At 65.8% G+C, this 55602-nt stretch carries 54 protein-coding genes (2 of these 54 only partly in view); 29 read left to right on the forward strand and 25 right to left on the reverse strand.

What is annotated here, in order from left to right; genetic code table 11:
* The 3 genes from METLW3_RS0100805 to METLW3_RS0100815 all read left to right on the forward strand — a co-directional run.
* On the forward strand, nt 1-1371 hold the 3' portion of the coding sequence (locus tag METLW3_RS0100805) for a hypothetical protein (protein ID WP_024878129.1). 432 nt of this gene lie to the left of the window's left edge; 1371 of the gene's 1803 nt are visible here — the last part of the coding sequence; its start codon lies beyond the left edge, outside the window; the stop codon is at nt 1369-1371.
* 150 nt (nt 1372-1521) lie between these two features.
* Complete coding sequence (locus tag METLW3_RS0100810; RefSeq protein WP_024878130.1) at nt 1522-2508, forward strand: hypothetical protein; 987 nt, start codon at nt 1522-1524, stop codon at nt 2506-2508.
* Complete coding sequence (locus METLW3_RS0100815; RefSeq protein WP_024878131.1) at nt 2505-3410, forward strand: heparan-alpha-glucosaminide N-acetyltransferase; 906 nt, start codon at nt 2505-2507, stop codon at nt 3408-3410. Before METLW3_RS0100810 ends, METLW3_RS0100815 begins: the two co-directional genes overlap by 4 nt.
* A 1-nt stretch (nt 3411) precedes the next feature.
* Here the strand turns inward: METLW3_RS0100815 and METLW3_RS29335 are convergent, their stop codons facing one another.
* From METLW3_RS29335 to METLW3_RS24970, 4 genes are all read right to left on the reverse strand, one after another.
* Nucleotides 3412-4011, reverse strand: coding sequence for a putative immunity protein (locus METLW3_RS29335; protein WP_024878132.1), 600 nt, complete (start codon nt 4009-4011; stop codon nt 3412-3414).
* Nucleotides 4004-5410, reverse strand: coding sequence for a class II fumarate hydratase (gene fumC, locus METLW3_RS0100825; protein ID WP_024878133.1), 1407 nt, complete (start codon nt 5408-5410; stop codon nt 4004-4006). The genes METLW3_RS29335 and fumC overlap by 8 nt, the downstream gene beginning before the upstream one ends.
* A gap of 62 nt (nt 5411-5472) precedes the next feature.
* Nucleotides 5473-6051, reverse strand: a complete 579-nt coding sequence (locus METLW3_RS24965) for a sigma-70 family RNA polymerase sigma factor (protein ID WP_024878134.1) — start codon at nt 6049-6051, stop codon at nt 5473-5475.
* Nucleotides 6051-6308 carry a NepR family anti-sigma factor gene (locus METLW3_RS24970; protein ID WP_024878135.1) on the reverse strand — a complete coding sequence of 86 codons (258 nt, stop codon included), beginning with the start codon at nt 6306-6308 and terminating at the stop codon, nt 6051-6053. Before METLW3_RS24970 ends, METLW3_RS24965 begins: the two co-directional genes overlap by 1 nt.
* Before the next feature lie 244 nt (nt 6309-6552).
* On the opposite strand from METLW3_RS24970, the gene METLW3_RS0100840 reads away from it, so the two are divergent.
* Together METLW3_RS0100840 and METLW3_RS0100845 are read left to right on the forward strand one after the other, a co-directional pair.
* Nucleotides 6553-7368 (forward strand): response regulator, encoded by an 816-nt coding sequence (locus tag METLW3_RS0100840; protein WP_024878136.1) that lies wholly within the window; start codon nt 6553-6555, stop codon nt 7366-7368.
* Nucleotides 7369-7521: 153 nt separating this feature from the next.
* Nucleotides 7522-7800, forward strand: coding sequence for a general stress protein (locus METLW3_RS0100845; protein ID WP_024878137.1), 279 nt, complete (start codon nt 7522-7524; stop codon nt 7798-7800).
* A 56-nt stretch (nt 7801-7856) separates the two neighbouring features.
* Here the strand turns inward: METLW3_RS0100845 and ptsN are convergent, their stop codons facing one another.
* From ptsN to leuD, 5 genes are all read right to left on the reverse strand, one after another.
* Entirely contained in the window at nt 7857-8321 is a 465-nt protein-coding gene (gene ptsN, locus METLW3_RS0100850; RefSeq protein WP_024878138.1) for a PTS IIA-like nitrogen regulatory protein PtsN, read from the reverse strand.
* 226 nt (nt 8322-8547) lie between these two features.
* A complete protein-coding gene (gene raiA, locus METLW3_RS0100855; RefSeq protein ID WP_024878139.1) occupies nt 8548-9108 on the reverse strand; it encodes a ribosome-associated translation inhibitor RaiA in 561 nt (186 codons plus the stop codon).
* Nucleotides 9109-9490: 382 nt separating this feature from the next.
* Entirely contained in the window at nt 9491-11068 is a 1578-nt protein-coding gene (gene rpoN / locus METLW3_RS0100860; RefSeq protein ID WP_024878140.1) for an RNA polymerase factor sigma-54, read from the reverse strand.
* A gap of 203 nt (nt 11069-11271) precedes the next feature.
* On the reverse strand, nt 11272-12177 hold the full coding sequence (gene lptB / locus METLW3_RS0100865; protein WP_026599784.1) for an LPS export ABC transporter ATP-binding protein: 906 nt from the start codon (nt 12175-12177) through the stop codon (nt 11272-11274).
* Between the two features lie 164 nt (nt 12178-12341).
* Nucleotides 12342-12947 (reverse strand): 3-isopropylmalate dehydratase small subunit, encoded by a 606-nt coding sequence (leuD, locus tag METLW3_RS0100870; protein WP_024878142.1) that lies wholly within the window; start codon nt 12945-12947, stop codon nt 12342-12344.
* Nucleotides 12948-13100: 153 nt separating this feature from the next.
* On the opposite strand from leuD, the gene METLW3_RS0100875 reads away from it, so the two are divergent.
* From METLW3_RS0100875 to METLW3_RS0100890, 4 genes are all read left to right on the forward strand, one after another.
* Complete coding sequence (locus METLW3_RS0100875; protein ID WP_024878143.1) at nt 13101-13694, forward strand: TetR/AcrR family transcriptional regulator; 594 nt, start codon at nt 13101-13103, stop codon at nt 13692-13694.
* A 144-nt stretch (nt 13695-13838) separates the two neighbouring features.
* Nucleotides 13839-15029: an FAD/NAD(P)-binding oxidoreductase gene (locus METLW3_RS0100880; protein WP_024878144.1), complete on the forward strand. Its 1191-nt coding sequence runs from the start codon at nt 13839-13841 to the stop codon at nt 15027-15029.
* 18 nt (nt 15030-15047) lie between these two features.
* On the forward strand, nt 15048-15452 hold the full coding sequence (locus METLW3_RS0100885) for a DUF1641 domain-containing protein (protein WP_024878145.1): 405 nt from the start codon (nt 15048-15050) through the stop codon (nt 15450-15452).
* Nucleotides 15449-15886 carry an iron-sulfur cluster assembly scaffold protein gene (locus tag METLW3_RS0100890; protein WP_024878146.1) on the forward strand — a complete coding sequence of 146 codons (438 nt, stop codon included), beginning with the start codon at nt 15449-15451 and terminating at the stop codon, nt 15884-15886. The genes METLW3_RS0100885 and METLW3_RS0100890 overlap by 4 nt, the downstream gene beginning before the upstream one ends.
* Here the strand turns inward: METLW3_RS0100890 and METLW3_RS0100895 are convergent.
* Together METLW3_RS0100895 and METLW3_RS0100900 are read right to left on the reverse strand one after the other, a co-directional pair.
* On the reverse strand, nt 15876-16604 hold the full coding sequence (locus METLW3_RS0100895) for a serine protease (RefSeq protein WP_036309119.1): 729 nt from the start codon (nt 16602-16604) through the stop codon (nt 15876-15878). The two genes, METLW3_RS0100890 and METLW3_RS0100895, sit on opposite strands and share 11 nt — an antisense overlap.
* A gap of 85 nt (nt 16605-16689) precedes the next feature.
* Nucleotides 16690-17826: a methyltransferase gene (locus tag METLW3_RS0100900; RefSeq protein WP_024878148.1), complete on the reverse strand. Its 1137-nt coding sequence runs from the start codon at nt 17824-17826 to the stop codon at nt 16690-16692.
* 130 nt (nt 17827-17956) lie between these two features.
* On the opposite strand from METLW3_RS0100900, the gene METLW3_RS0100905 reads away from it, so the two are divergent.
* On the forward strand, nt 17957-19144 hold the full coding sequence (locus METLW3_RS0100905) for an MFS transporter (RefSeq protein ID WP_024878149.1): 1188 nt from the start codon (nt 17957-17959) through the stop codon (nt 19142-19144).
* Nucleotides 19145-19168: 24 nt separating this feature from the next.
* Here the strand turns inward: METLW3_RS0100905 and METLW3_RS0100910 are convergent, their stop codons facing one another.
* The gene (locus METLW3_RS0100910) at nt 19169-19666 is read right to left on the reverse strand and encodes a hypothetical protein (protein WP_245267196.1); all 498 of its coding nucleotides are present in this window, start codon (nt 19664-19666) and stop codon (nt 19169-19171) included.
* Between the two features lie 319 nt (nt 19667-19985).
* Here METLW3_RS0100910 and acs point away from each other — a divergent pair, with 319 nt between their 5' ends.
* The 3 genes from acs (at nt 19986) to fabD (ending at nt 23639) form a co-directional block, all read left to right on the forward strand.
* On the forward strand, nt 19986-21920 hold the full coding sequence (acs, locus tag METLW3_RS0100915) for an acetate--CoA ligase (protein ID WP_024878151.1): 1935 nt from the start codon (nt 19986-19988) through the stop codon (nt 21918-21920).
* 135 nt (nt 21921-22055) lie between these two features.
* Nucleotides 22056-22499: a hypothetical protein gene (locus tag METLW3_RS0100920; protein ID WP_024878152.1), complete on the forward strand. Its 444-nt coding sequence runs from the start codon at nt 22056-22058 to the stop codon at nt 22497-22499.
* Nucleotides 22500-22691: 192 nt separating this feature from the next.
* The gene (gene fabD, locus METLW3_RS0100925) at nt 22692-23639 is read left to right on the forward strand and encodes an ACP S-malonyltransferase (protein WP_024878153.1); all 948 of its coding nucleotides are present in this window, start codon (nt 22692-22694) and stop codon (nt 23637-23639) included.
* 62 nt (nt 23640-23701) lie between these two features.
* On the opposite strand, the gene METLW3_RS0100930 is transcribed toward fabD, so the two are convergent.
* Nucleotides 23702-24499 carry an outer membrane beta-barrel protein gene (locus METLW3_RS0100930; RefSeq protein WP_024878154.1) on the reverse strand — a complete coding sequence of 266 codons (798 nt, stop codon included), beginning with the start codon at nt 24497-24499 and terminating at the stop codon, nt 23702-23704.
* A gap of 371 nt (nt 24500-24870) precedes the next feature.
* Between METLW3_RS0100930 and fabG the strand changes: the two genes are divergently transcribed.
* The 9 genes from fabG (at nt 24871) to METLW3_RS0100975 (ending at nt 33121) form a co-directional block, all read left to right on the forward strand.
* Nucleotides 24871-25608: a 3-oxoacyl-[acyl-carrier-protein] reductase gene (gene fabG, locus METLW3_RS0100935; protein ID WP_018267301.1), complete on the forward strand. Its 738-nt coding sequence runs from the start codon at nt 24871-24873 to the stop codon at nt 25606-25608.
* 266 nt (nt 25609-25874) lie between these two features.
* Entirely contained in the window at nt 25875-26114 is a 240-nt protein-coding gene (locus METLW3_RS0100940; protein ID WP_024878155.1) for an acyl carrier protein, read from the forward strand.
* Nucleotides 26115-26211: 97 nt separating this feature from the next.
* Nucleotides 26212-27474 carry a beta-ketoacyl-ACP synthase II gene (gene fabF, locus METLW3_RS0100945; protein ID WP_024878156.1) on the forward strand — a complete coding sequence of 421 codons (1263 nt, stop codon included), beginning with the start codon at nt 26212-26214 and terminating at the stop codon, nt 27472-27474.
* 220 nt (nt 27475-27694) lie between these two features.
* A complete protein-coding gene (mltG, locus tag METLW3_RS0100950; RefSeq protein ID WP_024878157.1) occupies nt 27695-29530 on the forward strand; it encodes an endolytic transglycosylase MltG in 1836 nt (611 codons plus the stop codon).
* Between the two features lie 60 nt (nt 29531-29590).
* Nucleotides 29591-30478 carry a YicC/YloC family endoribonuclease gene (locus METLW3_RS0100955; protein ID WP_024878158.1) on the forward strand — a complete coding sequence of 296 codons (888 nt, stop codon included), beginning with the start codon at nt 29591-29593 and terminating at the stop codon, nt 30476-30478.
* A 79-nt stretch (nt 30479-30557) separates the two neighbouring features.
* Nucleotides 30558-31196 (forward strand): guanylate kinase, encoded by a 639-nt coding sequence (gene gmk / locus METLW3_RS0100960; RefSeq protein WP_024878159.1) that lies wholly within the window; start codon nt 30558-30560, stop codon nt 31194-31196.
* 171 nt (nt 31197-31367) lie between these two features.
* Entirely contained in the window at nt 31368-31724 is a 357-nt protein-coding gene (locus METLW3_RS0100965; protein WP_024878160.1) for a hypothetical protein, read from the forward strand.
* 217 nt (nt 31725-31941) lie between these two features.
* Nucleotides 31942-32277 carry a cupredoxin domain-containing protein gene (locus METLW3_RS0100970; protein WP_024878161.1) on the forward strand — a complete coding sequence of 112 codons (336 nt, stop codon included), beginning with the start codon at nt 31942-31944 and terminating at the stop codon, nt 32275-32277.
* A 10-nt stretch (nt 32278-32287) separates the two neighbouring features.
* The gene (locus METLW3_RS0100975; RefSeq protein ID WP_024878162.1) at nt 32288-33121 is read left to right on the forward strand and encodes an FTR1 family protein; all 834 of its coding nucleotides are present in this window, start codon (nt 32288-32290) and stop codon (nt 33119-33121) included.
* 79 nt (nt 33122-33200) lie between these two features.
* On the opposite strand, the gene METLW3_RS0100980 is transcribed toward METLW3_RS0100975, so the two are convergent.
* On the reverse strand, nt 33201-34583 hold the full coding sequence (locus tag METLW3_RS0100980; RefSeq protein WP_024878163.1) for a 3-deoxy-7-phosphoheptulonate synthase class II: 1383 nt from the start codon (nt 34581-34583) through the stop codon (nt 33201-33203).
* 193 nt (nt 34584-34776) lie between these two features.
* Here METLW3_RS0100980 and METLW3_RS0100985 point away from each other — a divergent pair, with 193 nt between their 5' ends.
* The 4 genes from METLW3_RS0100985 (at nt 34777) to METLW3_RS0101000 (ending at nt 39180) form a co-directional block, all read left to right on the forward strand.
* Complete coding sequence (locus METLW3_RS0100985) at nt 34777-35970, forward strand: acyltransferase family protein (protein ID WP_024878164.1); 1194 nt, start codon at nt 34777-34779, stop codon at nt 35968-35970.
* A 64-nt stretch (nt 35971-36034) separates the two neighbouring features.
* On the forward strand, nt 36035-37252 hold the full coding sequence (locus METLW3_RS0100990; protein WP_024878165.1) for an acyltransferase: 1218 nt from the start codon (nt 36035-36037) through the stop codon (nt 37250-37252).
* A gap of 111 nt (nt 37253-37363) precedes the next feature.
* Complete coding sequence (locus METLW3_RS0100995; RefSeq protein ID WP_245267198.1) at nt 37364-38368, forward strand: CorA family divalent cation transporter; 1005 nt, start codon at nt 37364-37366, stop codon at nt 38366-38368.
* 8 nt (nt 38369-38376) lie between these two features.
* On the forward strand, nt 38377-39180 hold the full coding sequence (locus METLW3_RS0101000; protein ID WP_024878167.1) for a DUF3658 domain-containing protein: 804 nt from the start codon (nt 38377-38379) through the stop codon (nt 39178-39180).
* Between the two features lie 68 nt (nt 39181-39248).
* Here METLW3_RS0101000 and purQ read toward each other — a convergent pair whose 3' ends face one another.
* The 3 genes from purQ to METLW3_RS0101015 all read right to left on the reverse strand — a co-directional run bounded on the left by purQ (nt 39249) and on the right by METLW3_RS0101015 (nt 41173).
* Nucleotides 39249-39935 carry a phosphoribosylformylglycinamidine synthase subunit PurQ gene (gene purQ / locus METLW3_RS0101005; protein ID WP_024878168.1) on the reverse strand — a complete coding sequence of 229 codons (687 nt, stop codon included), beginning with the start codon at nt 39933-39935 and terminating at the stop codon, nt 39249-39251.
* A gap of 4 nt (nt 39936-39939) precedes the next feature.
* Nucleotides 39940-40176 (reverse strand): phosphoribosylformylglycinamidine synthase subunit PurS, encoded by a 237-nt coding sequence (gene purS / locus METLW3_RS0101010; RefSeq protein WP_024878169.1) that lies wholly within the window; start codon nt 40174-40176, stop codon nt 39940-39942.
* Nucleotides 40177-40297: 121 nt separating this feature from the next.
* Nucleotides 40298-41173: a hypothetical protein gene (locus METLW3_RS0101015; RefSeq protein ID WP_157516502.1), complete on the reverse strand. Its 876-nt coding sequence runs from the start codon at nt 41171-41173 to the stop codon at nt 40298-40300.
* Nucleotides 41174-41355: 182 nt separating this feature from the next.
* Here METLW3_RS0101015 and METLW3_RS0101020 point away from each other — a divergent pair, with 182 nt between their 5' ends.
* Complete coding sequence (locus METLW3_RS0101020; protein ID WP_024878171.1) at nt 41356-44205, forward strand: AMP-binding protein; 2850 nt, start codon at nt 41356-41358, stop codon at nt 44203-44205.
* A 178-nt stretch (nt 44206-44383) separates the two neighbouring features.
* Here METLW3_RS0101020 and METLW3_RS0101025 read toward each other — a convergent pair whose 3' ends face one another.
* From METLW3_RS0101025 to METLW3_RS0101045, 5 genes are all read right to left on the reverse strand, one after another.
* Nucleotides 44384-44692, reverse strand: coding sequence for an HPr family phosphocarrier protein (locus METLW3_RS0101025; protein ID WP_024878172.1), 309 nt, complete (start codon nt 44690-44692; stop codon nt 44384-44386).
* Nucleotides 44689-45090, reverse strand: a complete 402-nt coding sequence (locus METLW3_RS0101030; protein ID WP_024878173.1) for a PTS sugar transporter subunit IIA — start codon at nt 45088-45090, stop codon at nt 44689-44691. The genes METLW3_RS0101025 and METLW3_RS0101030 overlap by 4 nt, the downstream gene beginning before the upstream one ends.
* Nucleotides 45091-45275: 185 nt before the next feature.
* Nucleotides 45276-45779 (reverse strand): aldolase, encoded by a 504-nt coding sequence (locus tag METLW3_RS0101035; RefSeq protein ID WP_024878174.1) that lies wholly within the window; start codon nt 45777-45779, stop codon nt 45276-45278.
* A complete protein-coding gene (locus tag METLW3_RS0101040; protein WP_024878175.1) occupies nt 45776-47605 on the reverse strand; it encodes a stimulus-sensing domain-containing protein in 1830 nt (609 codons plus the stop codon). The genes METLW3_RS0101035 and METLW3_RS0101040 overlap by 4 nt, the downstream gene beginning before the upstream one ends.
* Before the next feature lie 6 nt (nt 47606-47611).
* Nucleotides 47612-48313 (reverse strand): response regulator transcription factor, encoded by a 702-nt coding sequence (locus METLW3_RS0101045; RefSeq protein WP_018267279.1) that lies wholly within the window; start codon nt 48311-48313, stop codon nt 47612-47614.
* A gap of 796 nt (nt 48314-49109) precedes the next feature.
* Here METLW3_RS0101045 and METLW3_RS0101065 point away from each other — a divergent pair.
* Complete coding sequence (locus METLW3_RS0101065; protein ID WP_024878176.1) at nt 49110-50813, forward strand: hypothetical protein; 1704 nt, start codon at nt 49110-49112, stop codon at nt 50811-50813.
* A 14-nt stretch (nt 50814-50827) separates the two neighbouring features.
* Here the strand turns inward: METLW3_RS0101065 and glpK are convergent, their stop codons facing one another.
* Nucleotides 50828-52309, reverse strand: a complete 1482-nt coding sequence (gene glpK, locus METLW3_RS0101070; RefSeq protein WP_024878177.1) for a glycerol kinase GlpK — start codon at nt 52307-52309, stop codon at nt 50828-50830.
* An 88-nt stretch (nt 52310-52397) separates the two neighbouring features.
* Between glpK and METLW3_RS0101075 the strand changes: the two genes are divergently transcribed.
* Nucleotides 52398-53099, forward strand: a complete 702-nt coding sequence (locus METLW3_RS0101075) for a class I SAM-dependent methyltransferase (RefSeq protein ID WP_024878178.1) — start codon at nt 52398-52400, stop codon at nt 53097-53099.
* On the opposite strand, the gene METLW3_RS0101080 is transcribed toward METLW3_RS0101075, so the two are convergent.
* Nucleotides 53080-54570, reverse strand: a complete 1491-nt coding sequence (locus METLW3_RS0101080) for a glycerol-3-phosphate dehydrogenase (protein WP_024878179.1) — start codon at nt 54568-54570, stop codon at nt 53080-53082. The genes METLW3_RS0101075 and METLW3_RS0101080 overlap by 20 nt on opposite strands.
* A gap of 139 nt (nt 54571-54709) precedes the next feature.
* On the reverse strand, nt 54710-55602 hold the 3' portion of the coding sequence (locus METLW3_RS0101085; protein WP_024878180.1) for a DEAD/DEAH box helicase. It continues 442 nt past the right edge of the window; only the last 893 of its 1335 coding nucleotides appear in the window; its start codon lies beyond the right edge, outside the window; the stop codon is at nt 54710-54712.

Below are 55602 nucleotides of genomic sequence, written 5' to 3' on the forward strand. Positions count from 1 at the left end.
CGCATGCTCGCCGTCTGGCTGGTATTTCTCTCGGCGCCGATGTTCATGCAATTCACGCCGGGCCGCATCGATCATCACGCGCCGCAGATCGCGCTGCTGATGGCGACATTCGGCCTCGTTGCGCTCGGCCTCGACGCCAAGCGTCCTCTGGCGCTCGCGGCAGCCGCGGCGCCGCTCGCTCTCTCGCTCGCCATCAGCCTCGAGAATCTTCCCTTCTTCGTCGTGCTGCTGGCGGCGCCGGCGATCCTCTTTCTCGTCGAAGGCGCAGCGGCGTCGCGCCGCCTTCTCTCATTCGCTCTCGGCCTGCTCGTCTTCGCGCCGCTCACTTACGCGGCGACTGTCGCGCCTTCGCGCTATGGCGTCTCGGCCTGCGACGCCTATTCGGCCGTCCATATTCGCGCCATCCTCGTCGGCGCGCTCGGCTTCGCGGCGCTGGCCGCTTTTGCCGCGCGCCTCGAAACGTTCGCACGTCGCGCCATCGCGCTCGGTCTCGTCGGCGCGGCCGCGCTCGGGGCATTCGTCGCCAGCGCGCCGCAATGTCTCGGCGATCCGCTGGTCGGGCTCGATCCGCTACTGCGCGATCTCTGGCTCTCCCATGTCACCGAGGCCAAGCCGCTGAAGGCTTTTGGCTCCGATCCGGCCCTGCTGGTCTCCACCGCTGCGCCAGTGCTGCTCGGCCTACTCGCCGCCGCCGTCCTCGCCTGGCGGGAACGGGGCCTCGCGCGCGGCCGCTGGGCGATGCTCGCCGCGGCGATCCTCATCGGCTTTGCCGCGGCGCTCTGGCAGATTCGCGTCTTCTCCTCGGTCACGCCGCTGGCCATGGTCGCGCTCGCCGGCGCAGCCGCCGCTCTATCGGCGCGCCTCGCTCACGTCATGCCGCTGCTGCGCTGGCTCACGATCGGCTTGCTCTGCCTTTTCGTCTCGCCCATGGGCCTCGCTCTGGCGCTGCAATCGGAGGGCGAGGCCGCGCCGCGGGAGACGCGCCGCGCCTGCCTCGAGGCCGGCGCCTACTCATCCCTCGCGGCGCTGCCGCCGGCGCGCATCGTCGCGCCGGTCGATATGGGCGCGCATATTCTCGCCTTCACGCCGCATCATGTCTTCGCCGCGCCCTATCATCGCGACAATCGCGGCAATCGCCTCGCGGTCGAGACATTTTTGGCCGCGCCCGCGGAGGCCGAGCGCCTTATGCGCGCCGCCGGCGCCGAGCTGCTGCTCTGGTGCGACGGCGGCGAGACCGGAAACGCCCTCATCGAACGCGCGCCCCATGGGCTGGCGGCGGCCCTCGCGCGCGGCGAGAGCGCCCCCTTCCTCGAGAAAATCCCACTCGAGCGCTCGCCTTTCCATGTTTTCGCCCTGCGTCCTGCGCGATAATATCCGGCGCATCGTCGCGCTCGCCGCTAGACTCATTCGGGTTCAAATTGAACCCGAATGAGTCTAGATCTCCTTGTTTGCTCGTGTTTTCTTCACGCGAACCGGTTCCCACTTCGCTCGAAAACACTCTACAGGAAACCCATACAGCCCATGTCCGCATCGCTGATCGATCGCCGCCGGCTTCTCCTCGCCGCTTCCAGCCTGCCCTTCGCCCGGCCGTCCTTCGCGCAGCAGCCGCAGGAGGCGGAGGAGGATCTGCAAGTGCGGATCGAGAACAGATCCGCGCCCGAGCTCTGCGCCGAGAAGGACAATATCGAGCTGGATTTCGTCTCGCCTCTGGTGCGGCGCATGCGCGTGCAGGCGGTTCATCCCTCCTATATCGGCATGATCGGCTCGGATCGCTGGGCGCCGGATTGGACGAGCTGCGATCTCTCGCATGATTCCAAATTCGCCGCCGACGCGCGTCGCCTCACCTTTTGGGAAACGCCGGAATTCTGGCTGGTCGGCTACACTTTCCCCTCCTTCTGGCGGCCGAACGACGTGCCCGTGCGCGTCGGCGATCGGATGGAGAAGGGCTTTCATCTCGTGCAGCTGTGGATGACCTATCGCGAGCGCGCGGAAGAAATTCTGGTCTTCTACCCGCCGGACGGATATTGGCGCGCCCGCCCGCTGCCTTTCGAGGATATGCGCTGGACGGCCTATGGCTCCTCCTTCCTCATCGGCCCGGTGGAGGTGCAGGAGCGCCCCATTGTCGCGCTGAAGGAGATCGTCTTCGATCCGCAGACGCGCAGCTTCACCCTGCGCTTCCGTCGCGGCGGCGAGGCGAAGATTCGTCTCGCCTCCATCGATCAGGACCGCATCGTGCTCGACGTCTCCTATAGCGACGCAATGCCCGACGGCCTGCCCTTCGCCTCGCTGCGGTCCATGTACACCACGCAATCGATGAGCGACGCGGCGCTGGTCGCCTGGCGCACCAAGCGCGGCATAGGCTGGCAGGAGGCGCCGGTGATCGGCTTTCCCGGCGCGCCGGCGACGGAAATCTGGCTCGGCCGACATATGCCGTCGCGGCACAATCTCTCGGCGCCGGATATGGTGTTCGGCAAGTTTCAATCGACGGCGACGACGGCGGTCAAATGACCGCGCGGCTCTTATGGCTGGATGTCGCGCGCGGCCTCGCCGTGCTGGCGATGTTCGCCTTTCACTTCGGCTGGGACCTCGGCCATTTCGGCCATATCGATCCCGACATTCCCTATACGGACGCCTATAAGGCGTTCGGCCATGCGATTGCGGCGAGCTTTCTGTTCATCGCGGGCTTGTCGCTGACTCTCGCGCATGGGACGATGTTTCGCGCGCGCGCCTATTGGCGTCGGCTCGCTCTGCTCGTGGGCGCGGCGCTGCTGGTGAGCGCTGGGACCTATATCGCCTTCCCGTCGAGCTTCGTCTTTTTCGGCATTCTGCATTGCATAGCGGCGGCGAGCCTGCTCGCGCTGCCGTGTCTGCGGCTCCCCTGGCCGGCGGCTTTCGCCGCGGGCTTTGCGCTGGTCGGGGCGTCCTTCTTCGCGCGCGCCTCTTTCTTCGATGCGCCTTGGTTCTGGTGGACGGGGCTTTCGACCTTCGAGCCGATGACCAATGATTATCGTCCGCTCGCGCCTTGGGCGGGCGCGCTGCTCTTCGGCGTCGGCGCGGCGAAGCTGGCGCGTCTAGGCCCAGCGGCCGTCACGGATTCGCATGGCAATGTGATGACGCGCGGCGTCGCCTTGCTCGGGCGGCACAGCCTCGCGCTCTATCTCCTGCATCAGCCTTTGTTCTTCGCCGGCTTCACCGCCGTCGCCATGCTGCTCGCGCCGATGCAGAATGCGCGTTTCGAGGAAGCCTGCCGCGCGCAATGCGTCGCCTCTGGCGCCAACGCTCAAAAATGCGAGACGGCCTGCGATTGCGCCGCGCGCGAGGCGGCGCAGGAAGAAGCGTTGCCCGACGCTGCGACCGACGAAGGGCGCGCACGCCTCGAGCGCATCGCGCGCGCTTGCGTGGTGAAATGAACTATGAGGCTTCGTGTTCGGAGGCGCTCGGCGTCAGCGCGCCGGCGCGAAGCGTTCGGTCGAGAGAACGGAGCAGTTCGCCGACGCGTCCTCCGCCGGACGGCGCCGCCGGAAAGCGGCGCAGCACGTCGACGACCTGTGGAGTCGCGCAACGGGCGGCGCGCCGTATTCGATCGGCTCCGAGATCGACAGTCTCGCCCGCCGTCAATTCGACGGCTCTAGCCGCGTGAGCGGCGGCTCCGAGAATATGCCTGACCTGAGTCGAACGCGCCAAGGGATGAAGATAAGCCGCCGATGACGCGCACATAGCGGCCCGCGCTGCGTGGCTGGCGGCGGGGTCATCGGATGCGAGCGCCGCCTTCAGCGCGGCGAGCGCCGCGTCCCGTAGCGCCTTCCCCCTTTTACCGCCGTGCGCGAACGTCCGCGCAGCTTCGATCGAATTTCGCGGACGGGAATCCGTGGGAGAGAATCGTTCGAAAATATCGAGCGTGGCCGCAGCGCATTCGGCGGAATATCCGGCGATGGCGCGAAGCTCCTCCATGTCGAGAGGAATCTCGTCCGCCTTCGCCGGCTTATCGCGCGCGGGCGGACCTTCAATCATTCGGCGCGAGCATATTCTCCGGCCGCACCAGCGCGTCGAATTCTGCGTCCGTCACCTTGCCGGACTTCAGCGCCTCTTCGCGCAGCGTCGTGCCATTGTGATGCGCGGCGCGGGCGATTTTGGAGGCGGCGTCATAGCCGATCTTGGGCGCGAGCGCCGTCACCAGCATCAGCGACCGCTCGAGGAAATTCTTGATATTCGCCTCGTCGGGCTCGATCCCGTCGATGCAGCGGGTGATGAAGCTGTCGATTCCGTCAGCGAGCAATATCGTCGATTCGAGCAGCGCGGCGGCGATGACCGGCTTCAGCACATTGAGCTCGAGATGGCCCTGCGAAGCGGCGAAGGTGATGGTCGCATTATTGCCGAAGACGCGCGTGCAGACCATGGTCAGCGCTTCGACCTGGGTCGGATTGACCTTGCCCGGCATGATGGAGGAGCCGGGCTCGTTCTCCGGCAGCTTCAGCTCGGCGAGGCCGGCGCGAGGGCCGCAGCCGAGCAGGCGAATGTCGCAGCCGATCTTATAGAGCCCGGCGGCGAGCGCGTTCAGCGCGCCATGAGCGAAGACGGCGGCGTCATGGGCGGCGAGCGCCTCGAATTTATTCGGCGCCGTTTTGAACGGCAGGCCGGTCTGCGCCGCGATCTTGGCCGCGACCGCCTCGGCGAAGCCTTTGTATGTGTTGACGCCCGTGCCGACGGCGGTGCCGCCCTGGGCGAGCAGGAACAAATCCTCGAGCCCCTGGCGAATGCGCTTTGCGCCGAACTCCGCCTGCGCCGCATAGCCGGAAAATTCCTGGCCGAGCGTCACCGGCGTCGCATCCTGCAAATGGGTGCGGCCGATCTTGACGATATGCTCGAAGGCCTTGGACTTGGCGGCGAGCGCCGCGTGCAGCCGCTCCACCGCCGGCAGCAGGCGCTGCGAGATCGCGATCGCCGCGGCGACGTGAATGGCGGTGGGGAAGCTGTCGTTGGAGGATTGGCCGAGATTGACGTGGTCGTTGGGGTGAACCGGCTCCTTGGCCCCGCGGCCGGCGCCCAGCGCCTCATTGGCGCGATTGGCGATCACCTCATTGACGTTCATATTGGACTGCGTGCCGGAGCCCGTCTGCCAGACGACGAGCGGGAAATGCTCGTCGAGCTTGCCCTCGATCACGTCGCGGGCGGCGGTGGAGATGGCGGCGGCGACCTCGCCCTTCAGCAGGCCTTTCTCGAGATTGGCCTCCGCGGCCGCGAGCTTCACCCGCGCCAGCGCATGGACGATCTCGATCGGCATGCGGCCGACGCCGATGGGGAAATTCTGCCGCGACCGCTCCGTCTGCGCGCCCCAATAGGCGGAGGCCGGAACCTCTATGTCGCCAAAGGAATCGCGCTCGGTTCGGAATTCGGTCGTCTTGTCGGTCATCGGTCTCGCTCGCGGAAAATTATCGGGCTCGAGCTTCCCTATGGGGCATTTCGGCCCGTCTATCAATCATTGCCCGTGCGCGGCAGAATCGACTGCTCGCCGATGAAATAGGAATCGCCGATATCGCTGGTCGAGCGCAGCGCGAGAACCTCGGCGAGGCGATTGCGCGCGCGATTGACACGGCTCTTCATTGTGCCCGGCGCGCAATTGCAGATCGCGGCGGCCTCCTCATAGGAAAGGCCCGAGGCGGCGACCAGGATCAGCGCCTCGCGCTGGTCCAGCGGCAGCTTTTGCAGCGCGCTGCGAAAATCGAGAAAATCCATATGCGCGTTCTGCGCCGGCAGCGACACCAGCCGAGCGGCTATGGCGCCGTCTGGGTCGGGCGCCTCGCGGCGCCGCTTGCGATAGTCGCTATAGTGGATGTTGCGCAGAATGGTGAACAGCCAAGCCGTGAGATTGGTCCCTTCGGTGAAGGAGGCCAAGCTGCTCCAGGCCTTGACCAAGGTCTCCTGGACCAGATCATCGGCGCGATCGGCGTTGCCGCAGAGCGAAACCGCGAATGCGCGCAGATTGGGAATCGCCGCGACGAGGTCGGCCTTCGTCCCCTTTCCTTGGGCTTTCGCCGCTTCGGATGTCGACACTATCCCTCCCCGGGCGCCTTCGACCGCTGCGGGGATATCGGGTCGCTCTCGAGCCGGTTCAAGAGCTCTAGGAAACGATCCGGAATCGGCTGGTTGAGGACGTCCTCATAGAGTCCGCGCAGCTGCTCGCCGATTTGCTCGCCGAGGTCATTGGGTTCCGCCTCGGCGCGCGCGTAGCGCGCCGGACGATGGGAATTCAAGACCATGAGCCCTACATTGTCCTGCGATGGCGCTGCGACGACGGCGCCGTCCTCCATGCTCGGGTTTTCGCTTGTGCTCAAGGCGGCGGCAGTGGACTTCCGGCTGCTTTTTACCATCTGCTCCTCGAGAATTCCCGTGAGGCCCGACTCTGGCGAGCGGACGCGGCTGCGCTATATTGCGATGCGTCGACCCACTCACAACGCTAATTTTACCAAATAGTTCCCATATATACGGCGGCGATTTGACGCAGCACGGCGCGCCATGATGGCGCGACTTTCGCAACGCGAAACGAGGGACATGATGTCCATTTCTCAGGCTATTCTAAGGCATGTGCCTTATTTGCGGCGTTTCGCCCGCGCTCTCTCGGGCAGCCGCGAAGGGGGCGACGCCTATGTGCTGGCGACGCTCGAGACTGCGGTCGCCGACCCCACCCGCCTCGTCGCCGACGAGGATCTGAAAATCTCCCTCTATCGCCTGTTTCTGGAAATCTGGACGTCGAGCCCGATCAACGCCCACACCGACCATTCCGGCCTCGCGGGCGACGATGAGACGGGCGCGCGGCGCAATCTCGACGCTATCTCGCTGCAGCCGCGCATCGCTTTTCTGCTGCATGCGCTGGAGGGCTTCTCGCTGGGCGAGATCGCGCGGGCGCTCGCCGTCACCGAGGCGCGGGCGGCGGCGCTGATCGACACGGCGAGCGCCGAGATCGCCGGCCAATTGGCGACCGATGTGCTCATCATAGAGGACGAGCCGCTGATCGCGCTCGATCTGCGCGGGCTGGTCGAGGAGCTCGGCCATAGAGTCGTCGCCGTGGCGCGCACGCATAGGGAGGCGGTCGAGGCCATATCCAAGACTCCTCCGGGCCTCATTCTGGCCGATATTCAGCTGGCGGACGGCAGCTCCGGCCTCGAGGCGGTCAATGAAATACTCGGCTCGCTGTCCACTCCGGTGATCTTCGTCACCGCCTATCCAGAGCGCTTTCTGACCGGAGAGCCGCCGGAGCCGGCGTTTCTCATCGCCAAGCCTTTCAGTGTCGACAGCTTGAAAGCGATTATCAGCCAAGCTTTGTTTTTCGACAGACGGTCCCATCTCAAACACAATGATAAGCATAAGTGAGCAATTAGGCCATAGCGTAGGTAATAGCTGATTTTCGTACGTATAGACCACAGGCCCAATTGCGGCAAAAAAAACTTCTATCGGAACCGAATAGAGCGCAACCTTGTCTTGACTCGGGCGTTGACTCCCGGGGGACAAGAGAAGGTAAAAGATATGACGGCGATCCAGGAAACGAAAAAGTCGAACCGTGGCTTTGCTTCGATGGACCCCGAGAAGCAGCGGGCGATCGCGCGCAAGGGCGGCCAGAACGTTCCCGATGAAAAGCGCAGCTTCTCGCAGAACCCCGAGCTGGCCGCCAAGGCGGGACGCAAGGGTGGCCAGAGCGTCGATCCGACCAAGCGGAGCTTCTCCCGCGATCACCAGCTCGCGTCCGAGGCAGGACGCAAGGGCGGCCACGCCTCCCACAGCAAGCCGAGAACAGCCGCGGAGTAATCCGCGGCCATTCTTTCGCCGTATCGCGGCCGGCTGACGTCAGCGGCGCGAAGGCCTCAGGCGGCGTGGGGCGTGGAGGTTTGCGCGATGATGGAATAGAGGGCCGAAGGGTCCCGCGTCGCGCGAATCGTCGCGACGATCGAAGGGTCGCGCAGCACGCGCGCCGCGCAGGCCAGCGCCTTGAGGTGATCGGCGCCGGAAGCCTCCGGCGTCACAAGAAGAAAAACGAGATCGACCGGCGCGCCGTCGAGCGCTTCGAAGTCGATCGGCCGCTCGAGCCGCGCGAAAATTCCGAAGATCGTTTTGACGCGGGCCAGCTTGCCATGCGGAATGGCGACGCCGTCGCCTATGCCGGTGGAGCCGAGGCGTTCGCGCTGCAGCAACGCGTCGAAGATCTCGCGGGCCGGCAGGCCGGAAATCTCGGCCGCCTTCTCGCTCAGCTCCTGAAGCGCCTGCTTCTTGTTGTTCGCCTTGAGCGAGGGAATGACCGCTTCTGTGGAGAGCAAATCCGCGAGCCGCATGTGGCGTCTATCCCATTCGAGGCCGTGTCGGGGCCGAGCTCCGCCGTCGCGCGTGTTGCGCGCGAGATCGCTGTTCATCAAAGGATGCTCCGCGTCGCGCCATTGCGACGCGACCCTCGGCGGCGGGGGCCGCTCTCATTCGGGTCGCAGGGCGAATTCCATTGGTGCGAAATAAGCATGGCCGCCCTCACAGCTGCATCCAATCAAAAGGCAAGATATATGCCGTCTATTCGCCGCCCGGCGCATCGATCCAACCGATATGGTCGTCGTTGCGTCGGTAGACAACATTGAGCCGACCGGTGTCGGCGTTGCGGAAAACGACGACCGGCGCGCCGGTCAGATCGAGGTCCAAAACCGCAGCCGAGACCGTCAGCCGAGGCAGCCGCGACGTCGCCTCGGCGACGATCGTCGGCGCGAATTCCTTGGGCGCATCCTGCTCCTGATCGGGCGCCTCGAGCACATAGCTCTGCGCCACCTCGCCGTCCTCGCGCGGGGCGTGATGATCCTTCAGCCGGCTCTTATAGCGGCGCAGGCGCTTCTCGATGCGATCGGCGGCCTGATCGAAGGAGGCGTAGGGCTCCTGCGCGCGGCCGTCGGCCTGAACGTCGATTCCGGCGAGATGCAGGCTGCAATCGGCGCGAAAGCCAGAGCCTTCCGGCGAAATCGTCACATGGCCGCTGAGCTCGCCGTCGAAATATTTGCCGGCGGCCGCCTTCAGCCTGTCGCCGACGTGAATCCGCAAAGCCTCGCCGATGTTGATGTTCTTGCCGGACACGCGCAGCGACATATCGGATTCGCCTCGTCCATTGGAGGGCTCGCGCCGGGCGCGGAGCCGCCTTCCTTGAAAAAATCTCGCTATGGTCTCGTGAGCGTCGGTTTCGACCGTCCCCCCACGGTCCTCGCCGCGACGCCGGCGAATATCCCGGCCCAGCGTCCGAGCGTCATTCTTGCCGTTCGAACGTGGCGGAAGACGGGCCGAGCTCGCATTTGCGCCCTGCCCGCTTCGGCGACAGGCTCTAAGTGCCTCGGCTCGGGAAGTCAATGGGCGAGCGTTTTGCTCATTCCCGCGGCGCCCGGGCGCCTAGGAGTTGTTACGGAGCCAATGAATTGCATCGACTGGACAAAAGGGGCGCCGTCATTCGCGGCAGGGCGTCCCCCGCCGGGTCGGCTCACAGCGCCGGCGCATGCTCCCGCGCCATCGCCTGCTTGGCGCGGCGGCGATCGACGGAAGAGGGGATGCGCAGGCTGTCGCGATATTTGGCGACGGTGCGGCGGGCGATGTCGATGTCGATCTCCTTGAGCCGCGCCACGATGGCGTCGTCGGAGAGCACGTCGAAAGGGCTCTCCTTGTCGATCATCTGCTTGATCTTGTAGCGCACCGCCTCGGCCGAATGGGCTTCGCCGCCGCTGGTGGTGGCGATGGAGGCGGAGAAGAAATATTTGAGCTCGAATATGCCGCGCGGCGTCATCATATATTTATTGGAGGTGACGCGGGAGACGGTCGATTCGTGCATGCCGATGGCGTCGGCGATGGTGCGCAGATTGAGCGGCCGCAAATGCTCCACGCCCTTGGCGAGGAAGGCGTCCTGCAGTCGCACGATCTCCGAGGCGACCTTCAAAATAGTGCGCGAGCGCTGCTCGAGGCTCTTGGTCAGCCAATTGGCGTTCTGCAGGCAGCTCGAGATAAAGGTCTTGTCGCCGTCGCGTTTGGCGCCGGCGCTCACCTTCGCGGCATAGGAGTGGTTCACCAGCACGCGCGGCAGAGCGTCGGAGTTCAGCTCCACCATCCAGCTGCCGTCGGTCGCCGGGCGCACGATGACATCGGCGACCAGCGGCTGGATCGGCGCGCCGCCGAAGGCGCGGCCGGGCTTGGGATCGAGACGGCGAACCTCCGCCGCCATATCCGCCACATCGTCCTCGTCCACGCCGCACAGCCGCGCCAGAGCGGGGAAATCGCGCTTGGCGAGCAGCGGCAGATTGGCGACGAAGATTTGCATCGCCGGATCGAAGCGGTCGCGCTCGCGCAGCTGAATGGCGAGACACTCCTGCAGGTCGCGTGCGCCGATGCCCGATGGGTCGAAGCTCTGGATCGTCGCCAGCACGGCCGCTGCGCGCACGGGATCGGCGTCGAGCCGCAGCGCGATCTCGTCTATGTCCTCGCGCAGATAGCCGGTCTCGTCGATCGCATCGATGATGGCGTGGCCGATCAGCCGATCACGCGGGTCGGCGGAAGCGAGGGCGAGCTGCTCGGCGAGATGATCGTGCAGATTGGCGTCCGCGGCGACATAGGCCTCGAGATTGGGCGTCTCGCCATCGCCGCCGCCGCCGCTGGCGCCGGTCCAGGAATTGGCCGAGAGGCCCGCGCCCTCGAGCGAGCCGGAGGTGTCGGCGCCGGGGCGCTGGCCCTCGAGCTCGAAGGCGTTGCCGATCTCCGTGCCGAGCTCGGCCGCGAGCTGGCCGGCGTCCACCGCAAGACTTTCCTGCGCCCAATCGCCTTCGCGCGGCTCGCCGACCCCGTCGAAGCCGGCGTCGCCGCGGTCGTCGCCATCGCTGCTACGCTCCTGATGCGTGTCGGGGAAGTCGTCGGACTCGACCGCCTCGAGCAGCGGATTTCGTTCGAGCTCCTCATGCAGGAAAGCGGAAAGTTCGAGATTGGAGAATTGCAGCAGCTTGATCGCTTGCAGCAATTGGGGCGTCATCACCAGGGCTTGGCCCTGACGCATCATCAGCTTGGTGGAAATAGCCATTTTCCGCCTACTCGAAACTTTCCGCCATTACGTACGGCATTGGGCCGCCACAACGGCTGTTCTCGGCCTGTTTCTTGCTTATAGCACGGGGTCGGATTGGGCGCAGGACCATTTATTCGGCGCCCACCGGAAATTCCGCCTAGCAGTTAATCGCCGCGACGCTTCCGGTCGAAATCACGTTCCAAAAATCACACAATCCGAAATCACATGCGGAAATCTTCGCCGAGATAGATGCGCCGCACATCCTGATGCGCGACGATCTCCTCGGGCGTTCCTTCCGTCAAAACATGGCCGTTGTAGATGATGTAGGCGCGGTCGGTGAGGCCCAGCGTCTCGCGCACGCTATGGTCCGTTATCAGCACGCCTATGCCGCGCGCCTTCAAATGCCGCACGAGATCCTGAATGCCGCCGACGGCTATGGGGTCGATGCCTGCGAAAGGCTCGTCCAGCAGCATGAAGGCGGGGCGACCGGCGAGGGCGCGGGCGATCTCGCAGCGCCGCCGCTCGCCGCCCGAGAGCGCCACCGCCGGCGTGCGGCGCAGGCGCTCGAGCTTGAACTCCTCCAGCAGCGCATCCAGCTCCTGCTCGCGCAGGCGCTTGTCGGGCTGGGTGATCTCCAGCACGGCGCGGATATTGTCCTCGACCGTCAGGCCGCGGAAAATCGACGCCTCTTGCGGCAGATAGCCGATGCCGAGCCGCGCGCGCCGATACATGGGCAGGCCGGTGACGTCATAGCCGTCGAGCGCGATGACGCCGCGATCGGGCTTCACTAGCCCGGTAATCATATAGAAGACCGTGGTCTTGCCGGCGCCATTGGGGCCGAGCAGGCCCACCGCCTCGCCGCGCGCCACATGCAGGCTCACATCCTCGACGACGCGTCGGGTCTTATAGGCTTTGGCGAGATGCTGGATCGACAGCACGCCCTTATGCGCGGCGGCCTCCTCCTCCGAATAGGCCGCTGGGCCGGAGGCGCTGAATTCGGGCGTCTCATCGGCGCCTAAATTATCGGCGCCATTTTCCATGCGAGCGTCGATTTCGGTCGAAAACCGCGCCTCAGCCTCCGCTCGGGAGGGGCGGCGCAGGCGCAGCCGTTCCCCGATCCGGCTCAACAGGCCGGGTCGGGCGTCGCTCGTGGATGGGTAGGATCGAAAGCTCAAGTCTCAGCGCCCTGCACGAGAGAGACGGACCGCGTAGTTCGCGCGCGGCTCGCGGCGATCCTAAGCTTTCTCGACCAAAAACCCTCGTTACTTTTTTGCAATCCGGGAAACCGCGATCAGGCCCAGGGTCGAGCGGCGGCCGATTTGGCCTCGAAAGCGTCGATCGCGCCGGCCTTTTGCAGCGTGAGGCCGATATCGTCGAGCCCCTCGAGCAGGCAGTGCTTACGGAAAGGATCGATGTCGAATTTGACGACGCCGCCGTCCGGACCGCGAATTTCCTGAGCCGGCAGGTCGATCGTCAGTGTGGCGTTGGCGCCGCGCGCCGCGTCGTCCATCAGCTTCTCGAGCTCGGCCTGGGAGACCTTGATCGGCAGAATGCCGTTCTTGAAGCAGTTATTGTAGAAGATGTCGGCGAAGCTGGTGGAGATCACCGCCTTCACGCCATAGTCGAGCAGCGCCCAGGGGGCGTGCTCGCGCGACGAGCCGCAGCCGAAATTATCGCCCGCCACCAGAATCTTGACGTCGCGATAGGCCGGCTTGTTGAGCACGAAATCGGGATTGTCCGATCCGTCGTCCTTATAGCGCAGCTCCGAGAAGAGACCCTTGCCGAGGCCGGTGCGCGCAATCGTCTTCAGATATTGCTTCGGGATGATCATGTCCGTGTCGATGTTCATGATCGGCAGCGGCGCGGCGACGCCGGTGAGGGTGACGAATTTTTCCATTTCGGAGTGTCCTGGAGCCTCGGGCGCGCGGTGCGCTCTCCGGCGCCCTTTAGCAAATCGTCGCAAAAGGCGCAAAGCAGGCGATCCTGTGGCGATGGAGCACGCCCCGGCCAGTCTCTTGCCGTTTGAGACGATCGGTCGTATAAGAGCGCCATGAGCAGACGGGACGTGAACGATATTCGGCGCAAGCTCCTGGACCAGGGCGTCGCTTTGCTGATGGAGCAGGGCTACCACGGCACCGGCCTGCACGAGCTGGTGCAGAGCGTCGGCGTGCCCAAGGGCTCGTTCTACAATTACTTCCCCAGCAAGGAAGCGTTCAGCGCCGAGGTGGTGAAGCATTATATCGACCCTTTCATCGCCCAGCTCGACGCGCATCTCGCGCGCACCGACGTCGGCGCAGATGCGGCGCTCCGCGCCTATTTCGACGAGCTGATCGCCGATACGGAGCGCCGGGAGTTCAAAGGCGGCTGCCTGCTCGGCAATCTGATCGGCGAGATCGGCGACACCAGCGATCTGTGCCAGACCTCGCTGCGAGAGGCGGTGCGGCGCTATAGAGACAAGCTGCGGGATGGCGTCGCGCGCGGCCAGGCGGAGGGCTGCTTCCGCCGTGATCTCGACGCCAAGGAAATGGCCGACTTTCTCGTGGACGCGTGGCAGGGCTCGCTTCTGCGCATGAAGATCGAGCGCTCGGTCCGCCCGCTGACCCAGTTCCGCGACATGCTGCTGAACGGCTATTTCCGCGCCTGATTTTTTGCCCCGATTTGAGACGACCGGTCATTTTAAACAGAGGCCGAGCCCGAGGCGAGTGACTGCCCCGGAGGAGCCGCCGCGCCCAGAGCGCGTCGAAAAAACCGCGGGCGCAAAAGCCCCGCGGAAAAAAGGGAGGAAGCAGTGGCCAAGCGCATACTCGTCGTCGGCGGCGGCATAGGCGGAACGATGACCGCCAACAGCATCGTCGCAAAGCTCTACCCCGAGATATCGGAAGGCTCGGTCCAGGTGACCATGCTCTCCGACTCGCCCTGGCACTATTACAAGCCGGCTTTCATGTATGTCGCCTTCGACATGTTCTTCGAGGGCGAGCTGCGCCGCAAGCAGAGCTCCCTGCTGCGGCCCGAGATCGAGTTCATCGTCGACAAGGTGGAGCGATTCGATTTCCCCGGCTCCGGCGTGACGACGAAGAGCGGCCGGCGAATCGGCTATGACTATATCGTCGTGTCGACGGGCTGCCTGCCGGCGCCCGAGCGCATACAGGGCCTGAAAGAGGCGGGAGACTATTTCTATCAATATGAGCCGGCGCGTCGCCTCGCCGACAAGCTCCGCGGCTTCGAAAAGGGCCGCATCTTCATCACCGTCAATTTTCCGAAGACGCCCAATGTTCCGCATCAATGCGGCATAGCGCCGATCGAGACGACGCTGATGCTCGACGAATATCTGCGCCGCAAAGGCGTGCGCGACCAGGTCGAGATCGTCTACACCTATCCGACCGTCTCCCAGCTGCTGCGCAACTGCCTCTTCCTCCAGCAGGAGGTCTGCGAGGTGCTGCCCTCTGTTTTCGAGAGCAAGGGAATCAAATTCCAGCGCGGATTCACGCTGGATTCGGTCGATCCCGATCGCAAGGTCGCGCGCTCCGCGGAAGGACAAGAGGAAAATTTCGATCTGCTGATGTGCACGCCGCCGATTCGCGCGGTCGATGCGGTGATCGAAAGCGGCGTCTCGCAGGCGATGAACAATGAAGGCTGGCTGCCTACCGACCGCCGAACCTTGCAGATCGAAGGCTACGCCAACGCCTATGTGATGGGCGACACCGTCGATCTGCCGATCAGCAAGGCCGGCGGCTCCTGTCACAACCAATGCCCGGTCATCGCGAATAATATTGCCGGCGACATTCGAATCGGCCGCACGGTCGACGCCTATGACGGCAAGGTCCAGGCCGTGGCGCAAATGGGCCTCGAGCTCGGAATGCCGCTCTGGTACGATTATGACGAGGATGTTCATCCGACGCCGCCCACCAAGCTCGGCGGTCTTCTCCGCAAGGCTTTCAACCGCGGAATCTATTGGTCCGTCGCGCGTGGCGTGATCTGAAAAAGCGAGGGATGACCGATGAACACGACCGAACTCGACATGCGCCATGAAAGCGCCTCGCCAACGCTCGACGAGGCGACGCGAAAGGGAATCGCCGATCTTCTCGAGAAAGCCTCGCCTTTGCTTCAGGGCCGGCGCTTTCACAATATCGTCGATCTTCTCTCTCTCGCTTCCGACGCTGTGGACATGGCCGACGACGCGATGATCCAAAAGCTGATGAAAGCCTATGAGGAGTCGATCGGCGCGGCATGGACGCTCGGCAACGCCGCCCGCTTCGCCGCCAATGAGGCGTCGCGCAAGCCGACGCCGTCCCTGCTCGGCCTGCTGCGCGCGGCGGGCGACGAGGATGTGCGGCGCGGGCTGCATTTCGCGCTGCTGTTCCTGGCCGTGCTGGGGCGGCAGACGCGCGACGAGCCGGCATGACCGACACAGCGCTCGCCGCGCTCTATGAGCGGCGCGTGCGCGACTGGGCGCGGCGAGCGCGCGACGACTTGCGCCTCGCCGACGCCGACGTCTCCGTCACGCGGACGAGCCCGATCTGCGGCAGCCGGCTGACGCTCGATCTGCGATGCGAGAACGGCCGCATCGTTGCTCTCGGCCATCGCGCGCGGGCCTGCACGCTCGGCATGGCCGCGACCGCAATCGTTGTCGCGGGGGCGATCGGCGAGACTTTCGCCGATGTCCTCACGGCCGGCGAAGCGCTGGCGCAGCTTCTGGACGGCGCCGAGGTCGGCTTTCCCGAGCGGTGGCGGGAGCTGGAGATATTCGCCGCGGCGCGCGCCTTCCCGATGCGGCGCGGGTCCATTCTGCTGCCCTTCGACGCGCTCGCCGAGGCCTCGTCGCGGCTCACTCCGTGAGCGGGAGCAGAATATCCGCGTACCAGGCGCAGTTGAGGCCCAGCGCCTCGTCCTGCTGGAGGTCGCGGCCGACGTCCAGCCGGGCCGAATGGACGCCGAGCAGCGTCCAGGGAAGATCGCCCTGGCGCGCCTCCAGCGCCGGCACGCGGGCCACCACGGGCGCGCCGCTCGCGCCTCTGTGGGTGCGCGCGTCGGTGAGAAAATAGCCCTGGCCCTGAAAGCGCAGGCCGAAGGAGGAGGCGACGACGCCCTGCCGCGCCACCGGCATGTGATGCAGCGTGTCGTGGAAGCCCAAGGGAAAGCCGAGAATCAGCAGCGAGGAGCCGACCTCCACCGTGTCGAACTCGCCGCAGAGATGCGCCGGCGTGAAGGCTCGATAGACGGTCGACTCCGGCAGAGCCCGCCGCTCGATCTCTATGACGGCCACATCGATCTCGCCGCCGGCGTCGAGGCCTTGGCGCCAGACGCTCTTGCCGTCCTCGTAGAGCAGCATCGAGAAGCCGGTCGATTGGGTCATATTCTCGGCGTCTATATGCAGCTCGATCTCGATACGGTCGGGGCAATGCCCGGTCGCCGCGTCGCTCAGCACATGCCGGCTCGTCACCAGGAAAAGCCGCTCGTCGCGCGCGAAGAAGAAGCCGCTGGCGTTGGTCAGCGGGGCGTCGCCTTTGAATGTGCCCACGCGCGCCGTGGTGAGAAGCAGAGGTTCGATCGTCATCGGCCGGCCTTTCTCCTCCATGGGAGATTCTCCCCCAACGGCGACATGGCCGCTCGGTTCCGCCCCGGCAAGTCGGGTCCGCCGCTCAGGGGCCGTGATAATCGGGGTCCGGCTTCGCCAGCAGAATGCTGGCGACGATCGGCATGGGATTGCTCAGCAGGCGGAAGCGGCTAAAGCCCGCCTTTTTGGCGAGCTTCTGCAGCTCGGCGAGGGTGCGCGGCTCGCCGCGGCCCATGGCCAGCGTGTAGAATCCGTAATAGGCGTCGAGCGGCTCCGCGCCCTCGACGCCCGACATGGCCTCTATTATCAGCAGCGTCCCGTCGCGCGGCAGGGCGCGGCGCACATTGCGCAGCAGCTCCAGCGCGGAGGCGTCGTCGTGATCATGGACGATGCGAATCAGCGTTATCACATCCGCGCCCTTGGGCAGCGGATCGGTGAGGAAATTTCCCGAAAAGAAGGTCGTGCGCTTGGCGAGCCCCGCTTCCTCGAGCCGGGCGCTGGCGCGCTCCACCACGGCCGGCAGATCGAAGAGCATCAGCTGCAGCCGCGGCGCCCGCGCCGCCGCGGCGATGAGAAAGGCGCCCTCGCCGCCGCCGACGTCGAGCAGCGCTCTGTGCCGGCGGATGGGGTAGATGTCGAGCAGCTCCTGCGCCACCAGCGGCTGCGAGGCGGCCATCAGCGCGCTATAGGGCGCGACCTCCTCGGCGGAGAGGGCGGCGGGATTTTCCGCCGCCGAATAGGGCCAATAATCGGCGAGCCGCGGCTCGGCCGATTCGTCGCCGCGCAGCAGGCCGACGGGATCGGCGAGATCGGCGTAGAGCATCGGCTGATGCGCGACGAGCGAGAGCGCCGCCTTGTTGCCGATGAGCGCCGCGCCCAGCTCGCCGAGGCCGAAGCGCTCCTTGCCGCGCCGCTCGACGAGGCCGAGCGAAGCCGCGGCGTCCAGCAGCCGCGCGGCGGCGTCCTGCGACAGCTCCAGCTTTTCGGCGACCTGCTCCACAGAGCGCGGCTGCTCCAGCAGCAGCTCGAGCAGCTTCAGCCGCACGCAGGCCAGCAGCACCTGCGAATAGACGAAGCCGGCGCAGAGATCGAGCATGGAGCGCGCGCGCTTGCGCGCCGCGGCGCGTGTCAGCGGATGCGCGGCGGCGAGCCGCTGAAAGCGCGGGCTCGACACCAGCCGATCCCGCAGCCGCCGCAGCCTGTCCCGAAAGAACTGCCCCATATGCCGCCCCTCCGTCCCAGAATAATCCGCTCCTAGCCCAAAAGCGCCGGCTCGGAAACGTCGATTATCCCGCTCCCGGGCGTTTGGTCCCTGCGGGACGCTCGCGGGGGAAGCTCAGGGGATCGCCGACATGCGCTTCGACGCTCTCGATCGGCTCAATTTCTTCCTCGCCGACGTGCGTGGCGGAATGGGGCCTTTCGTCGGGGTTTTCCTGTTCACGCAGGCGCATTGGAGCCAGGCCGAGATCGGCGCCGTGCTCACGGTCAGCGGGCTCGTCGGCATAGCCGCGCATCCTGCGGTCGGCGCCTTCATCGATCGCACGCGCGCCAAGCGCGAGCTTCTGGTGGTCGCGAGCTTCGTGCTCTGCGCCTGCGGTCTCGCCATCATTCATGCGCCGAGCATTCCGGTGGTGGTCGCGGCCGATATCGTCATGGCGACGCTCGGCGCCGTCTTCGCGCCGACAGTGGCGGCGATCACGCTCGGCCTCTATGGCCGCGAGCGTCTCGCCGAGCGTCTCGGCCGCAACGCCGCTTTCGATCGCGCGGGAAATATTTTCATCGCCGGAATCATCGGCCTTGTCGGCGTGCTGGCGTCGCAGACGGCGCCTTTCTATCTGGCGCCGATCTTCGCGACTCTGGCCGCCTTCGCCGCCTTCGCCATTCCCGCCGCGGCGATCGATCACGACCGCGCGCGCGGTCTCGAGGATGTCGATCTCGCGCATCCGCCGCAGCCGGGCCGGCTGCGCGATCTGCTGCACTACCGCACGCTGCTCGTCTATGCGGCGGCGGCGGCGCTGTTCAATTTCGCCAATGCGCCGACATTGTCATTGATCGCGCAGAAGCTCGCCTCGGAAAATCCGGGCCTCGAGAGCGGCGTGACCTCGGCCGCGATCATTCTCGCGCAGCTCTCGACGATTGGCATGGCGCTCCTCGTCGAGCGCGCCGATCTCATCGGGCGCAAGCCGCTCATCGTCCTCGCCTTCGTCGCGCTCTTTGCGCGCGATCTCGCCTGTGTCTTCGCGCAGACGCCGCTGCATTTGCTCGCTGCGCAATTGCTGGACGGCGTCGGCGGCGGTCTCTTCGATGCGCTGCTGCCGCTGGTGCTGGCGGACATCATGCGCGGCACGGGGCATTACAGCCTCGCGCGCGGCGGGCTCGGATTCGTGCAGGGCGTGGGCGGCGCGACGAGCCTCTCCATCGCGGGCTTCATCGTCACATCCAGCGGCTATGCGGCGGGCTTTCTGGCGCTGGCCGCAGTCGCGCTCGCCGGACTGGCGCTGGTCCTCGTCGCCATGCCGGAGACGGGACCAAAGCGCTAGAAGATCGCCTCGAGAAGCCAGAGCTCAGGCGGCACCCGGCGCGAAGCCTTCCTCGAGGCCGAGACGCTCGAGCAGAGACTTGCGGCGCTTGCGGTCGCGCTTCTGTGGCGGCTTGCGATTGTAATAGTCGAACAGCACCTCGCGATAGAGCTTGACCACGGCCTTTTCATTGAGGCCGAACAGCATGTCGGCGGCGATGCGCAGCAGCAGATAGACCGTGCATTCGAAGAAGAAGGCGCTCGGATGCGAGAACATGACCGGCAGCGCCGACGCGATGACCGCGCCATAGAGCGAGGCGATGGCGTAACGCGGATTCACGGTCGCCCACAGGAAGAGGCGCAGCAATTCGCGATAGCCGATGTAATTGACGAGCGCGGCGTAGAGCTCGGCGCTGAACGCGCCCTCCTGGAAATCCACGATCGCGCGGGCGAGGGCGATGATCGCGACGAGGGAATAGAAAATCGTGTCGCAGCGGCGAAGGCACAGTTCGCGAATATCGTCGAGCAATGGGGTCTTCCTCATCTGGGCTCCTCGAGGCGTAGGGGTGGCGCCGTTTAAAAGAGCCGCAAATCCGGCGCCGACCAGTCTGGCGCCGTCGTGAATTTCAGCTCGCAGCATGCGCATCGCTCCTGTAATACGTAGCACTTCGAAGCGATCTGCGACCTGATGTCGCGCCCCGCGCGGCGCCTCGTCGCAGCGCGCCGCGCAGCAGGGCGGCGCCGAAAAGCGGGGCGCCCCCGCGGACTCGACGCCATAGCCTCAGGCGCGAAATAAGGTCATATTCACGACAAAGCCGATGGCGCGCTACAACGCGCCGCGATTATCCGAGGGAACGCTCGAAATGTCCGACAAGATCTATGCAGTGCCGGAAGCGTGGCGGAACGAGGCGCGCGTGAACGCCGAGAAATATGACGAGCTCTACCGGCGCTCTGTCGCCGACCCCGACGGTTTTTGGGGAGAGCAGGCGCAGCGCATAGAATGGATCGCCCCTTTCACCCGCGTGAAGGAGGTGAGCTTCGACACGCATAATGTCGCGATCGAATGGTTCGGCGACGGCTCCACCAATGTCGCGATGAATTGCATCGATCGGCATCTTCCGCATCGCGCGGATCAAGTCGCGATCATATGGGAGGGCGATGATCCCTCGCTCTCGCGCCACATCACCTATCGCGAATTGCACGAGCAGGTCTGCCGCTTCGCCAATGTGCTGAAGGCGCATGGCGTGCGCAAAGGCGATCGCGTGACGATCTATCTGCCGATGATTCCGGAGGCCGCCTACGCCATGCTCGCCTGCGCGCGCATCGGCGCCGTGCATTCGGTGGTGTTCGGCGGCTTCTCGCCGGATGCGCTGGCCGGCCGCATCGAAGACGCGCAATCGGATGTCGTCATCACCGCGGACGAGGGCGTGCGCGGCGGCCGCAAATCGCCGCTCAAGGACAATGTCGACGCCGCGCTGGAGAAGGTTTCGGCCAAGACCGTCATCGTCGTCACGCGCACCGGCGCCAAAGTGGATATGAAGCCCGGCCGCGATTTTCGTTACGAGGACGAGGCGAAGAAAGTCCCCGAGGATTGCCCTTACGCCGAGGTCGGCGCCGAGGACCCGCTGTTCATCCTCTACACATCGGGCTCGACCGGAAAGCCCAAAGGCGTGCTGCACACGACCGGCGGCTATCTCGTCCACACCGCGCTCACCCATGAGCTCGTCTTCGATTATCGCGAGGGCGATGTCTATTGGTGCACGGCGGATGTCGGCTGGGTGACAGGCCACAGCTATATCGTCTATGGCCCACTCGCAAATGGCGCGACGACGCTGATGTTCGAAGGCGTGCCGAATTATCCGACCGTCTCGCGCTTCTGGGAAGTGATCGACAAGCACAAGGTCGACATCTTCTACACGGCGCCGACGGCGATACGCGCTTTGATGGGCGCCGGCGAGGAGCCGGTGAAGAAGACCAGCCGCAAATCCATTCGCCTGCTCGGCTCGGTCGGCGAGCCGATCAATCCAGAAGCCTGGGAGTGGTATCACCGCGTCGTCGGTGAAGGTCGCTGCCCCATCGTCGATACATGGTGGCAGACGGAGACGGGTGGCATTCTCATCGCGCCGCTGCCGGGCGCGACGGCGCTGAAGCCGGGCTCGGCGACCAAGCCCTTCTTCGGCGTGCAGCCGGAGATCGTGGACGCCAATGGCAATGTGCTGGAGGGCGCCTGCGAGGGCAATCTCGTCATCGCCGACAGCTGGCCGGGACAGGCGCGCACCGTGTTCGGAGATCACGAGCGTTTCGTGCAGACCTATTTCACCGCCTATCCGGGCAAATATTTCACCGGCGACGGCTGCCGGCGGGACGCCGACGGCTATTATTGGATCACCGGCCGCGTCGACGACGTCATCAATGTCTCCGGCCATCGCCTCGGCACGGCGGAGATAGAGAGCGCGCTCGTCGCTCATGAGAAGGTCGCCGAGGCGGCGGTCGTCGGCTTCCCGCACGCCATCAAGGGCCAGGGCATCTACGCCTATGTGACATTGATGGGCGGAGTCGAGGCTTCCGAGCGTCTGCGCAAGGAGCTGGTCGATTTCGTGCGCAAGGAGATTTCCGCCATCGCCTCGCCGGATGTGATCCAATTCGCGCCCGGCCTGCCGAAGACGCGCTCCGGCAAGATCATGCGCCGCATATTGCGCAAGATCGCCGAGAACGAGTTCGGCGCGCTGGGGGATACGTCGACGCTCGCCGATCCGAGCGTGGTGGATGATCTGATCAAGAACCGGCCGGCCTCCTGATAGAGCCCCGCCGGAGAGCTTGCGCTATGTCCCTTTGCGCAGCGATTTGAGACGCGCGCTCACGACGTGAATAGGTCGTGAGCGCGTCCGAATCGGAAGCGCGCTATTTGGCCTTCCAATGTCGAGCCAAAATTGATGTTGAAGCAAAAGCAGCTGGATTATGAATCCGAAAATTGCGCGCCATTTCCCGATTTCATGACTTTGAGCGTCGCCGAATCCACAATAATTCGGCGACGCTTGTTCGAGAGGATCGGAATCGACGCGTCTCTCGAACGGCAAGAGATTGGAAAGCTGTTTTCGATGTCGTTTCGCGAGATCGATAAATCGATTCCTATTGAGAACGGACCGTTTCTCTATGATCGTGTTGTCGGCTATTGTGGGTATGATCCAGTTGTCGTGTTCGTGAATTTCTATGAGTTCGATTCTCTCGATCTCATTTCGCTCCGAAATTTATCCTGCATTCTGAATGACATCTGGCATCCGGGCGCTGAAGACATGGACATTTTCGATTGGACTTTCTCCTGGGTCGTTCAGGTCAATCACGGAGAAGTCCTACAGGCGTTTCGCGCGGAGTCGTAGCGGCTCTCGGCGGCCTCCGCCACAGCGTCGGCTCGCTTGCCACAAGACGACCATTCTCACAGTTTCGCGCATCGTCGTGCTCGAGGCGACAAGACGCCCCGGGCCTCTGTATTTCGGCCGATCCGGCTTGACACCCGTCCGCGCCTGCGTCACTCGGCGCTCGTCAATCCAAAATGAGGGGACGAGCAGCGCATGGCGAAGGCATTCGTGTTTCCGGGGCAGGGGTCGCAGGCGGTCGGCATGGGCAAGGCGCTCGGCGAGGCCTTTCCTCAGGCGCGCGCCGTCTATGAGGAAGTGGACGCCGCCCTCGGCGCGCCGCTCTCCAAGATCATGTTCGAAGGCCCGGAAGCCGAGCTGACGCTCACCGCCAACGCCCAGCCGGCGCTGATGGCGGTCTCCCTCGCCGCCATTCGCGTGCTCGAGGCCGAGGCCGGGCTCGATCTTTCCCGCGACGCCAAATTCGTCGCCGGCCATTCGCTCGGCGAATATTCGGCGCTCGCCGCCGCCGGGGCGCTCTCCATTGCCGACACTGCGCGGCTGTTGCGGCTGCGCGGCCAGGCCATGCAGGCCGCGGTTCCGGTCGGCGCGGGCGCGATGGCCGCGCTCATCGGCGTTGATTTCGACGCCGCCCGCGCGATCGCCGAGGCGGCCGCCGAGGCCGAAGGGGTGGTCTGCCAGGTCGCCAATGACAATGGCGGCGGCCAGATCGTCGTCTCCGGCGCCAAGGCCGCGGTCGAGAAGGCGATTCTCATCGCCAAGGAGCGGGGCGTGAAGCGCGCCGTGTCGCTGCCCGTCTCCGCGCCCTTCCATTGCGCGCTGATGCAGCCCGCCGCCGACGCCATGCGCGAGGCGCTGGCGACGACCACGATTCTCGCGCCCAAGGTCCCCGTCGTCGCCAATGTGACCGCGAGCCCGATCATTTCGCCGGACGATATCCGTCGCCTTCTGGTGGAGCAGGTGACCGGCACGGTGCGCTGGCGGGAATGCGTCGCCCATATGGCGAGCGCGGGCGTCGACAAATTCGTCGAATGCGGCGCCGGCAAGGTGCTGACCGGCCTGCTGAAGCGAATCGCCTCCGAGGCGAAGGGCCTCAATGTGGGCGCGCCGGAAGATCTCGACGCCTATCGCGCCTTCGTCTGACGTAAAAAAAAGCCCGGCCGCGAGGGCCGGGCTCTTCGTCCCGAGAGGAGGAGGGGGACGCTTCAGTATCTCGCCACCACGGGAGCGGGGGTGAAGAGATTGAAGTGATAGTTGATGCCGGCGCGCACAGTGTTGATGCGCGTGTGGCGGTTCCAATTGGAGCCCCAGGTCGTGGCGGGGAGCTGCGGGAACAGAACTGGACCCAGCACACCCCAATTATTGTTGTTATTGTTGTCGTTGAGCTCCGTGTAGAGATATTCGATCTTGGCCGACCAATTGGGCAGGAAGGCCCATTCGACGCCGCCGCCGGCCGTCCAGCCGCCGCGCACGTCATTGTTATTGTTGTTGCCCCACCAGAAGCCGCCGTTGAACGGATGTCTCACCTCGCCATAGGCGAAGCCGCCGGTGCCGTAGATCAGCAGGCGCGAATCGAGCAGCGCCAGGCCGAGGCGGCCGCGCACCGTGCCGAACCACGGAACCTTGGCGCGATCGACGCCGCCCAAGCCGCCCCACCAATTATTGTTGTTGTTGCCGCTGCCGATGCTGGTGCCCTGAATATCGCTCTCGAGACCAACGACGAAGAGCGGCGAAATCTGATAGTTCCAGCCGATCTGGCCACCGCCGACAACGCCGCCGCTGGTGTTGTTGCTGTTGTTGTTCCAGCCCCAATTATTGTTGTTGTTGCCGCGATCGAGCCAGCCGCCGCCGAGGTTCAAACCAACATAGGGGCCGGTCCAGGAGAAAGCCGGCGGCGGGACGAAGGCGACGGCGACTTCCTTGCGAGAGGGCAGATCAGCGGCGCTGGCCGATCCGGCGAGCAGAGCCGAAAAGACCGCGAGAAGGGAAATCCTGGTTTTCATTAGATGGCTCCTCAATCCTCTATAAAGCGGCGCAAGCACGCCAAACACGCCGTTCGACCCCACCAACGCAAGCATTCGAACCGCTGCGGGCGAAGATTTCGTAAATCCCTGACACTGTAAACGCCGAAAAAGGCTATAAACGATCCCGCCGGCCATTTCTTTTGTCGGTGTGATAAAAAAGCACCCCTAAGTAATTTTGGATACATTATTTTTATACTATAACTGAGGCCGACCCGCTCTCCGCAAAACTACCTAATGCGACATAGAGGCCGGCGAGGCGGCGAGATTGCGCGCCGCGCGCGCGGCGCCCTATAGAGGCGCATAGAGTTTCGCGAAGCCGCGCGAGCACAGCGGCGGCGAGGGGGAGAGAGATGTTCGATCTGAGCGGCAAGACGGCGCTGGTCACCGGCGCGAGCGGCGGCATCGGCCGGGACATCGCGCGCGCCCTGCACAAGAGCGGCGCGGTCGTGGCGCTTTCGGGCACGCGCGAGGAAGCGCTCGCGACGCTGGCTTCCGAGCTCGGCGAGCGAGTCCATATTCTCCCCTGCGACCTTTCCGACAAGGCGCAGGCCGAGGCGCTGGTCCCGGCGGCGGAAAAGGCCATGGGCGGGCTCGACATTCTGGTCAACAACGCCGGCATTACCCGCGACATGCTGTTCATGCGCCTCAAGGACGAGGATTGGGACGCGGTGCTGAACGTCAATCTCACCTCGGCCTTCCGCCTGTCGCGAGCGGCGCTGCGCGGCATGATGCGCAAGCGCTTCGGCCGCATCATCGGCATCACCTCGGTCGTCGGCGTCACCGGCAACGCGGGCCAGGGGAATTACGCCGCCGCCAAGGCCGGCATGATCGGCATGACCAAATCATTGGCGGCCGAGGTCGCCTCGCGCGGCATAACCGTCAATTGCGTGGCGCCCGGCTTTATCGAGAGCCCGATGACCGACGCGCTGAACGAGACGCAGAAACAGACGATTCTGCGCGCCGTGCCGGCCGGGAGGCTGGGGACGGGCGCGGATGTCGCGGCCGCCGTCGTCTATCTCTCGAGCGACGAATCGGCCTACGTCACCGGCCAGACGCTGCATGTGAACGGCGGCATGGCGATGATCTGAAAGCTTAGGATTTGCTGCGGGGCGCCTCTCGCCACGGCGAATTAATTATGCTACCAGACGCGTCGCTGGCCGGGGGCGACGCCGCAAAGAGCAATTCGGGCTGGCGAAAAAGCTCGCCTCCTGATGGCGACGTTTCCGCGGGTCGCGCGAGCGAAACCGCAGAAATGTGACGTAGTTTACCCCTGAAACGATCGAGCGCGGTCCGAGCCGGACTCTGGATCCGCCAAATCGGTGTCAGCAGATCGATCGAACGAGGATCAGAGCAGATGAGCGATATCGCCCCGCGCGTTAAGAGTATCGTTGTCGAACATCTCGGCGTCAAAGAAGAAGAGGTGAAGCCGGAGGCGTCTTTCGTCGACGATCTCGGGGCCGATTCTCTCGATACCGTCGAGCTGGTCATGGCCTTCGAGGAGGAGTTCGGCGTCGAGATCCCGGACGAAGAGGCCGAGAAGATCAACACCGTCGGCGACGCGATCAACTATCTCGAAAAAGCCAAAGCGGCTTGAGGCCACTGGCCGACGCGACGCGGATCGTCGAACGATCCGCGCTTCCGCGTTTTCGAGATTTTCAATGAACTGCAAGGCATAGCTCTCGAGAGAATCCATGCGCAGGGTGGTGGTCACCGGACTCGGCATCGTTTCGCCGTTGGGCTGTGGCGTGGACGTCAATTGGCGGCGGCTGATCGCCGGAGAACACGGCTTTCGCCGCATCGACACCTTCGAGGCGTCGGATCTCCCGTGTCAGATAGCAGGTTTCGTGCCGCGCGGCGACGGTTCCAATGGAACCTTCGATCCGGACGCCTGGTTCGAGCCGAAGGAACAGCGCAAAGTCGACGACTTCATTATCTATGGAGTCGCTGCGGCCACTCAGGCGCTGGCCGACGCCGGATGGAAGGCGGACACGTCGGAGAAGCAGAATACGACCGGCGTGCTGATCGGCTCCGGCATCGGCGGGCTCGGCGGCATTTATGAGACGTCCATCACGTTGAAGGAGAAAGGCCCGCGACGCGTGTCGCCCTTCTTCATCTCGGGCCGCATCATCAATCTGGCTTCCGGCTATGTGTCGATCATGCACGGCCTCAAAGGGCCGAATCACGCGGTCGTCACCGCCTGCTCCACCGGCGCGCACGCCATTGGCGATGCGGGCCGGCTGATCGCCCTCGGCGAGGCGGAGGTGATGGTGGCGGGCGGCGCCGAATCGCCGGTCAATCGCATCGGCGTCGCGGGCTTTGCGGCCTGCAAGGCGCTGTCGACCGGCTTCAACGACCGTCCCGAGGCCGGCTCGCGCCCCTACGATCGCGATCGCGACGGCTTCGTCATGGGCGAGGGCGCCGGCTGCGTCGTGCTCGAATCCTATGAGCACGCCGTGGCGCGCGGCGCGCGAATTTACGCCGAGCTGATCGGCTATGGCATGTCCGGCGACGCCTATCACATAACGGCCCCCGCGCCGGATGGCGACGGCGCCTATCGCTGCATGGAGATCGCGCTGAAGCGCGCCGGCCTGCGCGTGTCGGATGTCGATTATGTGAACTCCCACGGCACCTCGACGCCGCTCGGCGACGAGATCGAGCTGCAGGCCGTGCATCGCCTCATCGGCAATGAGGCTCCCAGCCTGTCCATGTCCTCGACCAAATCGGCGATCGGGCATCTGCTCGGCGCGGCGGGCGCCGTGGAGGCGATCTATTCCATTCTGGCGCTCACCCATGGCGTCGCGCCGCCCACGCGCAATCTGGACAATCCCTCGGTCGCGACCGAAATAGACCTCGTGCCGCACAAGGCGCGTGAGCGTAAGATCGATATCGTCTTGTCCAACTCCTTTGGTTTCGGCGGCACAAACGCGTCCCTCGTCTTCCGGCGTCCGCAGTAGCGGGGCCGCCGCGCCTTCGGTCGCGGCTGTGGACGTGGGAGCGTTCCTGATTTCGCCACAAAGAACGATAGGGTAACGGACGCGCGAGCGCCGTAGAGTCGTCGCAATCCTCCTCGGCGAGCCGCCGAGGCGGCGTTTTGTTTGTCGGTCCGTCGCGTTTTTCTGGTCGGTGTGATCCGAATCACGACACGGCCCGGAACCAAAGAGACGGAGTTTCCCGATGAGCGATGCTCCCAACGATTCGTCCGAGACGCCGAAGGACGGCGCATCCGAGGCCAAGGGGCCGGACGCGAAGGGTCCGGAGGCCGAGGGCCAACAGTCTCAGAGCCCCGAATCCTCCTCTTTCTTTCGCCGCCGCGCCAGCCTGCGCAGCTCCGGCGGCGCGGACGCTCCGCCGCCGCCCCCGCCGCGCCGCAAGCGCGAGGGAACGCTCTCTGCGCTCAGCAGCCTGCTCTCGCTGCTGCTGGTCGTCGCCGTCGCCGGCGTCTTCGGCCTCATCGCCGTGCTGCACAAGCTGCGCGAGCCCGGCCCGCTCGCCGCCGAGAAGATCGTCTATATCGCCCCGCATAGCGACGTTCCCGAGATTATGGCGCAGCTCGAGCGCGATGGCGTCATCGACAACCCCATGCTGATGAACATCGCTCTCTTGATCGAGGGCGTGCGCGGCAAGCTGAAGCCCGGCGAATACGCCTTCAAGCAGAACGCCAGCCTGCGCGAGGTGATGGACGAGCTCATCAACGGCCGCCAGATTCTGCATGGCGTGACCATTCCCGAGGGGCTGACGACGGATCAGATCGTCTCGCGCCTGCGCGAGAGCGATGTGCTCGCCGGCGACATGGCGGAACTGCCCAAGGAGGGCGCGCTGCTGCCGGAGACCTATAAGGTCGCGCGCGGCTATCCGCGCGCCAAGCTGCTGCTGAAAATGCAGGAGGATCAGCGCAAGCTGCTCGATCAGATCTGGGCGCGCCGCAATCCCGACCTTCCCGTCAAGACGCCCTTCGAGCTGGTGACGCTCGCCTCCATCGTCGAGAAGGAGACCGGCAAGGCCGATGAGCGGCCGCGCGTCGCCGCCGTCTTCGTCAATCGCCTGCGCAAGGGCATGCGGCTGCAGTCGGACCCCACCATCGTCTACGGCCTCGTCGGCGGCCGCGCGACGCTCGGCCGCGGCATTTTGAAGTCCGAGGTCGAGAAGTGGACGCCCTATAACACCTATGCGATCGAGGGCCTGCCGCCGGGGCCGATCGCCAATCCGGGCCGCGCGGCGCTGGAGGCCGTCGCCAATCCCTCGCGCACGCAGGAGCTCTATTTCGTCGCCGACGGAACCGGTGGCCATGTCTTCGCCGAGACGCTCGAGCAGCATTCGCGCAACGTCCAGCGTTGGCGGCAGATCGAGAAGGATCGCGCCTTGGGCGTCGATCGTCTGGAGCCCGGCGCCGTCGTCGGGCCGACGCAGCCCGCCCCGCGGGAAAAGCGCGGCGACGCGGCTTTCGGCCGGCTCGTGGCGCTGGCCGATGCGCAGATGGAGACTGTGACGGCGGCCGATCCGCGCCATGGCGCGCTGAAGCGAATCGGCGCCGCTCTGCCGTCCATCCCGTTCGAATATGCGGGCGACAATGAGGAGAGCCTGCGGCTCACGGCCGAGCGCGCCGCTGTGGCGCTGGTCGCGCCGCCGCTGTTCACCACGCAATTCGCCCAGCGCGCCCAGCCCGAGGCGCGCGCCGCCGTCACGATGATCGCCGCCGCGGCGGACGACTCACAGGCCGGCTCCGACGAGCTGGCCGAGGACGATGGTCTCGATTCGGCGAGCTATCCGGTTTCCGCCGCTCTGCGCGCCGAGCAGCGCGCCCGCGCCGCGCGGCTGGGCTTGGCGGTCGAGGAGCGGCCCGTGGAGCGCCCCTTGCCGCTCTCCGCATCGGCCGACGCCGGTCAGCCGCCGCGCGCCGCCCGCGCGCGCGCCTTCGACGCTTCGGAAGGCACGGCGCTCGATCCGTTGCGGGATCGCGGCTGGGATTTGAACTCCGCCAAGACCGTGCCGGATGTGGCGAAGTTTCGGTGATGGAAGCGCGTAGAGAGATCGCCGACCCGCTGCTCGCAATTCGCCCTACCTAGGATCGCAATGTCTCTCGCCAGCATGACCGGCTTCGCCCGCGCTCACGACAGTCTCGGACCGTGGCGCTACGCTTGGGAAATCAAGACCGTCAATTCCAAAGGGCTGGATCTGCGGCTGCGCGTCCCGCCCAATTTCGATGCGGTGGAGGTGAAGGCGCGCGCGCTCATCTCCGGCCGCATCGCTCGCGGCTCCTGCTTCGCCAATCTCACCGCGCGTCGCGACGACGCTGTGGTCGAGACGCGCATCAATCGCCCCGCGCTCGAGCGTCTGCTCAAGGCGCTGGACGATGTGCCGCTGCATGCATCCTTGCGACCGGCTTCTCTCGACGGCCTGCTCGCCGTGCGCGGCATTGTCGAGGTCGTAGAGCTGGAGGACGATGAGGAGCAGCGCAATGCGCTCGACGCAAAGGTGCTGGCGACATTGGCGCAGGCGCTCGAGGCGCTGACCGCCTCGCGCGCTTCCGAAGGCGCGGCCATTGGCGATGTGCTGACCGCGCGTCTCGCGCGCATCGGCGAATTGACCGCGCAGGCGGAGGCGCTGCCCGGCCGCTCGGCCGAGGCGGTGCGCGCGCGGCTCGCCAGCCAGATCGCGGCTCTGCTGGAGACGGGCCATTCCTTCGACGCGCAGCGTCTGCATCAGGAGGCGGTGCTGCTCGCGGTGAAGGCCGACATTCGCGAGGAGCTGGACCGGCTGAAGGCCCATGTGGTCAGCGCCGGCGAGCTGATCGAAAAGGGCGGCCCGATCGGCCGCCGCCTCGATTTCCTCGCCCAGGAATTGTCGCGCGAGACCAATACGCTCTGCGCCAAATCCAACGATGGCGCGCTCACCGCGCTCGGCCTCGAGCTCAAGATCGAGGTGGAGCAATGGCGGGAGCAGGTGCAGAACATTGAGTGAGGAGAAAATAGCGAATAGGGAGTAGCGCGAAAGACGCGCTCCATTCGCCACTCGCCACTCGCCATTCGCTGGACCTGAGATGCCCACAACGCCAGACCGCCGCGGAATCGTCCTCATTCTCTCTTCGCCCTCCGGCGCGGGGAAGACGACGCTGACGCGCATGCTGCTGCAGAACCGCGAGCTCGACCTCACCCTCTCGATCTCGGTGACGACGCGTCCGCGTCGCTCGAGCGAGGTCGACGGCATCCATTATTCCTTCATTTCCAAGAGCCGCTTCGAGTCGATGCGCGACAATGGCGAATTGCTGGAATGGGCCGAGGTGCACGGCAATTATTACGGCACGCCGCGTGGGCCGGTGGAAGAGATTTTGCGCGACGGCCGCGATGCGCTCTTCGACATCGACTATCAGGGCACGCAGCAGGTGCGCGACAAGATGGCCGCGGACACTGTCACCGTGTTCATTCTGCCGCCGTCGATGAAGGAGCTGCGCGCGCGTCTCGAGCGCCGCGCGGAAGATTCGCGCGAGACGATCGAGCGCCGTCTCGAGAATGCGCGCAATGAGATTCAACGCTGGAAGCAGTACGATTATGTGCTGGTCAACGACGATCTGCAGCGCAGCTTCGACGATCTTCTCGCAATATTGCGCGCCGAGCGTCAGCGCCGGCCGCGTCGCCTGCCGGGCATAGAGGCCTTCGTCGCGCGCCTTTTGAGCGAGTGACTCTGCGAGCGTATGAGGCCACAGTCCCTCACCCTGAGGAGCCGGCGTAGCCGGCGTCTCGAAGGGTCGAAACGCCCGCGCGCTGGAGCATCCTTCGAGGCTTTTTGCGTTTCGCAAAAAGCGCCTCAGGATGAAGGGGCGGTTTGAAAGAGAGAGGATCGCGATCTCGCCATGACAGTCTCGGAGACATTCTTCAAGCTCGTCGCTCCCGCCTTCGCGTCGCTCATCATCCTATCCGCCTGTAATTCCGCGCAGCCGACTGCCGTCGCGCAGGCGCCGGCGGTCGCGACGCGCAACACGACGCCGGCGGGCTTCGAGCTTCCCGAGGGCTCCGGCTGCTCCGGCGCCATCCGCCGCTATCGCGCCATCATGGACAATGACCTCGCCATGGGTCACGTGACTCAGGGCGTCTATGCGACGATCCATAACGAGATCGCCGCCGCCGCCTCGGCCTGCTCGGCGGGGCGCGACGCTCAGGCCGTCGCTCTGGTGCATGCGAGCAAGGCGCGCCACGGCTATCCGGGCTGAGCGAGGCCGCGGCGTTTCGCCGAGTCCAGATTGGAAGCAATCTCAACTCGCGCCGTTGTGGCGCGGCGGCCCTTTAACTACCTTGATATTCAAGCTGTAGCGCATTCATGGGCGGGCCTCGCGACGTCCGCCTCGCGCATGACGGTGGGCCGGTTCTTGCTTCGCATCACGCGGGGCGTGGGCGAAGGCGTCGAAACGATTCATCGAAAGGCGTGAAATGACATCCTCCCGTATTCTTCTCGTCGCCGCCGCTCTCGCGGCGGGCGTCGGCGCCGCCGTCGCGGCCGACGAGACCTCTCTCGAAATCTCCATCAAGGATCATCGCTTCTCGACCGCCGAGCTGCATGCGCCCGCCGACAAGCCGATCACCATCGTCGTGAAGAATCTCGATTCGACGCCGGAGGAGTTCGAGAGCAAGGCGCTCAAGATCGAGAAAGTGGTCGCCGGCAAGGCCGAGATCACCGTGCGGGTGCGCCCGCTGAAGCCCGGCCGCTATCATTTCGTCGGCGAATATCACGAGGATACGGCCAAGGGCGAGCTCGTCGTCGAGTAAGGATCACACCATGCTGGGCGCACTCATCATCGTCTTTCGCGAGGTCATAGAGGCGGGTCTCGTCATCGGCATCGTGCTCGCGGTCACGCGCGGCGCGCGCGGCTCGCGGGCCTATGTCTTCGGCGGCGTGGCCGCGGGAGCGCTCGGCGCCGGCGTCGTCGCGCTGTTCGCCGATGCGCTGTCGCAGGCCGTCGCCGGCCGTGGGCAGGAGCTGTTCAACGCCGGCGTCCTCGCAGTGGCGGTGGTGATGCTCGCCTCGCACAACATTTGGATGGCGCGCCACGGCCGCGAGCTCGCCAGCGAGCTGGCGGCCGCCGGCCGCGCCGCCGTCTCGGGCGATAAATCCTTTTTGGCTTTGGCGCTGGTCGTCGCGCTCGCCGTGCTGCGCGAGGGCTCGGAGGTGGCGCTGTTCCTCTACGGAATCCTGGCTTCGGGAGAGACTGTGGCGGATCTCTTGGCGGGCGGCCTCGCCGGCCTCGTGCTCGGCGCCGGCGTCAGCGCGCTCACCTATTTCGGTCTCGTCACCATTCCGGCGCGGCATTTGTTCGCCGTGACGACGGCGATGATCACGCTGTTGGCAGCCGGTCTCGCGGCGCAATGCGCGGGCTTTCTGCAACAGGCCTGGATCGTCACCGCGCTCTCGCAGACGGTGTGGGACACATCCGGCGTGCTGCCGGATTCGAGCCTCTTCGGCCGCGTGCTGCATACGCTGATCGGCTATGTCGACCAGCCGACGGCATTGCAGGTCGTCGTCTATGTGGCGACGCTGGCGGCCATAGTCATCGCCACTCGCCTCGCCGCTCCGCGGCCGGGCGCCGCCAATGTCCACGCCGCGGCGGAGTGATACGGGCTTCCGGCTGATCGCTTCGCGCGGCATTTGCCGTCTTCCTTCTCCCCGCATTGCAGGGAGAAGGAGAAATTCTCTACTCCGCCGCCGCGTCCTGATCCCGCGCGCCGCGCGCCAGCCGCTCGGCCTTCAGCAATTCTGCGACGAGGAAGGCCACCTCTATCGCCTGCTCGGCGTTGAGGCGCGGATCGCAGGTCGTGTCGTAACGCACGCCCAGCTCCTGCTCGGAAATATCGCGCGCGCCGCCCATGCATTCGGTGACATTCTGCCCCGTCATCTCGAGGTGAATGCCGCCGGCGTAGGTGCCTTCGGCGCGGTGAACCTCGAAGAAATTGCGGATTTCCGCCATCACGCGATCGAAGGGCCGAGTCTTGCGGCCGCCGGCGCTGATCGTGTTGCCATGCATCGGGTCGCAGCACCACACGACATTGCGCCCCTCGCGGGCGACCGCGCGCAGGATCGGCGGCAGCGCCTCGGCGGCCTTGTCGGAGCCGAAACGGCAGATGAGCGTCAGCCGCCCCGGCTCGTTTTGCGGATCGAGCTTGTCGATGAGGCGCAGCAGCGCGTCCGGCTTCAGGCTCGGCCCGCATTTGAGGCCGATCGGGTTTTGCACGCCGCGGAGATATTCGATATGGGCGCCGTCCTCCTGGCGCGTGCGGTCGCCGATCCAGAGGAAATGGCCGGAGGTGGCGAAATAGCCGCCCTCGAGCGAATCGACGCGGGTCAGCGCCTGCTCATAGCCGAGCAGCAACGCCTCGTGAGAGGTGTAGAAATCCGTCTGCCTGAGCTCGGGATGATGCTCGGGATCGAGGCCGATGGCGCGCATGAAGCCCAAGGTCTCGCTGATGTGATCGGCGAGCTGCGAATAGCGATCCGAGAGCGGGCTGTTGCGCACGAAGCCCAGCATCCAGCGATGCGCATTGACGAGATTGGCGAAGCCGCCGGTGGCGAAGGCGCGGATGAGGTTGAGCGTCGCCGCCGATTGCCGATAGGCCATCAGCTGCCGCTGCGGATCGGGCGTGCGGGCGGCGGCGGTGAATTCAATGTCGTTGATGATGTCGCCGCGATAGCTCGGCAGCTCCAGCGCGCCCTGCTTCTCGGTGGGGGCGGAGCGCGGCTTGGCGAATTGGCCGGCGAGGCGGCCGACCTTCACCACGGGCGAGGCCGCGGCATAGGTCAGCACCACCGCCATTTGCAGGAAGACGCGGAAGAAATCGCGGATATTGTCGGCCGAATGCTCGCTGAAGCTCTCGGCGCAATCGCCGCCCTGCAGCAGAAAGGCGCGGCCGCCGGCGACCTCGGCGAGCGAGCGCTTGAGGCTGCGCGCCTCGCCGGCGAAGACGAGGGGCGGAAATCCGGCGAGCTGCCGCTCGACATCGGCGAGCGCCGCCTGATCCTGATAGATCGGCGTCTGCTCGATCGGTCTCGCTCTCCAGCTTCCGGGCGTCCAATTCTCCACTAGCCTGGCTCCTGCTTGCCGCTCCCCTGCGCCGCACAGCTATACAGGAGCGAGCCGGCAGAGGCGAGCTTTTGCCCCTTGCCGCGAGCGTCGCCTTATCCTTTCGGCCTACCCTCGGCTTTTCCGCAGGGGTGACACGGCGCGCGGTTTCCCCTATCCTAGCCTGCGCCATTTTCGTACGAGCGCTTTTTTCATGCCTGTCTTTTTGTCGGATTTCGTTCACGCGGCCCGTTGGCTCGCCGCTCTCGCCGTTCTTCTCGCCCACGCCAATGTGCTCATCTCCTTGAGCGACATAATGGTCGGGCCGCATGGGCCGCTGGTCTATTTCTGGTGGTTCGTCACCGCCTTCTCGCATCAGGCGGTGACGGTCTTCTTCGTGCTGTCGGGCTTTCTCGTCGGCGGCCGCGTCTTTGCGGCCATGGAGCGGCGGACGCCCTTTCTGCGCGCCTATTTCGTCGATCGCTTCGCCCGCATCTATCTCGTGCTGATACCGGCGCTGGCGCTGACCTTCGCTCTCGACGCGCTCGGCCGCGCCCTCTTCGCCGGCGCGGGCATCTATGAGCTCCCCGGCCTCGAGGGCGCCTACGAACCCTCGCGCATTCTCTCGGCGCTAGCCATGCAGCAGAATATCTGGGCGGGCCAGGCCGGCACCGATGGGCCTCTGTGGTCGCTGGCCTGCGAGTTCTGGTACTATCTGCTGTTCCCGCTGCTGCTGCTTCCGTGGGCGCGCGCCTATTCGGAGCCCGCGCGCCTCGCCGCCTTCGCCCTCGGCGCGCTGCTGCTGCTCCTTCTCTCGATTCCCTCCTCGCGCGTGCCTTTCGGCTTCGTGCTATGGGCCATGGGCGCGCTGGCGGCGCGCGCGAAGCGCCCGCTCATCTCCGCCAAATATCTGTCGCTGGGGCTTTTTCTCGCGGCGCTCGTCGTCGGCCGCCTCGCCGCGCGCGGGCCTCTTTTCGAGGCGCATCCGGTTCTGCACGACATCGCCGATGCGCTCACCGCGGCGACGCTCGCCAATCTGCTGACGACGCTGCGCTTTACGGAAAGCGGCTTTGCATTCGCGCATTCGGCGCTGCATCGCCGGCTCGCGGATTTCTCCTTCTCGCTCTACGCCACGCATATGCCGATCGTTTTCTTCTTCTGGGCCGGAGCCGGCCATATTTTCGGCGCGGACTGGCACAAGCTTCTGCCGACGCCGACGCATTGGCTCGTGACGGCGGCGCTGCTCCTCGTCGCCGTCGCGACGGCCTTCGTCTTCTCGCGTGTGACCGAGGCGCATACGCCGGCGCTGCGGCGGCTTCTGCATGCGGCTGTCGCCGCGCTGGACCGGCGCGCGCGGCTCGGCGAGCGCGCCCGCTGGGTTGGCCAAGGTCGAGCCGAGGGGCTATAATTCGGCCCCGTCCAGCTTTTTTTCATTTGGAGCGATCCGTTCGCTCCAAAGCCTTCGGAGACACATGCCCGTCCTTCTGTCGCAATTCATCGAGGCATGTCGTTGGGTGGGCGCGTTGCTGGTGCTCGCCGTCCATTCCACCAATATGTTCGTCAATCTCGCGGACATAATGAGCGCGCCCCATGCGGCGAGCGTCCATGCCTGGTGGTTCTTCGTCAGCTTCGAGCTCGGACATCAGGCCGTCGTCGGCTTCTTCGCCATCTCGGGCTATCTGGTCGGCGGCGCGGTGCTGGCGCAGCTGCGCAAGGACAAGCCCTTTCTGCGCGATTATCTCATTCATCGTTTCGCGCGCATCTATGTCGTGCTCGCGCCGGCGCTGCTCGTCACAGTGGCGGCGGATTGGATCGGCCGCAGCTGGTTCGGCGACAGCGGCGTCTATGACTGGCCGGTCTTCAAGGACCATGATCGCGTCGATCTCTTCCTCGGCTCGCTGGCCAATCTCTCGGCGATCTATTGCGATTTCTTCGGCACCAATGGGCCGCTCTGGTCGCTCGCCTGCGAGTTTTGGTATTACATCTCCTTCCCGCTGCTGCTGCTGCCCTTCGCCCGCGCCTATTCGCTGCGGACGCGCGCCATGGGCTTCGCGCTCGGCCTCGCCATTCTGGTGGTGATGTCCATCCCCGCTGGCGGCTGGTTTCGTTTCGGCTATCTGCTCTGGGGCCTCGGCGCGCTGGCGACTCTGGCGCGGCGCCCGCTGGTCGAATCGCGCTGGATCGCGCTCGCGCTCTATGGCGTGGCCGTCATCCCGATCCGCCTTCTGGTGCGCGGCCCCAATCTCGAGGCTCATCCCTATCTCGCCGATCTCGCCGATACGCTGTCGGCCGTCCTCTTCCTCAATCTCGTGGTGACGCTACGCTTCGGGCCGCAGCAGGGCTGGGCGCTGTTCCAGCCGCAGCTGCATCGGCGGCTCGCCGATTTCTCCTTCTCGCTCTACAGCGTCCATATGCCGGTGCTGATTCTGGCGCGCGCCCTGGCCGATCGGCATTTCGGCGCGCTATGGGCGCGCGAGCTGGCGACGCCCGTCCATTGGCTGGTGCTGGCGGCGGTGATGGCGGCGGCGGTCGTCTTCGGCTTCCTCTTCTCGCGCGTCACCGAAGCGCACACCAACGCCGTGCGGCGCGCGCTGCGCAAAGCCTTCGAGGCGGCGGAGGAGCGGCGGCGCCGGCGCCTCCCGCAGCCGATCGAGGAGCTTGAGCGCGAACCGCAAAAAGCCGACGCATGAGCCTGAAGGTCATCCGTGCCGCCCTCTGTCGACGAAACGTCGCAACCCTCCTCTAATGGCGAGGACCCGAGGCGGGCCGCCGAAGGCGCGCGCCCGCGGGGACGCATGAAAATGAAGACGATGCCGCCGGCCGGCGCGATCGTGGGCGATTCGCCCTTTCTCTGGGTCATGCGCTTCGATGCGGACGGCGCGGCGACGCTCGTCGCCGACCACGACTCCGCGCAGCTCGATTCGGACGCCGACGGCTATTTCTGGGTCCATCTCAACGTCGCGGATCTGCGCTATCGCGATTGGGTCGCCGGCCGCCAGCAAATGCCGGCGGAGGCGCGCGCGCTGCTCATCGATCAGGACGGGCATCAGCGGCTCGACGCCGACGAGCAGGCGCTGTGGGGCGTGATCGCCGATTACGGCCGCGATCTCGAGCGCGAGGAAGATGTGCTGCGTCCGCTGCGCGTCGTCGTCACCGAGCGCTGCATCGTCACCGCCCGCCGCTACGCCGTCGAATCGACCGCCGTCATTCGGCAGGCGGCGCTGGAGGGCCAGCGCCTGCGCACGCCGCTCGATCTCTTCGAGGCGCTGGTGACGCGCAGCCTCGTCTCCATGGATATCGAGCTCGAGAAGCTTCTCGCCAAATTCAACAAGATCGAGGATCGTGTGCTGGACGACGAGGCGCATGACGACCGTCGCGATCTCGGCGCGCTGCGCCGGCAGACGATCCGCCTGCGCCGCGAGCTCGCCGATGGGCAGCGCGTTTTTTCCCGCACGGCTTTCTCGCCGCGCGTCGCGCCGCCGACCCATGCGGCGCTGCGGAGGCTGACGCAGCGTTTCGATTCGTTGCAGCAGGAGCTGCAGGCGGTGGAGGAGCGCGCGCGCCTGCTGCAGGACGAGATCGTCTCCAATTTCACGGCGGAGACCAATCGCCAGCTCTATGTGCTGACCATTCTCGGCACGCTCTTGATGCCGCCGACTCTCGTCTCCGGCATCTTCGGCATGAACACGAAGAATCTGTTCTTCGCCGATAATGAGCAGGGGACGCTCTATGCGGCGGCGCTCTGCCTCGCCTCGGCCGCGGCGGCCTTTTTCGCGCTGATGTGGATCAAGCGCCGCGAGGGATAACGGCCTGAATGAACAAGCCTTCGACGCATGTGGTTTTTAACATGTCCGCTGCTGCGAGCATCCGGCAGGCATTTAGCCGGATCGGTCGCCACGAACTCGTCCTCGGCTTTCCTGACAATCTCAGCTTCGGACCGATCGATCCGCCGAGCGCGCGTTTGCGACATGTGTGGATCGAGAATGAACTCGGTGTGGACTTTGGGCAGGTCGTCCAATCGGCCGATAAATTTTGGGCCGAGGCCGCTTCTTCAGCCGCTCTTCCAGTTGCCTGGATGTCCCTTCTCGACGCGGCAGAATATTGCGGCTTTCTCGAATTCGTCCGGCGAAGGGGCGATGCGCCCTTCCGGGTCGTTATTTTTACGGGTTTCGAATACGCCGAAGACGGCGAGACGATCATCGCCGCAGCGTCTCTCGGTCTCGTTCCGCCGGATCAGATCGTCGAGGCTCGATTATTCGATCATGAGAAGGAACTGCGGCCGGACGAAATCGAGGCCTTTCTCGAGATGTGGCGCCGGCTCAGGCAGGAGAATGCTCCGCTACGGGTCGTTGACGGGATCGGGCTCGTGTCCGCGCCAATCACTCATTTCGACGACGCTATCGTTTCTTGCGCGAGCGGTGATTGGCAGAAAGGAACGAGCCTTGTCGCAACCACGATGTCACAGCTGAGCGCTTGCCCGCTTGACCGAGCACCCAGCGATCTCTTGCTGTGGGCGCGCGTCCGGGCGCTCGGAGAGGCAGGTATCCTGGAAACCACGGGAGACGGAATTGAGATGCGGAGCACGCTTGTCCGTCGCAGTCAGGAGCCGCCACGCTAAAAGGGCGGATCGGGAATCCCCGCTCGGGCCTTCCGCCTGCGCGCTATCGATCGCCCGCGCCGTTCCCCTCACGCCGCCGCGAGGCTCTCGAACAATCCCCGGCCGTCGATTCCGCCGACCAGCGGATCGATGAGATTTTCCGGATGCGGCATCAGGCCGAGCACATTGCGGCGCTCGGAGAAGATTCCGGCGATATCGTTGCGTGAGCCGTTGGGATTGGCCTCGCCGCCGACGCGCCCCAGCGCATCGCAATAGCGGAAGGCGACCAGCCCCTCGCCCTCGAGCCGCGCGATCGTCTCGTCATCGGCCTCGTAATTGCCCTCGCCATGGGCGATGGCGACCTCGATCGTCTGGCCCTGCCGATAATGCCTGGTGAAGGCGGTGTCGGCGCGCTCGACGCGCAAATGCTGCATGCGGCAGACGAAGCGCAGATTGGCGTTGCGCATCAGCACGCCCGGCAGCAGCCCGCCCTCGCACAAAATCTGGAAGCCGTTGCAGACGCCGAGCGTCAGCCCGCCGCGCGCGGCATGGGCGCGCACCGCGTCCATAATGGCGGCGCGGCCGGCGATGGCGCCGCAGCGCAGATAATCGCCGTAAGAGAAGCCGCCCGGCAGCACGACGAGATCCGTGCCCGCGGGCAGCTCGGTCTGCGAATGCCACACCATCGCCGGCTCGTGGCCGGTGGCTTGGCGAAGCGCGCGCGCCATATCGCCTTCGCGATTGGAGCCGGGAAAGACGAGGACGGCGGCTTTCATGGGATCAGATCTCGATCTGGAAATTCTCGATGACGGTGTTGGCGAGCAGCTTCTCGCAGGCGGTTCGCAGCCGCGCCTCGGCGAGGCCGCGGTCGGAGCCCTCGAGCTCTATGTCGAACACCTTGCCCTGGCGCACGCCGCCGACGCCCTCGACGCCGAGCGAGGCGAGCGCGCCTTCTATGGCCTTGCCCTGCGGATCGAGCACGCCGTTCTTCAAGGTGACGATGACGCGGGCTTTCATGCGGCGGCTTCCCTGTTTGGGCTTCGGAGGCTGGCCGCAGGGTTAGCGGGGGACGCGCCGTAGCGCAAGAATTTCTGGGGGGAGAGACTTTCTGGCCGAGAGAATTTCCGGCTGTGACGCATCAGGCCGAGCGCGAGCGCAGCGCGTAGACGAAGCCCATGGCGCCGAGCAGCGCGATCGTGGCGGCGAACACCGGCTGGCCGGCCGCGAGCGTCAGCATAACGGCGACGAAGGTCGCGACTCCGATCACCGAGGTGACGACGATAGAGCCGACCGGGGACGCCGAGCCGCCGCTCGCGGCGCTGCGCCGGCGCGGCGGGCTGGCGACGGCCGAGACCACGGCCTGATAGGCGGGATCGAAATTGATGCGATCGGTGAAGAGCGGCGGCGCGGCATAGGGAAAGCCGCCGGAGGGCGAGGCGAAATCGCGGTCATAGGCGGCGGCCTCGAAGGCGCCCGGCCCGGTCTTGGTCACATAGAGGTCGATGGTCGCCGTGTCGCGCTCGCCGTCGCGGACCAGAAGGGCGGCGCGAATCGTCGGCGCGGCCTCGGCGGAATTGCGCGAGGGCAGACGCGCGCGCGGAACGGTGTCGGCGGCGTCGAGGAATTCTCGGACCGTCTCGCCGTGCGCCTCCGCCGCCGCGCGCAGGGCGGTCTGCGCCTCGCGAATGACGATGCGCAGCGGAATGCGCTCGCCGATGAGGCGCGGCAGGCCGGAGAGCGCCGCCGCGCTCGGCCCATAGGCCGACCGCAATGGCGCATCCTCGCCAGCGAGCGGCTCGTCGGATTCGGCGCCGAGCGGCATGGCGAAATTGCGATAGCCGGCGGGGAGGGCGTCGCGCAGGCCGGGACCGGGCGGGGGCGGCGGCTTGGCGGCCGTCGTGGTCTCGACGCTCGTCTCCTCGACCGGCTCGGCTCTCGCCGTGACCTGCGAGACGCGCGACAGCGCGCGCACGCTGGGCGCTCGGGATGTGAGGGCGGAAATCGGCGAAACCATGATTCGTGACCATCCATGGCGCGTCAGACGCGCATCCAGTTTCCGGCGTCCGCCTTGCGCGAGGCTGATCTCAGCGCAAGCGCAGCGATTATCGATTGTCCCTGTCGACGGCGGGTTACAGAAAAGAGTCGAATGCCGCCGACCTCGCTCTATCTGCCCCGAGAGCGAGGGAGGGGCTCCCAATGCATGCGGTCTCCAATTATCCGGGACGTCGCCGCGCCACCCAGGAGGCGGCGCGGCGGGAGGTTTTCGCTGTCGTCGACTCGCTCGCCCGCGAGATGCATCCGCGGCGCGGCGCTCCGACCGAGATTTCGCTGTCCAGCCGGCTCGAGCAGGATCTCGGCGTCGACAGCCTGGCGCGCGCGGAATTGAACATGCGGCTCGAGCGCGCCTTCCATGCGCCTCTGCCGCTGGAGGAGCTGGGCCGCGCCGATACTGTCGGCGATCTGCTGACGGCGCTCGAGAATGCCCCCGGCGCCGAGCCGCCACCCTTCGCCGAGCCTTCGCCCGCCGAGGCGCTGCCGCATATTCGCGCCGCCTTCGAGGCGAAGACGCTGACCGAGGCGCTGGACTGGCACGCCGCGCAAAATCCCGAGCGGCTGCATCTCACCTTTCTGCGCGACGCCGCGACGCCCGGCGGCGCGCTCACTTATTGGCGGCTCGCCGATGCGGCGCGGCGCGCGGCGGAGGGGCTCATCGCCCGCGATGTCGCGCCGGGCGACCGCATCGCGCTGATGCTGCCCACGGGAATCGATTTCTTCGTCGGCTTTTTCGGCGTGCTCTACGCCGGCGCCATTCCCGTGCCGATCTATCCGCCGATGCGCATGGCGCAGATCGAGGAGCATCTCACGCGGCAGATCGGCATTTTGCGCAATGCGGGGGTGCGGCTGCTCGTCACCACGCCGGAGGGTCTGCGCCTCGCCGGCCTCGCCCGCGGGCGTGTGGAGAGCTTGGAGGCGATCGTCTGCGTCGCCGATCTCACCAGCGGCGCCAATGGCGCGCCGCTGCCGCCGACGCGCGAGGCGGGCGCGACCGCCATGCTGCAATATACCTCCGGCAGCACGGGCGATCCCAAAGGCGTGGTGCTGAGCCACGCCAATCTTCTCGCTAATGTGCGCGCCATGGGCCTCGCCATCGGCGCCAGCTCGGCGGACAGCTTCGTCAGCTGGCTGCCGCTCTATCACGATATGGGGCTGATCGGCGCCTGGCTCGGCTGCCTGCATTTCGGCGCGCCGCTCTATGTCATGTCGCCGCTGACCTTTCTGTCGCGGCCGGCGAGCTGGCTCGAGGCGATCGACCGCCATCGCGGCACGCTGAGCGCCGCGCCCAATTTCGCCTTCGAGCTGTGCCTCGACAAGATCGATCCGGCCCAGATCGAGGGGCTCGATCTTTGCTCGCTGCGCATGGTCGCCAATGGCGCCGAGCCCATCTCCCCGCGCACGATCCAGCGATTCGCCGAGAAATTCGCCAAATACGGCTTTCGGGCGGAGGCCATGGCGCCGGTCTATGGGCTCGCGGAAAATGCGGTCGGCCTCGCCTTTCCGCCGCCCGGCCGCGCGCCGGTCATCGACCGCATCTCCCGCGAGGCGCTGGCGACCGACGGCCGCGCCGAGCCGGCGGCGGAAGGCGCCGGCTCGCTGGAGATCGTCGGCTGCGGCGCCCCGCTGCCGGGCCATGAGATTCGCATCGTCGACGCCGTCGGCCGCGAGCTGTCGGAGCGCCGCGAGGGGCGGCTGGAGTTTCGCGGCCCCTCGGCCACGACCGGCTATTTCCACAATGAGGAGAAGACCAAATCGCTGATTCGGGGCGGCTGGCTCGACAGCGGCGATCGCGCCTATATGGCCGGCGGCGAGATTTTTGTGACCGGGCGGGTCAAGGACATTGTGATTCGCGCCGGGCGGCATCTCTATCCGCAGGAGATAGAGGAGGCCGTCGCCGCGCTTCCCGGCATTCGCAAGGGCTGCGTCGCCGCTTTCGGCGCGCCCGATGTGGAGACCGGCACGGAACGGCTGATCGTCGTCGCCGAGACCTATGAGACCGTGCCGGAAGCGCTGGGCGCGCTGGAGACCAAGGTTCAGACGGCGGTCGCCGCCGTTTGCGGCGCGCCGGCCGACGAGGTTCGCTTCCTTCCGCCGCGCTCCACGCCCAAAACCTCGAGCGGCAAGATTCGCCGCAGCGCCGCCAAGGCGCTGTTCGAGGAGGGTCGGCTCGGCGAGCCGCGCGGTCCGGTCTGGCTGCAGATCGGCCGGCTGGCGCTGCTCGGCCTATGGCCGGCGATCCGTGGCGCGGCGGGGCGGGCGGGCGAGCTCGCCTACGCCAGCTGGTGGTGGCTCGTCGTCTGCGCCGGCTATTTCGCCGTCTGGTGGGCGGTGATGATACTGCCCCGCCGCTCGCGCTGGCCCGCCGTGCGGAAGATCGCCGGCTCCATGCTCGGCGCCATTGGCGCGAAGGTCACGACGGAGGGGCTGGAGCGTCTGCAGACGGGCGGCGCCGTGCTCGCCTTCAACCATTCGAGCTATGTCGATGTCATGCTGCTCGCCGCGCACCTGCCGGGCGAGCCGGCCTTCGTCGCCAAGAATGAGCTGGCCGGGCAGATTTTCGCCGGGCCGTTCCTGCGCCGGCTCGGGGCGCTTTTCGTCGAGCGTTACGATATTGCCGCGAGCGTCGCCGATGCGGAAAGCCTCGTCGCGGCGGCGCGCGAGGGGCGCAATCTCGTATTCTTCCCCGAGGGGACGTTCACGCGCCGCGCCGGGCTCTGCGGCTTCTATCTCGGCGCGTTCAAGATCGCCGCCGAGGCGGAGCTGCCGGTCTTTCCGGGCGTCTTGCGCGGAACCCGCGGCATGTTGCGCGGCGGCCAATGGTTCCCGCGCCGCTCGGCGCTGTCGCTCGCCATTTTGCCGCCGATACGGGCGGGCGGGAGCGACTTCATCTGCGCGCTGCGGCTGCGGGATCATGTCCGCGCCGCCATCCTCGCGCGCTGCGGGGAGCCGGATTTGAGCGAGCTGTCCAAGCCGAGACGGGGGGATGCGTAGCGAAGGCCCAACCACGCGTGCCGGAAGAGGCGTTTCCACCTCCCCCTCGAGGGGGGAGGTCGAGCGCCGTAGGCGCTCGGGAGGGGGTGACGCCCCGAGTCTCTGCCGGTGGACCCCACCCCGTCCGGCTATCGCCGGCCGACCCTCCCCCTGAAGGGAAGGGTGGGGCGCCGCGACCCTACTCGTCCTCGCCGAAGCGGTTGCCGACCAGCGCCGCCAGCGCCTCTATCGCTTGAAAGGCCTGCGGGCCGGCGGCGGTCACGGTGATGGTGGAGCCTTGGGCCGCGCCCAGCGTCAATATGCCCATGATGGAGCTGCCGCCGACCGTATCCCCGCATTTGGAGACGGTGATCTCGGCCTCATAAGCCTCGCAGCATTGGACGAATTTGGCCGTGGCCCGCGCGTGCAGGCCCTTGCGGTTGACGATGGTGAGATCGCGGACGATGCGGCCGCCATCGGCGGCGGCGGAAACGGATTGGTCGGTCATTTGGCGTTGAGGACTCGGCTGGCGATATAGACATATTTGCGCCCGGCGTCCTGGGCTTGCAACACCGCCTGCTCGAGCGGAGTCGATTCGCGCACCGAGGCCAGCTTGATCAGCATGGGCAGGTTGATGCCCGCCAGCACCTCCACCTTGCCGCCATTCATCACGGAAATCGCCAGATTGGAGGGGGTGCCGCCGAACATGTCGGTCAGCACGACGACGCCGTCGCCGCTGTCCGCCTCGGCGATGGCGTCGATAATGTCCCGGCGCCGACGCTCCATATCGTCCTCGGGGCCGATCGAGATCGACACGAGCTGCTTCTGCGGGCCAACGACATGCTCGAGGGCCGCGCGAAACTCCGTGGCGAGGTGGCCATGGGTCACCAGGACCATTCCGATCATTCGCAGCTACCGCTCATGAAGACCGTCTCGCAGGAGAACGAGATCGTCGAAACCGGAGAACCGAAGCAGACCGGCATTGCGGCTCACCAATTTACTAACGCGAATGTCGCCCCGACGTTCGCAGCGTTTCGGGCGCCATTTTGTGCGTTGCGGCGAAATTGGCAAGCGAAAACCTCCGGTCATCGTTAAAATGCTTCAAACTGATGAATAAACGACAAAATCTTCCTCGCCGCCCCCGCCTCTCGGGCGTCCGCGGCGAGCCGCGGCAGCGTCACGCCGCACAGTTTGGCCTCCGCGCCCCCCTCCGGCGGATAGCGGGGCGGCGCCTCGTCTCCCGGTCCCCATAGATCGACGAGACAGCGCAGCACCCCCGCGGGCTCGAATTCGGCCGGCAGAACGCCCCTGCCGCGCTCCTCTATCGCCCCGGCTATGGCCGGATGCGGGCGCGCCAGCAGGCGGCCGTGACGGCGGACGAGCGCGATCCGATCATCGCCGATGAGCCGCGCGAAAAACCCCCGCCCCTCCGCGAGATGGATCAGCTCGAGGCAGAGCCCGCTCTTGCCGGAGCCCGAAGGCCCCCGCAGCAGCACGCCGGCCGCGCCGATGAGCAGAGCATTGGCGTGAATCATGATCCGCTCCTCGACCTGCTCCTCTTCGGGAGGCGCGTCTTGGAGAGGCGCGCCGGTCATTTCGCCGCCGGAAGCCAGAGCACGAAGCGCGCGCCCAGCACGACATCTTCCGGCGCGATCTCGTCGGTTCCCTCCGGCTCCGCCCGCGTGCGGTTCATTGCGCGGATGCGGCCATTGTGCGCCTCGACGATCTGGCGGGAGATCGACAGGCCGAGCCCGGAATTCTGGCCGAAGCCCTGCTCCGGCCGATCCGTGTAGAAACGCTCGAAAATGCGCTCGAAGGCATGGGCCGGAATGCCTGGCCCGTCGTCGTCGACGATGATCTCATAGCCGTCGATCGGCTGCCCGCCCGGCCCCATCGCCTGCTCCGGCCGCAGATAGACGCGCACATTGCCGCCCTCCGCCGAGAAGGAGCGGGCGTTGCCGATGAGATTGTCGAACACTTGCGCGAGGCGCGAATCATGGCCGAGGATGCGCCAGCGCCGCCGCGGATCGGCGGGCTGAATGTCGAGCGTGATGGCGACGCCATCGCCGCGATCGAGGTCATGGGCCATGCCGACGACGGTCTTCAGCACGCCGGCGACATCGACGATGTCCATGTCGGCGCGGGCCAGCTCGGCGTCGAGACGCGAGGCGTCGGAAATATCGCTGATGAGACGGTCGAGCCGTCCGACATCGTGCTTGATGATGGTCAGCAGACGCGAGCGCGCGTTCTCGTCCTTGACGATGGGCAGAGTCTCCACCGCGCTGCGCAGCGAGGTGAGCGGATTCTTCAGCTCATGCGCGACATCCGCCGCGAAATGCTCGATCGCCTCTATGCGATTGTAGAGCGCGCGCGTCATGTCGCGCAGCGCGCCGGAGAGATGGCCGATCTCGTCCTGACGCTGCGAGAAATCGGGAATCTCCTGGCGCGATTTGACGCCGCGGCGCACGCGATCGGCCGCCTCGGCGAGACGGCGCATGGGCTCGGCTATGGTGCCGGCGAAGAACAGCGACAGCAGCAGCATCACGCCGGCCGAGACCAGGAAGATGCGGATGATGCCCCAGCGCTCCTGCGCCAGAATGGCGTCAATGTCGCCGCCGAGCGTGGAGAGCAGCAGCGCGCCGCGCACCGAGCGGAAGCGTTGCACCGGCACGGCGACGGAGATGATGGTCTCGCCCTTGGCGTTGGCCCGCACCACGGAGAGCGCGCCGCCGGTGAGCGCGGCGGCGACCTCGGGATAGGCTTTGCCATTGCCGGCGCCGATATCCTCATAGAGCGGCAGCTCCGGCCGGCGCGTCCAACGGCGCAGCGCATTTATGCCCTGCTCGAGATAGCCGGACGATTCGCTCGCGCCGCCCGGCGGGCCGAGATCGAAGCGCAGAATGTTGGAGCGGCCGGTGACGGAGCGCGAGTCGAGCAAGAGATAGCCGTCGCGATCATAGATGCGCGCGCGCGTGCGCGTCGGCGAGACGAGGCGGCGCAGCAGCGGGCCGATGCGCTCTGGATTGAGCGAGAACTCCATAGAGGGCTGGCTGCCCTCCGCGAGGCTGTAGCTCTCGCCCGGCGCGAGGCGCAGCAGCTTCTCGGGATCGATGGTGATCGCGTCCGTATCGACGGTCGCCGAGGCGGCGATCGCCGCGGCGATGATCTCGCCCTGCGTCTGCAGGCTCTGCACGCGCGCGTCGATCAGGCCTTCGCGAAATTGGTTGAGATAGAGAAAGCCGCCGAGCAGCGCCACGAGGCCGCCAAGATTGAGCACGACGATGCGGCGTGTGAGCGAGGACGACAGGCGCGACTGAATCGCGCGCGTGAGCCGCGCGAAGCGAACCGAGGCGGCGCGGCCAATTCGCTTTTGCCGCGCCTGCGTCTCGACGCCATGTTCATTGTCGGTCGTGGCTGTCATGAGCCGTTATGGGGCTTCCTTGAACCGATAGCCGACGCCATAGAGCGTCTCGATCATCTCGAACTCATTGTCCACGACCTTGAACTTCTTGCGCAGCCGCTTGATGTGGCTGTCGATGGTGCGATCGTCGACATAGACCTGATCGTCATAGGCGGCGTCCATCAGCGCATTGCGGCTCTTCACCACGCCGGGTCGCTGCGCCAGCGCTTGCAGGATGAGGAATTCCGTCACCGTCAGCACGACGGGATCGCCGCGCCAGGTGCAGGTGTGGCGCTCCGGGTCCATGACCAGCGCGCCGCGCTCCAGCACCTTGGCTTCCGATTCCTTCTGCGCGGCGGCTTCCTTGGGATTGGCGCGGCGCAGAATCGCCTTCACGCGCTCCACCAGCAGGCGCTGCGAGAACGGCTTGTGAATGAAATCGTCGGCGCCCATTTTGAGGCCGAACAATTCGTCGATCTCCTCGTCCTTGGAGGTGAGGAAGATCACCGGAAGGTCGGATTTCTGCCGCAGACGGCGCAGCAGCTCCATCCCGTCCATGCGCGGCATCTTTATGTCGAAAATGGCGAGGTCCGGCGGATTGGCGCGCAGCCCGTCGAGCGCGGCCGCGCCGTCGGTATAGGTTTGAACGCGGTAGCCCTCGCCTTCCAGCGCGATCGAGACGGAAGTGAGAATATTGCGGTCGTCGTCGACGAGAGCGATTGTCGGCATCTTCAACCTTTACTGTTAACGTCCGATATCGGGCTCGATGTTCGATTCGGGGCGCGAGCTCAGACTCTTGCGCCCGCGCGACTCGTCGTCTCGGCGGCTCGCCTCGCCGCTTTGGAACATCGCCGTTCGGGCGCCACGTTCCAAGGCGTTGGCGGCCGAAATGTGGCTAGCCTCGGCCATTCGCATGACGCTGGCTGAAAGAGGGCCGACGTTCCGCTTCGTGTCGCCTTATATACATAATCGCGACACAAATCACCTACCGCTGTCACAGGGACGAATCGCCGCGGAAACGGGCGGCGAAGCCTTCGCTCGCAAGGCTTCCGCAAAGCGTCGAAAATTTCGATAAAAAGCAAGATGTTGCCGGCGCGTCCGCAGCCGTGCGGGCGCAGCGCGCGACGCTCGCGCTCCCGCATGCGCGCGGCCCACGCCAAAAGCGACGCTCGCGCATCGACGGTAGCGTGATTCGCCGACGCTTTCGATTCGCGCTGCGCGGGTCGAGCTCACGTCGCCTTCAGCGCATGTGATCGTCGGAGAGCGGCGCGAGGCGAGGATTCCCTCGGTCGTCGATTCGTCATAGCCTGCGCGTAGCGTTCCGACGCCGAGCGAGTCGGCGCCGCGCCGGCATGGCCGCGCGCTCTCGTGTCGCGAGTCGCGTGCGATTTCATCACCTCTTCGTTTTCGACAGTGATCGGCGTCGCGCCGCACAGCGTTTCGGCCGCTCCTCGCGCGCTCGTTTGACGACGCGCGCGGGCGCGCTCTCTTCATCGGCGTGGCGCCGTCCAAAGGGATCGGCGCAATGAATCGTTTTCACACTCATCGTGCGGAGCTGCTGCGCGGCTCGCTCGCGATCGCGCTCCTCCTCGCGTCGCCGACATGTGCTCACGCGAGCGAAGAGGAGCTGCGTGCGGAGGTTCGAACGCTCATGGAGCGCTTGCACAAGCTCGAGGCGAGATTGGACAAGTCGCAAAAGACCACGCAGGCCGATAAGAAAAAGGAGAAGGAAGAAAAGCAGAAAGAGAAGGAAAAAAAGGAGGAGGCCGAAAAGAAGGGGCCGGATAATTTCCGCTTTCGGGGAATCACGATCACGCCCGGCGGCTTCATCGCGCTCGAAAGCGTCTGGCGAAGCCGCTGGGTCGGCGCCGACGTCAACACGCCGTTTCAGAATATTCCCTATAATTTCTTCGCGACGGGACATTCGAGCGAGTTCCGCTTCAGCGCGCGACAGAGCCGTCTGTCCATGCTGGTGAAGGGCGACATCGATCCTTTCACCAAGATCACCGGCTATGTCGAAACCGATTTTCTCGGCGCGGCGCAAACCGCCAATTCCAATGAGAGCAATTCCTACAATCTGCGCCTGCGGCAGATGTACACGAATATCGATTGGGATTCGTTCGGCGCGCATTTCATGGCGGGGCAGGCGTGGTCGCTGGTGACCTTGAACAAGGTCGGCATAAAGCCCGACACGACGATTCAGCCGCTCACCATCGATGCGCAATATGTTCCGGGCTATGTCTGGGCGCGGCAGCCCGGCATGCGCCTCACCGTGGATTTCAACAAGGAATTCTGGCTCGCCTTCGCCGCCGAGGGCGCCGCCACCACCTTCGCCGGCTATGGCTCCCTACCTCCGGGCTTCTTCGGCACGACCGCTCTGCCGCTGCAAAATCCGATATTGTTCGGACAAGCGGCGGGCGGCGGCCTCTTCAACATTGTGAACAGCTATTCGCTCAATCGCGCGCCCGATCTCATCGGCAAAGCCGCATGGGACGCCAATCTCGGCGACCGCATCGTGCATTTGGAGGGCTTCGGCCTGGCGCGCAATTTCACCACGCGCGCCTATTGGGGCAATCGCAACGCCTGGGGCGGCGGTTTCGGAGCCGGCATATTCGCGCCGGTTCTCCCCGGTCTCCTCGATTTCCAAGTCTCCGGCGCGATCGGCCATGGAATCGGCCGCTATGGCGCCGGGCAGCTCGCGGACGCGACATGGTCGGCCGTCGACGGCGGCCCGCTGCCGATCAACGAGCGCATGATTCTCATCGGCGGCGTGCTGCATCCGCGGCCCGATCTCGACATATACGCCTACGCCGGCGGCGAGTTCACGCAACGCAATCCGCAATATGTCGCCATACCGGGCAATGTCATTTTCGGCGGCTTCGCCAATCCCTATTTCAACAATCTGGGATGCAACATAGAGAATGAAGCGCTGACCACGACGGCCTTCCTCTCCGGCGGCACGGCGGCCAATGTTCCATTGGGCGGCGCTTTGGCCTGCGCCGGAATCATCAAAGACATTCGGCAAGTCACAGGCGGCTTCTGGCACACTTTGTACGAAGGGCAGTTCGGCAAGGTGCGCGGCGGCGTGCAATATTCCTATACGATCAAGGACGGCTTTTCCGGCATTGGCGGCGCGCCGCAGGCGCGCGACAGCATGGTGTTCACCAGCTTTCGCTATTATCCGTTCGAGGGCGCCGCGCCGACCATTCCCGTGCTCGCCAAATTCTGACGAAGCGCTGCGCGTCAGTCCGTCCAATCGAAGGAGCGCGTCACCGCCTTCGCCCATTTGCCGATGCGGCGCTCGCGCTCTTCCTTCGACATCGTCGGGCTCCATCGTTTCTCGGCGCGCCAATGCGCGGCGATCTCGCGCTTATCTTTCCAAAAGCCGCTGGCCAGTCCTGCGGCATAGGCGGCGCCGAGCGCCGTCGTCTCTATGCAGCGCGGCCGCACGACGGGAGCGCCGAGAATATCGGCCTGAAACTGCATCAGCAGCGCATTCACCGCCATGCCGCCGTCGACGCGCAGCTCCTCCAGCGCGACGCCGGAATCCTCCGCCATCGCTGCGACGATGTCGCGCGTCTGGAACGCCACAGCTTCCAGCGCGGCGCGCGCGATATGCGCTTTCGTCGAGAAACGCGTGAGGCCGGCGATGATCCCGCGCGCGCTCTCGCGCCAATAGGGCGCATAGAGGCCGGAGAATGCGGGCGTGAAATAGACGTCGCCATTGTCGGGAACGCTCGCCGCCAGCGCTTCTATATCCGCGCTCTTCTCGATAATTCCGAGATTGTCGCGCAGCCATTGCACCAACGCGCCGGCGATGGCGACAGAGCCCTCGAGCGCATAAACGGGCTTCTCCTCGCCGAGCTTATAGGCGAGCGTGGTGAGCAGGCCCTTGGTGGAGAGCCGCGGCGTCTCGCCTATGTTCATCAGCAGAAAACATCCTGTGCCATAGGTGTTTTTCGCGTCTCCCGGCGCAAAGCAGGCCTGGCCGATCAGCGCCGCATGCTGATCGCCGAGCGCGCCCGAAAGCGGTACGCCTGCGAGCGGCGCGCGGCAGGCTCCATAGATTTCGCTCGAGGAGAGAATCTGCGGCAGGCAGGCGCGCGGAATGTCGAAGAGCGCGAGCAGCTCGTCGTCCCATTGCAGCGTCTCGAGATTCATCAGCTGCGTGCGCGCGGCGTTGGTGGCGTCGGTGAAATGGCGACCAGTCAGATTCCAGGCGATCCACGAATCCATCGTGCCGAACAGCGCTTCGCCGGCTTGCGCTTTCGCGCGCGCGCCGGGAATGGTCTCGAAGAGCCAGAGCAGCTTGAGGCTGGAGAAATAGGTGGAGAGCGGCAGGCCCGTCTTCGCGCGCAAGCGATCCTTGCCGCCCTGCGCGGAAAAGCGCGCGACCAGCGCATCGGTGCGCGTGTCCATCCAGACGATGGCGTTGTGCAGCGGCGCGCCCGTGCGGCGATCCCACAGCAGAGTCGTCTCGCGCTGATTGGTGAGGCCGACGCAGGCGAGATCGGCCGGCGTCAGCCCCGCCTTCGCCAATGCGCCGGCGATGACGCTCTGCGTGTTGCGCCAGATTTCGGCCGCGTCATGCTCCACCCAGCCGGGACGCGGATAGATTTGCGCATGCTCGCGCTGGTCGAGCGCGACGATCTCGCCCTCATGATCGAAGAGGATGAAGCGCGAGCTCGTCGTGCCCTGGTCGATCGCGCCGACATATTTCGTCATGACCGTCTCCGCTTCTGTCCTTTCGTGTCGCGAAGACACGAGATGCGCTAAATGTTATGAGAGCGAAAACTCGAGGAACGGGTCCGAAATGACGAACCAGCCTACCGACGCATTCTTCGCCGCCTGGCGGACCTATCGCAAGATCGTCGACACGAATTACATGTTCCATCGCGAGATCGGCGAGCGCGTCGAGGAGATGCTGCGCACGGCCTTCGGCGACGAGGGTTTTTCCATTCTCGACCTCGGCTGCGGCGACGCCTCGGTCTTCGCGCCACGGCTCGCGCGGCTGAAGCCGAAGCGCTATGTCGGCGTCGATCTCTCCGAGACCGCGCTCGGCCTCGCCGCCGAGAATCTGAAAATTCTCGCCTGCACGGCGGAACTGCGCCGCGAGGATCTGCTCGCCGCGATCGGCGCCGGCGAGGAGCGCTTCGACGTCATTCATACGAGCTTCGCCGTGCATCATCTTTCGACCGAGCAGAAGGCCGAATTCTTCCGCCGCGCGGCCGCGCGCCTTTCGGAGCGCGGGCTGCTGCTGATGACCGATGTGATGCGCGAGGAGGACGAAACGCTGCCCCTCTATCACGCCCATTATGTGGAATGGCTGCGCCGCGACTGGAGCGAGCTGACGCTCGAGGAGCGCGAGACGACCTGCGCGCATCTCGTCGAGAACGATATGCCGGAGAGCTTCTCCATCCTGCAGACGCAGGCGCGCGCGGCGGGCCTCGAGGCGGCGCCGATCGCCGCCTTTCGCTGGCACAAGGTGGTGCGCTTCACGCCCCGCGCGGGGTGAGCGCGCGCGTCAGCCTCTCCGTCTGCGCGGCGTCGAAATGCAGGCCGAGCTTGGAGCGCCGCCACAGCACATCCTCGGCCGTGCGCGCCCATTCCTGCGCGCGCAGATAATCGAGCTCGGCCTCGGTGAGGCCGCAGCCCAAATCCGCGCCGAGATCGGCGAGAGATTTCGCCGGCTCCAGAAAGCGCCACGCCCGCGTCCCATAGGCGCCGGCGAGACGGCGCGCGAGGCGGGGCTCTAGAAACGGCTTGGCGCGCGCCAGCTCCGCGACAAAGGCGTCGAAGCCGGCCGCGCCTATGTCGCCGCCGGGCAGAATGGCGCCTGCCGTCCAGGCCGCGCGCATATTCGGAAAGAAGGGCGCGAGCGTTTCCAGCGCATGCTCGGCGAGGCGGCGCGCGGTGGTGATCTTGCCGCCGAAGATCGACAGCGCCGGCGCCTCTCCCGCCAGCGCGTCGAGATCGAAAGCGTAATCGCGCGTGACGACGGAGGCCTCCAGCGCGCCATCGTCATAGAGCGGACGAAGGCCCGAATAGCTCCAGACGACGTCGCTGCGCGCGATCTTCTTCTCGAAGAAATGATTCACCGCCGCGATGAGGTAATCCGTCTCCTCCTCGCTGATCGCGACCGGCCCCGCCGCGTCGGGAAAAGGAATGTCGGTGGTGCCGACGAGGGTGAAATCCTCCTCGAAGGGAATGGCGAAGATGATGCGCTTGTCCGGCCGCTGCAGCATATAGGCCTGCGCGCCCTCATAGAGCTTGCGCGTGACGATATGCGAGCCTTTCACTAGCCGCACATGCTTGCGCGAGCTGAGGCCGAGACGATGCTCCAGCGTCTCAGAGACGAAAGGGCCGGAGGCGTTGACCAGCGCGCGGGCGCGGACCTCCTCGAGCTTGCCGTCGGCGCCGGCGACGCTGGCGATCCATTGCGCGCCGTCCCGCCGTGCGCCGACGAGCCGCGCGCCGACGCGAATTTGCGCGCGGCGCTCGAAAGCGTCCAGCGCCTCCAGCGCGACGAGGCGTGAATCGTCGACGCGGCAATCGTAATAGGAGAAGCCGAGGCGATGATCAGCGGTCAGCGGCGCGCCGAATCTCGAGCCGGCGAGCGCGACCGTCGAGGAGCCGGGGATGCGCTTTCGCCGCGCCAGATGATCGTAGAGCAGCAGCCCCAGCCGCACGAGCCAGGCCGGGCGGATCGCGCGCTCATGCGGCAGGATGAATTGCAGCGGGTGGATGATATGGGGCGCAGCGGCGAGCAGCAGCTCGCGCTCGGCCAAGGCCTCGTGAACGAGGCGGAACTCATACTGCTCGAGATAGCGCAGCCCGCCATGGACCAGCTTGGTGGAGGCGGAGGAGGTCGCCGCGGCGAGGTCCTTTTGCTCGAGCAAAAGGACGTTCAGCCCACGTCCGGCGGCGTCGCGCGCTATGGCGCAGCCATTGACGCCGCCGCCCACGATAAGGAGATCGAAGACCATTGCCGGCTCCCCCCGCGATTTTGCTCGCGAGGAGAGTAGAGCCGAGAGCTGAAAGATTCACCAGCGGCCCTCTCCCGCGGACGGGGAGGGTGAGGGAGGGGGCCTGCGGGGCTCCCTTCCCGTTCTTCCGTGGAATCGCTTACTCGGAGGCGCGTGAGCGCGGCGCGGAATGGTCCGGCCGGCGTGCGGCGGCCGGCTTGGCGCGGCGGCGCTGCTGCTGTTGCGGCGGACGCCCATGCTCTGCGGGCTTGCCCGGATGGCGCGCGGCGCGGCCCGGCTCCTGATGCGTGCGGCGATGCTCGTGCGGACGGCGCGGCGAGTCGCTCTCGGCCGGGGCGGCGCCCGGCGCGCTGCGGCGCTCGGTGATCGGCAGAGTCTGGCGCGTCACGCGCTCGATCTGCTTGAGCAGCGAGCGCTCGCTATTGTCGCACAGCGAGACGGCGGCGCCCGTCGCGCCGGCGCGCGCGGTGCGGCCGATGCGGTGGACATAGGCCTCGGGCGTTTCCGGCAGCTCGAAATTCACGACATGGGAGACGCCGTCGATATCGATGCCGCGCGCGGCGATATCGGTGGCCACCAGCGCGCGGGTGCGGCCGGAGCGGAAATCCTCGAGCGCGCGCTGCCGCTGATTCTGGCTCTTATTGCCGTGGATCGCCGAGGCGCCGACGCCATTCGCGTCGAGATGCTGCGCCACGCGATCGGCGCCGCGCTTGGTGCGCGTGAAGACGATGGCGCGCGAGAAGCCCGGATCGGCGAAAAGCTCCACCAGAACGTCCCGCTTGGCCGCGCCGTCCACCATGATCACCCGCTGGTCCACACGCTCGGCCGTCGTCGCCGCCGGCGTCACCTTCACGGTGATGGGGTCGCGCAGCATGTCGTCGGCGAGCGAGGCGATCTCCTTCGGCATGGTGGCCGAGAAGAAGAGATTCTGCCGGTCCTTGGGCAGGCGCGAGACGATCTTGCGAATGGGGACGATGAAGCCGAGGTCGAGCATATGATCGGCCTCGTCCAGCACGATCGTCCGCGTCGACT

Origin of the sequence: Methylosinus sp. LW3 (assembly GCF_000527115.1) — a bacterium.
GTDB lineage: Bacteria > Pseudomonadota > Alphaproteobacteria > Rhizobiales > Beijerinckiaceae > Methylosinus.

Bases quoted from the DNA above. Each gene is read 5' to 3' on its own strand.
- METLW3_RS0100810 (WP_024878130.1), top strand. From the start codon at position 1,522: ATGTCCGCATCGCTGATCGATCGCCGCCGGCTTCTCCTCGCCGCTTCC.
- METLW3_RS0100815 (WP_024878131.1), top strand. From the start codon at position 2,505: ATGACCGCGCGGCTCTTATGGCTGGATGTCGCGCGCGGCCTCGCCGTG.
- METLW3_RS29335 (WP_024878132.1), bottom strand. From the start codon at position 4,011: ATGATTGAAGGTCCGCCCGCGCGCGATAAGCCGGCGAAGGCGGACGAG.
- fumC (WP_024878133.1), bottom strand. From the start codon at position 5,410: ATGACCGACAAGACGACCGAATTCCGAACCGAGCGCGATTCCTTTGGC.
- METLW3_RS24970 (WP_024878135.1), bottom strand. From the start codon at position 6,308: ATGGAGGACGGCGCCGTCGTCGCAGCGCCATCGCAGGACAATGTAGGG.
- METLW3_RS0100840 (WP_024878136.1), top strand. From the start codon at position 6,553: ATGTCCATTTCTCAGGCTATTCTAAGGCATGTGCCTTATTTGCGGCGT.
- METLW3_RS0100845 (WP_024878137.1), top strand. From the start codon at position 7,522: ATGACGGCGATCCAGGAAACGAAAAAGTCGAACCGTGGCTTTGCTTCG.
- ptsN (WP_024878138.1), bottom strand. From the start codon at position 8,321: ATGCGGCTCGCGGATTTGCTCTCCACAGAAGCGGTCATTCCCTCGCTC.
- raiA (WP_024878139.1), bottom strand. From the start codon at position 9,108: ATGTCGCTGCGCGTGTCCGGCAAGAACATCAACATCGGCGAGGCTTTG.
- rpoN (WP_024878140.1), bottom strand. From the start codon at position 11,068: ATGGCTATTTCCACCAAGCTGATGATGCGTCAGGGCCAAGCCCTGGTG.
- leuD (WP_024878142.1), bottom strand. From the start codon at position 12,947: ATGGAAAAATTCGTCACCCTCACCGGCGTCGCCGCGCCGCTGCCGATC.
- METLW3_RS0100875 (WP_024878143.1), top strand. From the start codon at position 13,101: ATGAGCAGACGGGACGTGAACGATATTCGGCGCAAGCTCCTGGACCAG.
- METLW3_RS0100885 (WP_024878145.1), top strand. From the start codon at position 15,048: ATGAACACGACCGAACTCGACATGCGCCATGAAAGCGCCTCGCCAACG.
- METLW3_RS0100890 (WP_024878146.1), top strand. From the start codon at position 15,449: ATGACCGACACAGCGCTCGCCGCGCTCTATGAGCGGCGCGTGCGCGAC.
- METLW3_RS0100895 (WP_036309119.1), bottom strand. From the start codon at position 16,604: ATGACGATCGAACCTCTGCTTCTCACCACGGCGCGCGTGGGCACATTC.
- METLW3_RS0100900 (WP_024878148.1), bottom strand. From the start codon at position 17,826: ATGGGGCAGTTCTTTCGGGACAGGCTGCGGCGGCTGCGGGATCGGCTG.
- METLW3_RS0100905 (WP_024878149.1), top strand. From the start codon at position 17,957: ATGCGCTTCGACGCTCTCGATCGGCTCAATTTCTTCCTCGCCGACGTG.
- METLW3_RS0100910 (WP_245267196.1), bottom strand. From the start codon at position 19,666: ATGAGGAAGACCCCATTGCTCGACGATATTCGCGAACTGTGCCTTCGC.
- acs (WP_024878151.1), top strand. From the start codon at position 19,986: ATGTCCGACAAGATCTATGCAGTGCCGGAAGCGTGGCGGAACGAGGCG.
- METLW3_RS0100920 (WP_024878152.1), top strand. From the start codon at position 22,056: ATGTTGAAGCAAAAGCAGCTGGATTATGAATCCGAAAATTGCGCGCCA.
- fabD (WP_024878153.1), top strand. From the start codon at position 22,692: ATGGCGAAGGCATTCGTGTTTCCGGGGCAGGGGTCGCAGGCGGTCGGC.
- METLW3_RS0100930 (WP_024878154.1), bottom strand. From the start codon at position 24,499: ATGAAAACCAGGATTTCCCTTCTCGCGGTCTTTTCGGCTCTGCTCGCC.
- fabG (WP_018267301.1), top strand. From the start codon at position 24,871: ATGTTCGATCTGAGCGGCAAGACGGCGCTGGTCACCGGCGCGAGCGGC.
- METLW3_RS0100940 (WP_024878155.1), top strand. From the start codon at position 25,875: ATGAGCGATATCGCCCCGCGCGTTAAGAGTATCGTTGTCGAACATCTC.
- fabF (WP_024878156.1), top strand. From the start codon at position 26,212: ATGCGCAGGGTGGTGGTCACCGGACTCGGCATCGTTTCGCCGTTGGGC.
- mltG (WP_024878157.1), top strand. From the start codon at position 27,695: ATGAGCGATGCTCCCAACGATTCGTCCGAGACGCCGAAGGACGGCGCA.
- METLW3_RS0100955 (WP_024878158.1), top strand. From the start codon at position 29,591: ATGTCTCTCGCCAGCATGACCGGCTTCGCCCGCGCTCACGACAGTCTC.
- gmk (WP_024878159.1), top strand. From the start codon at position 30,558: ATGCCCACAACGCCAGACCGCCGCGGAATCGTCCTCATTCTCTCTTCG.
- METLW3_RS0100965 (WP_024878160.1), top strand. From the start codon at position 31,368: ATGACAGTCTCGGAGACATTCTTCAAGCTCGTCGCTCCCGCCTTCGCG.
- METLW3_RS0100970 (WP_024878161.1), top strand. From the start codon at position 31,942: ATGACATCCTCCCGTATTCTTCTCGTCGCCGCCGCTCTCGCGGCGGGC.
- METLW3_RS0100975 (WP_024878162.1), top strand. From the start codon at position 32,288: ATGCTGGGCGCACTCATCATCGTCTTTCGCGAGGTCATAGAGGCGGGT.
- METLW3_RS0100985 (WP_024878164.1), top strand. From the start codon at position 34,777: ATGCCTGTCTTTTTGTCGGATTTCGTTCACGCGGCCCGTTGGCTCGCC.
- METLW3_RS0100990 (WP_024878165.1), top strand. From the start codon at position 36,035: ATGCCCGTCCTTCTGTCGCAATTCATCGAGGCATGTCGTTGGGTGGGC.
- METLW3_RS0100995 (WP_245267198.1), top strand. From the start codon at position 37,364: ATGAAGACGATGCCGCCGGCCGGCGCGATCGTGGGCGATTCGCCCTTT.
- METLW3_RS0101000 (WP_024878167.1), top strand. From the start codon at position 38,377: ATGAACAAGCCTTCGACGCATGTGGTTTTTAACATGTCCGCTGCTGCG.
- purQ (WP_024878168.1), bottom strand. From the start codon at position 39,935: ATGAAAGCCGCCGTCCTCGTCTTTCCCGGCTCCAATCGCGAAGGCGAT.
- purS (WP_024878169.1), bottom strand. From the start codon at position 40,176: ATGAAAGCCCGCGTCATCGTCACCTTGAAGAACGGCGTGCTCGATCCG.
- METLW3_RS0101015 (WP_157516502.1), bottom strand. From the start codon at position 41,173: ATGGTTTCGCCGATTTCCGCCCTCACATCCCGAGCGCCCAGCGTGCGC.
- METLW3_RS0101020 (WP_024878171.1), top strand. From the start codon at position 41,356: ATGCATGCGGTCTCCAATTATCCGGGACGTCGCCGCGCCACCCAGGAG.
- METLW3_RS0101025 (WP_024878172.1), bottom strand. From the start codon at position 44,692: ATGACCGACCAATCCGTTTCCGCCGCCGCCGATGGCGGCCGCATCGTC.
- METLW3_RS0101030 (WP_024878173.1), bottom strand. From the start codon at position 45,090: ATGATCGGAATGGTCCTGGTGACCCATGGCCACCTCGCCACGGAGTTT.
- METLW3_RS0101035 (WP_024878174.1), bottom strand. From the start codon at position 45,779: ATGACCGGCGCGCCTCTCCAAGACGCGCCTCCCGAAGAGGAGCAGGTC.
- METLW3_RS0101040 (WP_024878175.1), bottom strand. From the start codon at position 47,605: ATGACAGCCACGACCGACAATGAACATGGCGTCGAGACGCAGGCGCGG.
- METLW3_RS0101045 (WP_018267279.1), bottom strand. From the start codon at position 48,313: ATGCCGACAATCGCTCTCGTCGACGACGACCGCAATATTCTCACTTCC.
- METLW3_RS0101065 (WP_024878176.1), top strand. From the start codon at position 49,110: ATGAATCGTTTTCACACTCATCGTGCGGAGCTGCTGCGCGGCTCGCTC.
- glpK (WP_024878177.1), bottom strand. From the start codon at position 52,309: ATGACGAAATATGTCGGCGCGATCGACCAGGGCACGACGAGCTCGCGC.
- METLW3_RS0101075 (WP_024878178.1), top strand. From the start codon at position 52,398: ATGACGAACCAGCCTACCGACGCATTCTTCGCCGCCTGGCGGACCTAT.
- METLW3_RS0101080 (WP_024878179.1), bottom strand. From the start codon at position 54,570: ATGGTCTTCGATCTCCTTATCGTGGGCGGCGGCGTCAATGGCTGCGCC.